This window comes from Paenibacillus sp. GCM10027628 (assembly GCF_042676385.1).
In the GTDB taxonomy this organism is placed as follows: domain Bacteria; phylum Bacillota; class Bacilli; order Paenibacillales; family NBRC-103111; genus Paenibacillus_E.
The window spans coordinates 1-57,671 of the sequence record NZ_JBHTHA010000004.1 but is presented as its reverse complement, the minus strand read 5'-3'; the positions used below and the strand labels follow the sequence as shown (position 1 = coordinate 57,671).

Below are 57,671 nucleotides of genomic sequence, written 5' to 3'. Positions count from 1 at the left end.
ACCCCGTATAAGCTGCCGGCGACCCAAAACAGACTTTTGCTGGTGGCAAGCGAGGCTATGGCAATGGCGATGATCAGGATGATCGCTACGGCGGTGACGGCTTTTTTTGAGCCGAGCGCTCTCGTGACATAGCCGAAAAGGAACGATCCGATAATGCTGGATACCGTAGAGACGAGATACAGCAGGATGAATTGTCCGGTCGTGAAGCCCATAACTGTGTTGGCGTAGACGGCCATGACGGCGATCGCCGTGGCAATCGCATCGTTAAAGAAGAAGTAGGCGATCATGAACTGGAAGGCCGCCCTGTAGGTGCGTGCTTCCTTGAACGTTTCCCAGATCTCGCGATATCCGCTGAGGAGCGACTTCTTTGCGCCGACGACGATCTTAGCAGGTTTCTCTTTATACAAAAGCATAATCGGCAGGGAGAAGATAAGGAAAAGCAGTGCGCTTGGAATGAACGTATTCTCATAATGCTTGCCGTCGATCAAAGGAAAGACCACAAGTCCGACCAAAGTGCCGATGTAGCCAACGGCGACGCCAACGCCAGAGATGATTGGCAGCTCGCGCTGATTGCCCAGATCTGAAATCATGGAGTCATAGAAAATGAGGCTGGAATTGTAAAAAAATTTGGCAATCATGAAGAAGAAAATGACGGCGATGATCGAGATATTGAGCCCCATCCATTGCTGATCCGTATGCCAGATGGCGGAGGCCCCCATGAGCAGCGTTGCTGCGATGCAGACGAGTGTGAAGGGAACGAGGTAAGCTTTTTTCTTCCCGGTGCGGTCGATCCAAACCCCGAACAAAGGGGACAGCAGCACGAGGAACAAGCTGGAAAGCGCATTGGAATAGGTGATGAAAGTGCTCGCGATCTGATTCATCTCTTCGCTCTTACCCAACGTTTCACTCAAATAAAACGGATAAAACACGGTTACGATGTTGGATGAGAAAATCGTGTTCGCAAAATCGTACATCGCCCATGCGAAAATAGGCAAAGAAAAGAACAACGTCCACACTTTACGCGCGTGTATCGTGCTGGAAGCGGGTTCAAGTTGTGCCAACGGGTTCACACCTTTCCTTAGAGTCAGTGTATAAAAATGTTAAGTTGCATTACAACGGATCCAGTAAAAGTATATTGGCTGTCATGCGGGGAAATCCCTCTAGTTTTACAAGAAAAATAAATCTCCCCTCAAGAAAGTGGAAGGAGATTTTATTTTTGTATGGAGGCTAATTTTTGAGGGATTCCTACCGACGATCAAACGCCATGCGTGCCGCAAGGCCAGTCAGAACGCTGGCCATAAGCCAACGCTGCACCTTCAGCCATGTTGGCCGTTTGCCGAACCAAGCAGCAACTTTGCTCGCTGCGAGCACAATGAGCAGGTTGACGGTGAAACTAACTGCAATCTGCGTCAGGCCTAATGTCATCCCTTGCAGTAGCAACGATCCCCTCGAAGGATCTTGAAATTGTGGCAACAGAGACACATACAATATGGCAATCTTGGGATTTAGCAGATTCGTCATAAGCCCCATTAGAAATAGCTTGCGTGGCGGTTCAATAGTGAGTGTACGAGGCTCCAAGATAGAGGTTGCGCCAGGCTTAACCGCCTTCCAAGCGAGCCATAGCAAGTAGGCGGCTCCCGCCCATTTTACGACTTCGTAGACTAACGGGACCGCAAGAAAGAGAGCGGTAAGACCGAACATCGTGGCGACCATGTAGATAACGAAACCCAGCACAACGCCTAATAATGAAATGACCCCCGCCAAGCGCCCTTGCGTAATGGAGCGGGAAATCAAGTAAATCATGTTGGGACCCGGAGAGCAAACCATCCCGAGCGAAACGAATGCAAAAGCGATCAAAGTACTGAAGCTAACCAATGTGATCCCTCCCGCGATGATAATTCAAACCATTATGGAGCAAGTTTGCTTCAGTTTCAACTTATTTTTTTATCTTGAAAGTGGCTTTAATGCTCTTGATATCGTTAAACATGGATTGATAATCATCCTTTCTGCAGATGGATAAAACGCTAATAGAGAAAAATTTGGAATAAGGTTTCAATTTTTTCGCTCCTGCCATTTTGTAATTGGTGTTATATTCCACATCGCTGATCTTATCATGTTTGACGAGTTGAATGGGAAAATATTGCATTTTTTTACCATGACCAAAACCGTTTGCACCTCCGTGCAGTCTAATGAATCAGTAAAGACTCAGCAGGAGGCGAGGCCGACTTGGATACAAACTTGCTCGTGAAGGCAGCGCAAAAAGGCAACGCATCCGCATTCGCCGAACTGCTTTCGGAGCATCAAAACAAGCTGTATCGCATTGCATTTGCGCATTTTCGCAATGAGCAGGATGCCTTAGAAGCGATGCAAGAGGTTGCATTCCGAGCGTTCAAAGGAATTAAAAAATTAAAAGCTCCGCAGTATTTTTCTACATGGATCACGAGAATTGCGCTGAATTATTGCGCGGATGAATTGAAGCGGCGAGACCGATCGGTCTCGAGTTGGTCCGGCGAGATGGAGCCTCCGCCTTCCGAAGGGGAGAATGATAGGATCCTGGCTATGGATATGCGTCGAGCTGTCGATCAATTACAGCCTCAATCGAAGCAGGTGATTATTTTGAAATACTATGAAGATTTGACGATTACACAAATTTCGCAAATGCTGGAATGTCCGGATGGGACCATCAAAACCCTGCTTCATAAAGCGCTTCGCGAGCTGCGAGGGCTGGTTAGAAAGGAGGGGGATTTTGGGTGACTAGGCAGGAGGATGAGGGATGGGAATCGTTGCATATTTTAAAAGATGAGTATGAGGAAATCCGGATACCTGAATCATTAGGCAGCTATGTACAGCGCGGCATTCAAAAGGGCGCTGCCGAGCAACGAAAATTGCGTCGCAATCGGTGGGCAGTCGCGATAGCTTCAAGCATCCTGCTTTTCATGCTGTCAGGCACGATCCGAATCTCCCCCGCCTTTGCTTCTTGGGTGGGAAGCATACCGGGAATGGATCGAATCGTGAAATTAATTAGTCAAGATCAATCCCTTCGGTTAGCTGTTGAGCATGATTTTATACAGCCTGTGGGTATATCGGATGAGCATGATGGCATTCGTGTTACAGTGGACGGGATTATCGTGGATGAAGTCCGGATGAACATTCTATTTACGATTACTCCGCTCTCCAAGGAAATACCAATTGCCGGGCTGCCGAGCAACTATAGACTGACTGATGGAAGCGGGGCACAGTTGCAAGCCGCCATCGGTTATGGAATGGAGCCGAGCGGAGGGGTTGCCGACCAGACTAACGGTAGATCCATTCACCGGCGAATTGACGTTCAATTCATCCATGAATCCGAAATGCCGCAAACGGCTGTATTCGAAATTCGAGATAAAGAGGGTCAAGAGCCTTGGAGGATCACATTCCCAATTGATCACGAACGTTTCAAACAGATGAAGCACACCTTCGATCTGAATCAGACCGTAAGCCTGGATGGGCAAAAAATCACATTCTCTAAAGTGACCATTTATCCGACCCGTACGATGGTCGAGGTCACCTTTGACGAGGCCAATTCGAAACAAATTTTTGGTTTTCGGGATATCCGGATGGTGAATGAAAAAGGCGAGTCCCTAACGACCAATATGGCTTCGATCGTTTCGCCGGACCAAAGAATCTTATATTTTGAAAGCAGCTTTTTCTCGGTTCCGAAGCATTTGCATCTGGAAGGGAGCCTCCTAACAGCGCTGGATAAGGATCAGCTTGAGGTAATTATCGATCCTGTGAAGAAAGAAATCGTCAAATCGCCTGACAAGCGGCTTCGCTTGACCCATATGGACCACAACGACGATGAAATGGGCATGTTCTTTGAGTTAGATGGTTTGGAGGAATGGGATCGAATGGCATACTCCTTAACCAGCAATTTTACTGACGACAGTGGAGCTGTGTATCCCGTTGGCGATAGGAGAATTACGAGCGCGGAGAAGCAGTTCATTTATTTCAAAATCCCTTATGCGAGCTATCAGGGAATGCTGCATTTCAAGCTAGAGGATTACCCAGCGCCATTGCGGCAAAATTTCAGGGTAGATATTCAATGAACGAAAGAACGGCTCCCTTGCGATGAGACAAGGGAGCCGTTTTAATCAAGATTCCGTATTCGGTTTTTTAATTTCGACCTCGATCATATCCATGTTTTCTTTCATTTCCGACACGCCGATGCCGTTGCGCTGCAAGGTCGAAGAGAGGGACTCTTTGTCTTGAGCCGGGAATACGTAAGCGTTGTTTTGCTTGTTATCCAACAAGCGTTTAGCCACTTGAACCAGGCGCTCCATCGTGAATGGCTTTTTCAAATATTTCTCGATCTCTTTCTCGTGATAATCATGAGGCGGATCGAGCGCCGTCGATACGATGACCGGTGTTTGATAATGAACGGGGTGACGATACAGCTCGGCAAGGAAATCCCAGCCTGTCATTGCGCCTTCGAGGTGAATATCCACAATAAACAACATCGGGCCTTCGCCTTGACTCCGATTCAACGCCAGAATGCCTTCTTCAGCTGAGCGGAGCTGCATGGAAGGTAGATTCAGCTTACCCAGTGCCACTTGAATCAGCTTGGCCAAATTGTCGTCGTCCTCGAAAATGACGATTTGACCGTCCATGGCCGAGAGTTCGTATTGCTCCAACTCGATTATGAAGGTGGTTCCTTTTCCCATTTCCGAGGTGAAGGAAATATGCCCGTGATGTCCTTCGATAATTTCTTTCACAATGGCCAAACCTAGGCCGGTGCCGCCGATTTGCCGACGGTCCGAGTTATCGACCCGGAAAAACTTGGAGAACATGTGCGCATTTGCCTCTTCAGGAATCCCAAGACCATAATCTTGAATCGATATGGCGACTCGACCATCGAAGGCAGCTAGACGGATATCGACCTGATCCGCACCTGGTGAATACTTGATGGCGTTGCTGAGCAAATTGTGGAGCACCTGACGAATACGATCTACGTCGGCACGTACCCACAACTCTGTATCCGGATGCTGAACAACAATGCGATGCTGCTGTTTGTTCTGCCATTGATCCACGATCTCTTGCACAGTGGGCAGCAGGTTAACCGGAGAGAAGTGATAGACTTGCCGGCCCGACTCCATGCGCTGCAAATCAAGAAAATCGTTAATCAAATTCGATAAGCGCTGCGCTTCTTTATAGATCGTATCCATGTATCTCTTCTGCTTTTCTTGCGGAAGCTCCCGATGCAGTAAAATCTCTATAAATCCGAGCACACTCGCCAGAGGCGTACGCAATTCATGGGAAACGATGCTGATAAACTCATTCTTCATCTCATCAATGCGTTCTTCCTCCGTACGGTCGCGGAATACGAATAAGTAGCCTTTCTGTTCGGTATCTTCCCCGACGACGGTGGCATACAGTTCGGCATGCTGCTGCAGATCCTCCATTTCGAAGCTGAAGCGTTGTGTGAGATGAGTGAGAGAGCCATCAAGAAGCGCTTCAATGGATGAGGCGACCCCGTTAAAGTTAGGGGACACCGCAGCGATTTCGTGGCAGCTTGTCACTAGATTGCGGCCAATCTGCTCCTGCAAATGAAAATAACGGCTCATGCGTTGATTCGCAAAGAGCAAAGTGCCTTGTGAATCGCACATCATCATACCCTCATGGGCGGATTCCAGAATGCTTTGGATAAGGTCGCGCTGATCTTCAATCAGTTGCTTTTCCATCATCAATTGATCATTCAGCTCCGCCAGGCTTGAGGCCTGTTTGCGGCGCTCATCATTCATAACCTGGGCGTAGAACGCGAGGTCGAACTGACGCACCAGTCCGCGGGTGAGTCGTTGGTTCTCTTCTTGATGGAAGGTGCTTTGATAGCTCGTGAGCAGCAGAAAGCCGATGACCTTCTGTTTATCATCGAGCAATGGGAAATATTGATCGACAGCGCGCATCACGCCGCCATGCACACCGCGTTCATGCCCAGACACATCGCGAGTATGAAGCAGAGGAATTCCTTCTTCAAAGACGCGCTTCGCAGGTCCGAACAGACCGCTTTGCAGGCGGGAAATATGCTCCTCCGGAAAGCCGCTAGAGTGAATAACCTCATAGGCAGCTGAGCTACGTTCAAAGCGTTCCATCACTACAAGCGCTGCATCCTGGTTTAAGGAGTCTAACAGAGCAGGCAGTGAATGCTTCAAGAAATCCTTCAGTTCCACATAGCCGGTCAGTTTTTCCTGATAAGTGGTGATGAGTTCTAATTCTTGCTCCCGCTCGGACAGCTTGGCCAGTGTAACCTGCTGCTCTTCCTGCTGAGCAATGATTTCCTCATTTTGCGTTTCCAGGCTCTCCGCCATGTAACGGTAGGTTTCCTCGCTTTTACGCAGCTCTTCTTCGGCGCGGTTGGCGCGGATAAAGATAAAGACAGACATGCCGCCTGCGATCAGCGCGATAATGCCGCCGATCATCGTAATTGCACGGGACGTAGCTCCCGCTTGGTTAGACGCATTGTACGCGTCGGTAGTAATTTGCGCGATGTTTTTCTCGATGCTGCTATGTACGATACGGTAACGATCCATCATCGTTTTGCCGTTGGGTATCCGTGCTTTGGCATCATCGGAGTTACCGCTTTTAATGGATTCCAGTTGCGCATCATAGTGCTTCTGCAAATTTGCAATCGCAGGAATCGCTTGGGTATCGATGATGAGCTGGAGCGTAGGGTATTTTTGCTCGAATTGCCGTATCTTCTCCAGATCGGCTTCAAGTTGTTTTTTACCAGTCGTATAGGGCTCTAAATATTGTTCATTACTGGTTAGCAAATAACCTCGAATGCCAGTCTCCTGATTGATCAGATCGGTAAGCAGATTGTTGGCTGTTTGGGTAATTGGAATGGAGTCGTTCACGATCGCGTCGCTCTCGCTTTGCATATTGCGCGAAGCGACATAGCTCGAAATACTTACGAAGGCTAACAACACCACGGTCAGAACAACGTATAGCATGGAGATACGCGATCTCGTAAAGTTCTTCATAGATAGAGTCACCTAAATTCTAAAAGGATGGAAGTTGCGATTTAAAAATTCGACAAGTTTGGCCAAAGTCCTTCAATTTTCGCTGATGTTAGTTTTTGTGACATGAATCGATTGCAAGAAGCGTAGTTGTCGTTTACAATACATTCAAAAGTGATGAAGAGAGACGTGGTGTTGTCAGCGTTGTTCCGCCAAAAGGAGGGCTGTACTGTGCAAGTAAAAGACAGCAAGATTCCGTTGAAGCACGAGGTGAGGCCGTATTTTCAGCCGATTTTGTCCTTGCAGAATCAAGAAATTGTAGGGTATGAAACATTGGGGAGAAGAATGCGGCAGGGCGGCATTGAGAGCCTGGGCCCCTTTTTCAAAGATCCGGACATTTCCGAGGACACGCATCTCTTAATTGACCGGTATTTGAGAGAGTATGCGATCGAGCAGATCGCAGCATCGGACGATGAGTGTTCATTATTCATCAACTTAAAGCCGTCCTGGATATATCGGACCTATAAGCGCAGCAATATGCTGCCTACCATTGAGCTATTGAGGAAATATAACATCAATCCGGCACGTATCGTGATCGAGATCACGGAAGAGGAGTTCACCGGAAAGCTGCAGGAGCTGACACAAATCGTGGAGTTGTACCGTAAGTTCGGTTGCACCATTGCGATTGATGATGTGGGAAGCGGCTTCAGTAATTTCGACCGGATTGCGAGCCTGCAGCCAAAGATCCTGAAGATCGACCTGAACATCTTGAAAAAAGGCGCTACGCATGCGGGTTACAAAGCGCTAATGCAATCATTCTCGATCTTAGCGGCCCAGATGGGGGCGTCACTACTCGTCGAAGGCGTGGAAACGAAGCAGGAACTGCAAAGCGCTCTACAAGTTGGGGCGAGGTATGTCCAGGGTTATCTATTCTCCAAGGCAGAGGCCGAGCTGCAGGATCGCGATGCGTTCAAAGCCATGTTACAAGCGGAGATGAACCTGTTCAGTCAAAAAGAATTTCAACGCTACAGCCGGTTATTCACCATCAGCGACTGTTTGAATCCTCTCCTTAACGCGGCGGTATCCATACAAAACGCAGAAGACGCGGATCATGTTATCGAGCAGGCCATCGGTACGGTATCGGATAACTGTATACGCATGTACATCTGCAGGGAAGACGGCTCCCAGCTTTCTTCCAATTACACGCGGTTCGAGGCCGCTTGGCGTAAGGATGAGCGTTTCCGCGGAGCGAACTGGATCTGGAGGCCTCATTTCGTCTCCAATATTTTGACGATGAACCTGCAAAAGCAGGGCATCCTCTCCCAGGTCTACACGGATCTGGACACATCCTGCCAAATTCAAACCTACTCCTGCGCCATCGGCGAGGGTTGTTATTTGTTTTTGGATTTGACGCTGTGAACACGATGAAATTGTTGAGGTTGCCTCTGAGTTGGGAGATTTGAGGTAAGTGCAGTCACTATCAGCAGTAACCAAAACCATAACAGTAAGCATGAAAAACAGCATCAACGTGCCGCGGGAGTGAGAATGCGGAGAGAAAGGATGAAGAAAAAAAGTTTGTGCACCAAAATTACAAATATTTGCATCCATCACTCCGATGGATACTCAAACCTAAATAGACAAACTTCTTGATGTTATTAGGATGCGATGCATTTTTATTTTAACGGTGTAAACGGGTTTAGTCATGACTTGAGGCAAGGTTTGCAACAGAGAATACGAGGCGCTAATAGTGTACTTTTTTGACGCTAAATTAATGAAAAGTGGTCAAAAACGAGCTCGATAGAACAAAAGTCTATAATTAAAGAACCCTATTCGTTAAACATGGAATCTTGTTCTCTGTGCTATCTCTGGCGGTTGAATCACTCCTATTTAGAGTCTCTTGAGTGTCTTATTAGAGAACGACGGGCCTAAAAAACCGGAAATGGACTCCAATTTTCGATAGAGGTACCCCACCCTCGAAAACAACCGTTTCCTACTCGCGAGAGCGAGGATGCGGAGAGTTAACACTGTTTTTCAGTGTTAAAAGTGCAGGGACGAGCGAAATCACATGAAAATGCACCCGTAAGCGCGAAAAACAGCGTTAACATGCCGCGAGAGCGAGGAAGCGGAGAGTTAGCGCTGTTTTTCGGCGTTAAAGGCGCAGAGACAAGCGAAATCACAAGACGGCGCAGGACCAGGACGAAGCTACGCCTCGACCCACTCGCGCCGCAGCGAGAACAGGTCGCGCAGCTCGTCGGTCGACAGCTCGGTGATCCAGTTCTCGCCGGTGCCGACGATCTGTTGGCTCAAGCCGAGCTTGCGCTCGATCATCTCGTCGATGCGCTCCTCCAGCGTGCCAAGCGTGACGAACTTGTGCACCTGCACGTGCCGCGTCTGCCCGATCCGGAAGGCGCGGTCCGTCGCCTGGTTCTCGACGGCGGGGTTCCACCAGCGATCGTAGTGGAACACGTGATTCGCCGCCGTCAGGTTGAGGCCGATGCCGCCGGCCTTCAGCGAGAGGATGAACACCGATCGCTGCTCATCTACCGGCTGGTCATCAGTGTTCTGGAAGTGCGCGATCATCTCATCGCGCGCGTTTTTGGATGTGCCCCCGTGCAAGAACAGCACGGGCTCGCCGAGCTCCTGCTGCAGGACATGCTGCAGCAGATTGCCCGTCTCCACAAATTGCGTGAAAATCAAGCATTTGTCGCCCTCTTGGCGCAGCTCGTGCACCATTTCGAGCAGCCGCTCCAGTTTGTTCGAACGTCCGCTCCACGGAGCATTCGGTCCTTCCTTAAGCAGCAAAGCGGGATGGTTGCACACCTGCTTGAGCTTCGTCAGCGCGGCGAGAATGAGACCGCGCCGCTCCATGGCCGAGAGCTTATCCAGCCGGTCGAACATGTCTTGGATATAGTTCTCGTACAGCGAGCCTTGCTCGGCCGTCAACGAGATGAACGTCTTCGATTCGTTCTTCTCCGGCAGATCCAGCTGAATGGCCGGATCCTTCTTCACGCGGCGCAGCAGGAAGGGCCGGATCAGCTTTTGCACCTTGCCGATGGTTTCGTTGTCCTGCGTTTTCTCGATGGCATTGACGTAACGGTGCGTAAACTCACGAATCGTGCCCAGATAACCCGGGTTCGCGAAATCGAAAATCGACCAAAGCTCGGTCAGCCGGTTCTCGATGGGCGTTCCCGTCAAGGCGATGCGATGGTAACCCTCGAGTCGCCGGATGGCGGATGCTTGCTTCGTATATGCGTTTTTGATATTTTGCGCTTCATCCAGGCAAATCGAGTTCCACGCGACCGAGGCGAGCTCCGTTTCGTCCAGATGAGAAAGTGTATAAGAGGTAAGCACCAAGTCGGCGCTGCCAACGGTTTCTTTAAAAGCAGGCCCCTTTAGCCGCTGCGGCCCATAGTGCAAATGTACCTTGAGTGACGGCGCGAAGCGCTTGAGCTCCATCTGCCAGTTGCCGAGTACGGACGTCGGACAGATTAGCAGCGAAGGCGTATCCGGCTGTTCCTGTTCTTTGACCGTGAGCAAATAAGTGATCCATTGGATCGTCTTGCCGAGACCCATGTCATCGGCCAGGCAGCCGCCCAAGCCAAAACGGCGCAGGAACAGCAGCCAAGAGATGCCGTCCACCTGATAGTGGCGCAGAGAGCCATGGAAGCTCGCCGGCGGCTGAACGATAGGGATGCTCTCTGTCTGCGTCAACTGATCGATCATGTGGCGCAGCTGTTCGTTCAGCTCGACCTCCATATCGAGATAGCGCAGTGCATCGGGATCATCTTCCGCCGGCAGCAGACCGGCGGCTTCGCCAGCGAAATGTAGCTCCAATACATCGCGGAAGGACAGTCCCTTCTTCTTGGCGACCTGTTTCATAATCTGCTCGACCTGAGCCATAAACTGCGGGTCGAGCTGAATCCAGTTGCCGCGAATCTGGATGAGCTTGCGCTTCTCCTCCAGCAGCTGACGGAATTCCTCTTCCGTCAGCTCGATATCGCCCACAGCCAGCTTCCAGTCGAACTGCATCAGCTGGCTGAGCCCGAACATCGTCTCCCGTCCGGATCCGACGGAAGACTTGATCTTCGCGCGCAGCTTCGGCCGCAGCTTGCGGATGCGGTCCCACCAGGCCGGGAGGAACACACTCGTCCCGGCCTCCACGAGCCGCACGCTTCCCTCTGCGAGGAAGCGCCAGGCCTCCTCCTCCGTCAGCGTCTGACGGAGGGTCGGCTCTAAACCACCCGCATCCAGCCAAGGCAGGATGCGCACCCACTTGGCCGCATCACGCTGCACGCGGCCAATCTCCGGCTGCCACGCCTCCGGCAGGGGCAGCTCGCCCGGCACGGGCGTGCCGTCCGGCGTCACCGTACGCAGCACGTCCGGCGATAGCCGGTCCTGCAGCACGATGCGCAGGTGCCAGCCGTGGTCCTGCGCCAGATCCGGCTCAACGAGCTGCAGGCACGTGCGCATCGGCGTCCGGTCCTGGCGCCAGCCGATCGTGACGAGCCAATCTTCCTCGTCGAGCCACACATCCGCGCCGAGCTCGCTGCGCCGCATGAGCGGATACGCCGCTTCGAGCTTCCGCAGGTTCTCTTTCATGACCCCGTCCGCGTCGACCCACTCCGGGATAAGCGCATGGATCCAGCGAGTGATAGTGGGTGTCTCCAAATCTTGCAGCTCCTCGGGGAGCTGAAGCTTCCAGCCGATTTCGCCCGCTTTCCATTTCTCATAATCGGGCATAAAACTTCCCGTTGCCAAAGCTTCCTTGATGGCCGGAGCGAGACGAATAAGCCCGGCGCATTCCGCATCCCAGCCGAGCTTGAGGTGCTGAACCGGCTGCGGATCGCCGAAATAATCGAGCGCTTCCAGCGGCAGCAGCTCGATGCCCTCGCGATTTTGCCACTCGCTCGGTTCCATGAACGTGCCGTAAAAGGAGGTGCGATGCCAGGCGAACAACATATTTTTTAAATCCAGAGCATCCCATATGCCGCCGTTCCCGCGGGTGCCCCAGAGGAATAAAGAACCATTCGGTGTGGAGCTAACGTGAACCGTCAGCGCGCTGGTTTCGATCATCGAATCCATTTTCCTTTCTTCAGTTCTTCTTGGAACGCGCGCAAGCGTGAGAATTTATCCGAGAGCCGGTAGATGTAATGCTCCCAGCGGTCAGCTTGATCCAGCTGTTTATAGAGCGCATGCAGCTTCTTTAGCAGCCGGACGGCTGTCTTGTAGGAAGCGCGATTTTTCTCTAAAACAGCCCGTTCTGCGGCTTGGTGGTAAAGGGGGAGCAGCAGCCCCGCATCGTGATCTTCGATGGCTCGCAGCTCCATGGCATACAGGCTCAGCGGTGAAATCCGGTTGGCCAGCTGCAGGTCGACCCATTGCCGATAGCGTTTTGTTTGCAGCAAATAGGCCGTATAATAATAATAGGAACGAGGCAGCAGAGACTCCATGACCTGCACCCATTCGCTGTCAGATTCTAAATGCTTGGTCGTATCGAGCCAATATTGGCAGAACGAGCGAAAATCATCATGACTTGCCAGCGCAATCGGCGCCAGCAACCAGCGCAGCCAGACTAACGTCTGCTCCCATTGCCGTTCGTTGTAGTAGTAATTGAGATAGAGGAAAAAATCTCTAGCATTCGGATGCGTAAGCTGTTTCAATCGCTGGAAAGCGGCATCCGTATCCCCCTGGATGATGTCGAAATGTGCCCTGGCTACAAGAAGTGTATCCTTCTTGCGGGTAAGGAGCTCTTTCTTGTTAAGCTGCTGCTCCAGCCGATTGATTTCTTCAGACTGCACCTGCTCGTGCGCCGTCATTTTCCACCACAAAAAGCGGTAGACGAACAACCAGTCAATCGGACTTTCTTTACCCTGCAAAGCGTATTCTCCGAGCATTTTCATCGTTGCTTGCCAGTGTTTCGGCTCTGCGGTGTAGGAGCGGTTCACATCCATACGTTCCACGAATTCCACGAACTTATCTTCGCAATTTTTTGCGGCAATTTTGCAGCCGTTCTCATGATAATGGGATAAATAGGAACTTTTCGTATCTTGATAAAATTGCTCGATCTTGCGCATCATGAAGAGCGCGACATGGAACATGTAAAGCTCCTTGGTCGTGACCCGCCAGTTAGCGGCGTAACCCGGCAGGGTTTCCAATGCCGACTCATAGAATGTTTCAATCGAGTGCTGATGCGAGATTGAGAATCCATGGAATTTGCCTTCAAAAAAGCGGTGCCATTCCGTCGGCATGGCCTCTTCCAGCGGCACGTTGGCGCTCGCGGCTTTGCGCTCAGGCGTTGCACTAGCGCCGCGCACAGGCTTTTTCCGGGTATGGATCGCTTGTTTTAACTGCTGCAGCAGCAGCTCCGGCCGCCCATAGGGCGTATACAAACTGAAAAAAGCCGCGGCTATGTGTTTACAAAAACCATCATAGGAGCAGCTGCATTCGCTCTGCGTGAAATCTTCCAAGCTCAGCACCGCTTCGTACAGCTTATCGCCTTTGACCAGCGCGTGAATGTTCGTGCCGACCAAATCGATCTCGCCTACACGGCCTTTATGGTAATATTCCCAGCCCTTCTCCAAGATGACCGCATCATAATGGTGCTGGATCTGCTTCAATAGGTAGTTCATTCGATTTTTGGGAATCTGCAGTTTCAGCATGATTGCTATCCTACCTCCGAGCGGTGCATTCCTTCTTCCATAGTAACAGATTTTTTCCGAAATTGCCCATTTCCATAGTTTATGCCAATTGGTATTTTTTTATCCGGTGTAGAGGTAGTTATCCCTGCTTTTCTGCCAATAATGTGATAAAGTGAACCTTAAGGAAGTTTTACAATCCCAATCCGTTGATCAGAGGGAGTTGGCAAGCCTAGTAACAGGAAAACCTCCTTCTAATTAACCCACGATTCGATTGAAAACCGCAATGAACTGGAAAACCTCCCTCTATTTTGTGACTGTTTGCAAGAATGAAGGGGATATCGTGAAATTAACGTGAGGTTTTCCATGTAAATGACCAGCTATTCTGTCTAATGCAGCAATTAACATGATGTTTTCCATTTAAAATATTTCTCGGAGATATGATGACCGAGATAAATAAACTCCACTACTTGAAAGGAGTACTGCGAATGGGTATTAAATTTGGCAGGGAATACAAGGATATTGTCGCCGATTTCATGCGTGGTATCGCACTCGTGGACGGCTACTATGATTTGTTCGAAATGACGGAGGAAGAATGGCAGGAGCTGACGCCGGAAGAGCAGGAAGAATGCCTGCGGACGCTGGCTGACGATATCTTTTACGGACTGGGCAGTTCGCCTGTCATTCAAGTAGGCTTGGGATCGGTTCGCCATGATCCGAACAACCATATACTCAAAGTACATGACGGCGAGAAGCTGGTGTCGGTTATTTATTTGGTTTAGAGAAGTTGTGTGGCGGAATTATCTGAACGCTACTATACAATAGAGGAACGATAATCCTCTAATGAGAGAAAAGTGCCCGAAAATTTGATATGGCGGATCGTGAGTGCGCTATTTGAGGAAAATGGGGATCTATGAATGCAGAATCAAGTAAATAAAGCATCCCTGTTCCTCAGGAGCATGAAAATCAGACGTTTTCCGGCAAATTACGGATCCACGTTCCGCTACAATGTTAGTTAGATATAGAAAGGTGTACAAAAGCTATGCTTTCTGAAGCTAGAAAGGTTTTGCAGCAAGTCTATGGTTATCCCGAGTTCCGGGAAGGCCAAAAAAATATAATCACCAACCTGCTGGAGGGCCGGGATACGCTGGGCATTATGCCGACGGGCGGCGGGAAGTCGATCTGTTATCAGGTTCCGGCGCTGCTGATGGAAGGCGTGACGCTGGTGATCTCGCCGCTCATCTCGCTGATGAAGGATCAGGTGGATGCCTTGGCGAGCTTGGGGGTTCCGGCCACTTTTATCAATAGTACGCTGGAAGCCAGAGAAGTGGAACAACGTCTGCAAGGTGCGATGCAGGGCAAATATAAACTTCTGTACATCGCGCCAGAGCGGCTCGAATCGGAACGGTTCCGCGCGCGGATGCATGCGCTGAATCTGCCTTTTGTGGCGATTGACGAGGCGCACTGCGTGTCGCAGTGGGGGCACGATTTCCGCCCCAGCTATGTGTCGATCGCACCGTTTATTCGCGAGCTGCCGAACCGCCCGATTGTGGCGGCGTTTACAGCAACGGCAACGGCCGAGGTGACCGCAGATATCGCCAGGCTGCTGGAGCTGGACGGAGCAGGCATCTTCGTCAACGGCTTCAGCCGGGACAATCTGGAGCTGACCATTCTACGTGGTGAGAACAAGCGGGACTACATCCAGAACTATGTGAAGGATCACACGCACCAACCGGGCATTATCTATGCAGCGACGCGCAAAGACGTAGAGGACCTCTACGAGCTTTTGCGCAAAAAAGGCTACGCCGCCGGCAAGTACCACGCCGGTCTGTCCGACGAGGAGCGCTCCTATATGCAGGAGGCGTTCCTGTACGACGACATTCGCGTGATGATCGCGACGAACGCTTTTGGGATGGGCATCGACAAGTCCAACGTGCGCTATGTCATTCACTACAATATGCCGAAAAACATGGAGGCGTATTATCAGGAAGCAGGCAGGGCCGGGCGTGACGGAGAGCCGTCCGAGTGTATTTTGCTGTTCAGCGCGCAGGATATCATGACGCAGAAATTTTTGATCGAGCAAAATCAGCTTTCGCCTGAGCGTAAAGCAAACGAGTACAAGAAGCTTCAAACGATGATCGACTATTGTTATTCGCCAAGGTGCTTGCGCAATGTGATTTTGCACTATTTTGACGAGACGAATATTAAGGATACTTGCGGCAATTGCAGCTCTTGCAAGGATGATCGCGATACCGTGGATATCACGGTCGAGGCTCAGAAGATCTTCTCTTGCATCCGCCGGATGCAAGAACGATTTGGCATCTCGATGGTAGCCTCCGTCCTCAAAGGATCCAAGGCCAAAAAGATTCTCGACTACCGCTTCGACCGCCTGCCGACGTACGGGATTATGAGGGATTTGGCGGAGAAGGACATTTCCGACCTGATCAATGTGCTTATCTCGGAGGGCTATCTGGCTTTGTCCGACGGCCAATATCCGGTGGTGAAGCTCATGCAGCCCGCTGCGGACGTGCTCCAAGGCAAGCTGCAGGTGTATCAGAAGGTGCGCAAGCAGCAGCAAAAAGCTGCCGCCATCGACAACACCTTGTTCGAGCAGCTCCGTCTGCTTCGCCGGGAAATTGCGCAGCGCGAGAAGGTGCCGCCTTATATTATTTTCTCCGACAGCACACTGCGTGAGATGAGCGAAATTTGTCCGACGACGGCAGCCGGCATGCTGAAGATCAAAGGGGTCGGCGAGGTGAAATTCCGCAACTACGGCATGCCGTTTCTCGAACTGCTGCGCACGTATGCAGGGGAAAGCGAAATCGGCGTCGCTGCTTATGATTTTGATTGAGGGGATGGGATTCGCTTGAAGCTTACGATGGCTGAGATTGAAGAGAGGTTGGGTCAGGAAGCCGTGGCAGGCTGGACGACCGACGATCATAAATGGATCATGCGCAAATACCGTTTTGCCGAGTTTCTGCAGGGGATCAGGTTCGTGAACGAAGTTGCCCGCCTTGCAGAGGCGAACAATCATCATCCGATGATTGCCATCGACTACAAGCTGATTACGCTGCGGCTCACCTCTTGGCATGCCGGGGGCTTGACCGAGTTGGATTTCAGCACGGCAGCCCAGTTTGAGCAGGCCTACAACGAAGCGACCGGGCGCGGCTAAATCAGGTCATTGGTCTTCTTGATCGTTATACACCATACAGTGGAAAGTGGCCATTCCTGTAGGCGTCTGTCTTTCGTAGGTATCTGTGATGGCAAAACCCGCCTTCACGTAGGTGCGAATGGCTCGTTCATTCCAAACAAACACCTCAAGGTCAATCTCGTTCAGAGGTGCTCTGCGTTTGGCTTCTTGAACAAGCAGCTTGACGAAGGCAGCTCCGAGTCCTTTCCCTTTTCCTTGCGTTTCGGCTTGGCCGCATAAATTTGGATGAAGACCCAGCCCTAGGCGCGTGACACCGACAATGGGGAAAAATTGAACGAATCCGCAAAGGGAATCGTCTTCATCCACTACGGCACTATACTGCTCAATGCGAATAAGGGGATCAGCGAACTCAAAAGATTCACGCTGCATCGTTTCCCAAGCTGGCAAATTGTATAGATCATATGGAGGAGGATAGGTCCACGCGCACAATTCTCTACCATGGGATTCGGTAAGTGGAACTATCCGCCATTGTAAGCAAAGGTTCATCGTCAATCGAACACCCTTTCTTGGTTATGGAGGTTGTATGTTACATCAACTTGATATTCCAGTCAGCACGGTTACAATATTTTCTATGCTCGTATTAGGGCTGAGTCTTTTTCGGATATCGCTGAAAGTGAAATGGCCGCTATTAGTAATGGGTTCATTAGGACTTTCTTGTTTTTCATACATACTTTCGAAGCTGCATGCACAAACGGTTACTCCCATGCTCGTGATTATTATGCAAGCGATACTCATTCATTATTTGTTTCAGGTTCGCAAGCTCCATTCGCTAATGGTAGCCTTTCTAGGCGCGCTTGGCTATTCTATTTATTTGGCCATTGTTCTATTTCTTGCACCGCTGCTCACTGCAATATCTTTGAACGATTATTTTTATGACATGGTGCTGTCTTCTCGGGTTTTGAAGCTAATCGCTGCATCCCTCGCCTTTGTGACCAGCTATGTCCTCATCCGGAGGCGGTTGGGTTTTACTGTTCGAATAGAAATCAGCCCAAGGAACCTTCGCTATCCGCACAGCAATGCTTTAACAAGCGTAGTTCTCCTCACTTTTGTGTTGTTCTCTTTGACGTATTATGCAGTAACGCTGCATTTGGCGGCTATTTTTTATTTCGCTGTGGTTTTTTGTGGTTTACTGATATGGATCCTCTATCTGCTTTTTAAAAAAGAAATGGAAGAAAACTAGTTTGAGATGTGCCAATTTTCAGATTTTAGAAAGATAAAGTACAATAGGAATTATACTCTAAATGGGAATAGGAGGTCATAGCGATGACCCAAGTTATAATTCGTGAGGCAACTACACAAGACATCCCTCAGCTGAGAATACTGATGCTTGCTTATATTGTGGACTTTTACCAGTATCGGCAGCCTGAGGATGAGAAGCTGAATAGTTTGATTCACTTACTGCTAGAGCAGAAAGAAGGTATTCAGTTCGTTGCAGAGACCGAAGAAGGCGTCCTGGTCGGTTTCGCCACTTTATACTTCACTTTCAGTACGCTGCGAGCTTCCAAAATTGCAATTATGAACGATTTATTTGTGTCAGAGGCAGAGCGTGGACAGGGAGTGGCACAGAAGCTTTTTGCAGCTTGCAAAGGCTATGCGGCCAGACACGGTTACGCTAACTTGTCATGGACAACACATAAGGAAAATTTCCGTGCTCAGAAGTTTTACGATAAAATGGGTGGAGAACTGGGCGAATGGCTGAGCTATTCGATCAACCCGACCATTGGTCTTGGGGATTAATTCATTTTTATTATTAGTTTCTTGGGGAGGGTACAAACAATGGATAATATCGTCAGCCAAACATGGCTGCTCGGACAACTGGGCGACGCGAACATCGTGATTGCGGACTGCCGTTTTGCGCTTGGACAACCGGAATCCGGCAGGGGGCTATATGCCAAAGATCATATCGCAGGGGCGGTTTACGTTGATTTGGAAAAAGACTTGTCTGGTGCGAAAATGGCGCACGGCGGACGGCACCCGCTGCCCGATTTGGGCGCGTTCTCCATCCTGGTCGGCAAGCTTGGCATCGATGCGACCACAACGGTAGTCGCCTATGATGATCAGGGCGGGGCCATGGCTTCGCGCCTTTGGTGGATGCTGAAGTTCCTCGGACATTCCGAGGTCTATGTACTAGATCAAGGGTATACAGCCTGGAAAGCGGCTGGCTACCCGGTTACGGACGAAGTGCCGACGCCGCTGCCGCGCACATTCTCACCGAAGGTGCATCGCTCCATGCTCGCGAGCATGGATGAAGTGAAGGACAAGCTCGGTCGCGCAGGCACCGTGCTCGTCGATTCACGCGAGGAGCGCCGCTACCTCGGCTTGGAAGAGCCAATTGACGCCGTAGCCGGCCATATTCCGGGTGCCCGGAATTTCTTCTGGAAAGGCGTCCTGAATGAAGCTGGCGCATGGCGGTCCGCTGCGGAGCAAGAGCAGCATTTCGCCTCCCTGCGCGACGCTGAGGAGATCATCGTCTATTGCGGCTCCGGCGTGACCGCATGCCCGAACGTGCTTGCACTGACGGAAGCCGGATTTGACAATGTGAAGCTCTACAGCGGAAGCTGGAGCGACTGGATTTCATACGAGGAAAATCCGGTGGCGAAGGGCGAGGAGTAAGAGAACGGAGACACCGCGTTGGACGCGGGTTGGAGGGCTGTGACAGGCTGGCGTGGGCTGGGCTGTCACAGCCCTCTTTGGGCTTTTCGTTCAACAATTTACAAACAAGGACTTGCCGAAAACAGTTACAGCACTATCGCTGCCACCCAAAGTGAATTGGCCAGTCCACGACCCATCCTCAACTCGCCTAATTCACTCCCCATTCCGCCAATCTGAACTATTTTACTCTCCGGTCCGCCAATCTGAACTATTTCACTCCCCATTCCGCCAATCTGTATGATTTTTCGGATAGAATGAACGCGATTTACGCTAAATGAGAGATTCTATACGATTTTTCATACAGATTTTTCGGATTTACGATCTTAGGGAAATTTCTATATGATAATTCATACAGAATTTCACGAATCGTAATAGTCAAACCAAATCCGGACTTTGGATAGAGCCAACATATTCATAGTAAGTTATCTTCCCAGACGCTCCTCTCGCCACGGCCCGAAATTTCCCCTTATCCACCAGTTTGCGGCAGTACTTAATGACCGTCATCTTATGCAACTCCAACTCTTTCGCCGCCTCGGTGGGGCGAATGACCCGATTGTGGCGAATTGCCGCCCGCATCAAGTCTCGTTCGATTTTTGAGTAGAGTCTTTCAACCGTTCTTTTGGTCCCGCCTCCAGCCGACAAATAAGGGGACAAGATGTTCAGCAGAGCAGAGTGGATGAATGCTGGATTCTCCTTTAACTCATCCAGAGAGATATAGAAGACAGTGCAGTCTTGAGTCTGGAGAAAAAGTCCTCGGTTTAAATCCATTCGATACTTGCTGCGGTCCGTGCCATGCGAGCCAAAGTCCATAACCTCAAACACAATTCGAACGGCCCCTACAATCCACATGAAATCAACAAAGTAGGATCTCCCCCGCCAGTCCTTTACTTCATATTCAGGATGCAATCCGTGAAAATGTCCAACTAGCGCCCACCAGATTCGCTCAATGAACAATCGATTTCCGTATCCATGACCGCGTTTCAGAGCGTCCAGACGTTCCCCTTTTCTTCGCCGTAGATGATCGCCCATCCACTTATCGTGTTCGCTTTCGAAACCCATCCCCTCACCTCTCCAAATTCGTTTAAAAAAACACAAAACCCCGACTCCTTTCCAATTCGAAAGGAAGCGGGGCATTCTTTGCCACTGGGCTCTGCTTGATACCTATAGTGTGCCACAAAATGGTAGGAGGCGCAACGGAAATGTAGGCCAACAAAATTGGCCGAGATGGTTTGAGAATCTAGATTAGCATATACCAACAAGAATAGAGTGGGATGTAAAACTCACATTACGACAGAACATTTACATTCATGTACGCTTCCGGTGATTTGCCGATCATGGATTTGAAGCTTTTGATAAAGTGGGCCTGATCGTAATAGCCCAGGTCCTGCGACAATTTCGGCCAGTCCGGAATGCCGCCTTTTTCCATAAGTTCCGCCGCTTCCTGCAGCCGAAAACGCTGGATGACCCATTTCGGGCTGACGCCGACGTAACGGCTGAACAGACGCTGCAGGGTCCGCTTGTTAATGCCGAACAGCTGTACAATGTCCTCCACCTTGGTAATCTCCCGATTCTCGATAGCCGTTTGCACAATCTGATTGACAAGCTCAGCTTGCTCATCCGGTTCCGGAAGTCGCTCCCGCAGGAATTGTTCCGCTAGTCGGGCCATGTGCTCCCCATCCTCCTGGGCAAACATTTGCTCTTCTATAGCTTTCGCGTCTACCCCGAACACGTCCCCGATACCTAGAATTTCTCCGGTAAGCAGGGAAACAGGTTGCTGCCAAAACGGGTAGAAGCCTCCGGGGCGAAATTTGACACCCAGTACTACGCCCTCATCCTGTAGGAGGCGGGTATATGTTGTTTTCGGGACGCCGTAGATTCCTGTGAAGACGCTTGTATTTTCTTGCTCGAAAGCCAGGTTTACGTTCGGATAAGACAAAATGGCTTGGCGATAAGGAGGTTGACCCCTTAAATCCCACCGGACCATCCAGTAATGCTCGATAAAGGGGTCCAAATCCGGAGCAGGCAGATAGCGCATAAGAGAAAATTTTTGCATGCCTGCTGCTGCTTTCAGGATCCCCTTGTCGGAAGGCTTTATGTTTGATCTCATATTCATTCCTCCACTCAAGCTGTATTGTCGCGTTTTTACAATACTTTCCGTTTTGGGTATTCTATTATTGAGACTAGCAGTCTGAAGCAATTTACGCAATCTAATAAAATGATTGAACGGAGGACTATTCATGGATCTCAAGTACGAACTCTATATTGGGGCAACACCTGAGGATATCTGGAAAATATTTACGTCACCTGAAGGGACGAAAGCGATATTTTTCGGCAGCATTCTCAAAACGACATTCGAAATCGGCGCGCCTTATGAGTATATTGGCCCTGGCAACGATGGAGATGAGACAGTCCATGTATACGGTACAGTGCTGGCATTCGAAGAGAATCGGCTCATGAGTTATACGGAGCATCCCGGACCGTCATACCGTGAGAACCACGCTGAACTGGAAACGAGAGTTACGCTTACTTTAGAAACGGTGGGTGCTTGTACGAAACTCACGCTGGTTAATGATCTATGGCCGGCAGACCACCCGTCCTACGAGAATACGAAATCGAGTTGGCCGATGATATTGAGTAATGTTAAGACTTACGCAGAAACGGGTAAAACATTGGATTTTGGCTGGTAACCAACAAATAAGCTATAAAGAAGCAATGTTCCGGATTGCACCGGATATAATTAGAGGGTTGTAGTAGGCTGCCTGCGGGCATGCTGCTGCAGCCCTTTTTCGCTAGTCATTCTTCTCATATGATAATTTTCTTGAAATAAGAGTTGACTTTTACGCTACGTAAAGGTGTACCGTTATAGTTGTCAGGAGGGAATCACATGGAATACACCGTGCAGAAGCTAGGCCGATTGGCAGGGATCAGCACCAGAACGCTTCGGTATTATGACGAGATAGGCATTCTTAAGCCGGCAAGAATGAGCTCGTCCGGATACCGGATTTATGGTCAGGCGGAAGTGGACCGGCTGCAGCAAATCCTGTTCTACAGAGAACTAGGCGTTAGTCTGGATAACATTAAAGAAATCATCACCGCCCCATCCTTTAACGGAGCCAAAGCGCTGAAAGAGCATCGTGAACAACTTCTCGACAAGAGAAAGCAGTTGGATGTCTTGATTGCGAATGTGGAAAAAACAATTGCCTTATCCGAAGGGAGAATGACCATGACCGATAAAGAAAAGTTCGAAGGCTTCAAACAGCAGATGATAGATGATAACGAAAAAAAGTATGGCCGAGAAATCCGTGAGAAGTTTGGCGAAGACACCGTGAATAAGTCCAACGAAAAGCTGAAAAACATGACACAGGAAGAGCATAATGAGGTAACGCGGTTGGCAAGCGAAGTGGCGACCACTTTGGCCGAGGCTTTCAAAACGGGCGATCCGGCCAGTGAATTGGCTCAAAAAGCCGCTGATTTGCATAAGCAATGGTTAACTTACTACTGGAGCGAGTATAGCAAAGAAGCGCACGCGGGTCTAGCCCAAATGTATGTGGATGACGAGCGGTTTAAGGCGTATTACGATGAAATACAGCCGGGTACGGCTGAGTTTCTAAGGGATGCCGTCCGCATTTACACAGGCGTACAGAAGTAATTCGCACATTGTTTAAAATAAGCTAGGCCGTGTCTGATACGAGAAAAGGGCTGAGACAGGTACCGTATGGTAACCTGCCGCGGCCCTTTTTTTGCCGAAGTATCAACTTGGGATTATTTGATTTACTAAGGCCTGCACAAAGTCATCGTCCAGTGCCAAGTGTCCGTTGAGCAATCGATACCAAATGGGTCCGTAACAGAGATCGGCCAACAGCTCCAAATCGGCATGCTGCTGCAATTCTCCCCGTAGGACGCCTTGCTTCAAAATGCCAATAAGCGTATTTCTCCGTGAAGCGATGAACTGCTCCCGAAAGGTTTGCGCAAAATCAGGATTGAATTGCGCTTCGGCCATAAGACAACGCATGATCTCACCGGATTGTTCGGAAAGGGATTTGCAGGTAGAACCCAAATAGAGCAGCAAATCGGATTTTAGCGACCCCGTGTTCGGAGCGCCGATTTCATTTTCTGCTTGCTTTTTGAGCGCCTCCATCACGATGGAAGGTACGTTTGGCCACCATCGATATAAGGTCGGCTTACCTACCCCTGCAGCCTTTGCAATTCCCTCCATGGACAGATTTTTATACCCGTCTGATCGCAAAAGCGTCTGTGTAGCATGCATAACGGCCTCCCATGCCTGTTGACTCCTGGGGCGACCAAGCGTCGTCTTTTCTTGTTGAACATCCATAAGGGGACCTCCTGGAAAAAAATTAAAAAATCTATTTACATTACGTTACGTAACGTATTATAATTCGACTATGAAATGAAATCAATCATTTATTGGAGGCGGAGGCAAAATGGAAAAACGGATACAAGGGCAACGTGTAATTATTATGGGTGGAACATCAGGCATGGGCTTGGCAGCGGCCCGCTTGCTCGTCGAGTCGGGAGCAGAGGTCATCGTTACAGGACGCGATAAAGTTAAGCTCGACGATGCCTTGCAGCATTTAGGTCCCAATGCGAGTGGAGAACAACTGGACGCTGCTTCTCCGGAAGACTTAAAAGCCTTTTTTAAACGCCAAGGCAACTTCGACCATTTAATTATATCCGTTTCCGGTGCGAAGGGAGCGGGAAATTTCCGCGAGCTATCGCTCACCGAGCTGCGCGGCGGCTTCGAAGCCAAATTTTGGCCGCAAGTAATGTCCGCCCAGTTCAGCCTGGAAACGTTGAACAGCCATGGCTCCATTACCTTCATTACCGCTATTTCCGCTCGCAATATCTCGCCTGGCATTTCCGGCTTGGCCGCGATAAACGCCGCGTTGGAGGCTATGGTTCCCAATTTGGCGCTTGAGCTTGCACCTATCCGTGTAAACGCAGTTTCCCCGGGCGTTGTGAATACTTCATGGTGGAACTGGATGCCGGAAGAGCAGCGTTCCGCTACATTTGGTTACTTTGCGGAAAATACACCAGTCGGCCGGGTTGGGGAGCCGGAAGATATCGCTAAAGCGATGTATTATCTGATCGACAATACATTTGTTACGGGAACCGTGCTGGAAGTGGATGGCGGATTGCGTCTGAAATAGGTCAATGAGGATGATTGCTTCTTACTGGTTTCCTTTTGTTGAATAGCTGGAACAGAATGATTTACAATAAAGGGAAAAGCTTACCGTTATGCTTTAGTAAGGAGAAATTATCATGAGTGCGCCTAATCGATTTAATCAAATCGGTCCACCAAGATTCAACATCGCCATTCATATCCTCGTCTGGTTAGCCAAAAGCGGATGTGTGCTTTCGAGCGCTATGATTGCCGAACAAGTTAATTCCCATTCCACGTTTCTACGCCGTGTACTCGCCTTACTTGCTCAAGCTGGAGTGGTCGAGGCGCGGGAAGGACGAGATGGTGGGTATACATTAAAAATGCGTGCCGAGGAAATCACGCTGGATAAGGTTTATCTGGCTGTCAAAGCGGAGGCAGCCGAATCGGAAGTTAAGAGTGATTGCGGTAAGCCAACGGAAGAATTAGATGCGGCATTAGAGGAAATTATGAAATTGGCGGACCGGCAAACGATTGAGTACTTGAAAAAGTATAATATTGCCGAACTTTGCGCCTATGTAAAATGCTCTGATTGAAAGCTGGCTGTTATAATGTCCTTATTGCGATTGCAGTTTGAAGAGAACTGCAATTTATTTTTCTATATACTGTGCTTATAATAGGCACAGTAATTAATCGATAAAGAGAGGATCATTATGATTTTATCAGTGCTAGATCATAACCCGTAACCGTCCATAGCACAGAAATATATGAACAATAACCTCCAACTCTGAGATTAGAAAAGGGCAAGTCCGAATGTAATCATTCGACTGCCCTATTTCGAAAAACATAATTAAGAAATGGTTTTAACGTACAATTTTGAAGTTAAAATTCGAGTGGCCAACAGCTCCATATACTCTTGAAGAAAGCGCCAGCAGCATTTCCGTTCCGCGTGCGGAAGAGATGTCGCCCAGATCGATGACGTTTTTCCACCCAAACCATTCTTTCAGATACCGGGTGACTTCGTTTTTAACTTCCGTATCATTACCACTTATGAACATATCGTGCTCCCCGTCTGCAAGACTAAGCGGATTCACCATTAAAGCGGAGTTTACTGTATTTAACGTTTTTACCACTTTTACATCAGGGAAAGCGCGTTGAATCTGCTCCCCTAAAGAATTGGTGTTGGCCACGGACAGGCTAAGTTCATCGTTTGAAAAATCTAGAGGGAGGGCAATATCGATCAATATTTTTCCTTTTAAAGATTGATAGCCTGCTGCATGCAAGGCTTCGAGAGATGCCGTTCCCGGAGTCGCATTGATGACAATATCGCCAAATACTGCAGCCTCCTGATACGAACCTACGCTTGCTTTCTCATCTTGAGAAAATGAATCGAGCCATTCCTTCAACTTCTCCGGACTTCTTGCACCTAATTTAACTTCGTGCCCCCGTTTGACAAGTGTTCGGCCCAATGTTTGCCCAACGTTTCCAGAACCGATAAACCCAATTTTCATCTGCTCTCCTCCTTTAATATACATACAGGTCAGTATACTTTTCCTTTCATTGACAGTATACATACCGATCTGTATAATGTCAAGCATACGAGGTGACGATAATTATGAGCAAATCGAATGAAAATAAATCAGCGGCACGCGAGCGATTGTTGGTTACTGCAAGCAAATTATTCTTTGAAAAAGGGTTCCATGCTGTAGGAGTCGACACAATAGCAGCTGAATCGGGAATTACAAAAATGACGTTGTACAAGCATTTTCATTCCAAAGATCATCTGATCGTCGCAATATTAGAGCGATCCAGCGAGTTATATTGGGGATGGTTCGAGAACACTATCAAGGGTATAACGGAACCGGAGCGGCAGCTCCTCGCTATTTTCGAGGCCGTAGCCCATCAGCATTCATTATCACCCCAATCGACGTTTTGTCTCTATCAGGCGGTTGCCGTCGAATACCCATTTCCGGAGCATATCGTTAACAAGGCAGCTAGTAATCATAAAAAATCGATTATTATTCGTTTGGAATCTATTTGCGAGCAAGCCGGATTAAAGTCGCCAGAACTCCTTGCCAGACAGTTGTTCGTCCTTCTGGAGGGATTTTGTATGTCCTCGCGGTTTATGGGCTCCGAAGGCCCATCGGCGGAAATTGTTCAAGCAGCAGACACGTTGATAAAGGCGTATCGGCAATAAGCTGAACTCTCCCCGAGGGTATGCCTCCAAAATGCTTCCATTTGCCGCATTTGATTAGGAAGCCTTTTATCATGCGTCCACTAGTTATACTTACATTGTAGTTCGCTTCATAATAAAAGAACTCTCCAGACTCGGAGGGTTCTTTACATTTTTATCCATGTGTTTGCGGGAGCTTCATCCTGAACTTATGACTTTTGAGGCTTGGCTGGAGAAGAAAGGAAAGGCAAATCAAGCCGGGGAAGGCAGCTGTTTGTCCAGTAGTGTTTGGGCAGCAATGGCGAAATACTCCGGCTTGAAGTCTGATTTATTCATGTAAGCCACCATGATGGCGCCGCTGTAAAGTATTCTTATCTGTTCCGCCAGCTCTACAGGATCTTTAGCACCGGCTGCCCGGGCTATCTCCGCGATGCCGCCAAAAAGCTCATTTCTGGCCTGAACAGCTCTCGCGTGGCCGGGATGATCAGCTTCGGGAAACTCCACGGCCGTATTCATAAACGGACATCCCCGATAATCCGGTTTCTTCATTCTTTCAACCACATCTTCCATAAGGAATCGCAGCTGACGATTAGGTGATTCTGGGTACTTAAGCCGTGCTCGCTCCAGATTGCTCATACTCAAGTTGTGACGGTAATCCAAATATTCAACCACCAGATCGTCCTTCGTTGCAAAACTGCGGTAAAAGCTTGCTTTGGCGACCCCGGACTCCAGAATAATTCGATCGATTCCCACCGCCCGTATACCTTCCCGATAAAACAAATCGGATGCCACCCGCAGTATTTTTTCTTTCGCGGTTTCTTTCTTTTCCATACGGATCACCCTCATTATCTCGATAGTGGTAAAACATGGTTGACATGAGACAGATCTGTCTGTATCATTAAATCACCAAATGAGACAGAACTGTCTACTCCATTTTAAAAGAGGCGGTACCAACTGTCAAGGTTCACCCATATTGAGAAAGAGGTGTTTTATTTAATGAGTCAAACGTATGATTCGCGGAGATGGCTGTCGCTTTCTATCATCATTATGGCGATGTTTATGGTCGTTTTGGATGTATTTATCGTCAATGTGGCCCTGCCATCGATTCAACAAATGCTGCATGCCGACTTTACCAAGTTACAGTTTATCGTAGCCGGTTATGTATTGAGCTATGCCGTTTTATTGATTACAGGAGGAAGATTGGGGGATCTGTTCGGCAGAAAGAAGATGTTCCTGTTAGGAGTTGCAGGATTTGTTCTTACATCCGCCTGGTGCGGATTCTCGACAAGCTCGGAGATGTTGATTACGGCACGGGTTTTCCAAGGAATTTCAGCAGCCGCTATGGTCCCGCAGGTGCTTTCGTTAATTCAAGTCTTGTTCCCGGTTGAAGAGAGAGGCAAGGCTCTGGGCATCTATGGCGCGGTGTTAGGGATCGGTGGAGTCGCAGGGCAAGTCGTTGGAGGACTGCTGCTTGAGGCAGATTGGTGGGGCATGGGCTGGCGTCTGGTTTTCCTCGTTAATATCCCTGTAGGGATTGTTGCTTTTCTGCTAGCGTTTTGGTTGATTCGCGAATCCTACGCCACGGAACGCAAACGCCTCGATTTGACAGGGGTAGGCCTTGTCACGCTAGGGCTTATCTTATTGATTTATCCGCTTGTGGTAGGGCGGGAAAGAGGTTGGCCCATGTTGGTTTATTTCAGTATCGCATTGTCCGCTGTTGTCTTGACCGGATTCGTCCTCTTCGAAAAGATGCTGCAACGCCAAGGCGCCTCGCCGCTCGTTCCGATCACTTTATTTCAAGATGTGGCTTTTCGCAGAGGAATGCTCATCGCACTTGCTTTCTATAGCGGGAATGCGGCACTCTACTTCATTCTCTCCGTATTCATGCAGTCCGGTTTGGGCTTTGCTCCGCTGCAATCGGCTTATACGTTTATTCCACTGGGAGCCGGGTATTTCATTGCATCCTTATTAACACCGAATATGAAAAAACGTTTCGGCAATCGGGTCCTGCTGGCCGGAGCGATCTTTATGGCAATTGGATACCTATTGCTGATAGGGATTATTGAGGGTTCTACAACGTTTGCTTGGACAGCATTCTTCATCCCCTTGCTGATTGCCGGAGCGGGGCAAGGCGCGATTGCTTCACCACTCATTCATACCGTGCTGGCAGGCGTTAAAGGTGCTCATGCGGGGGCGGCTTCAGGGGTTCTTAATACGTTTTCTCAGGTAGCTCAAGCCGTCGGCGTAGCGGTCATCGGCAGTTTATTCCAAAGTATGCTGAGTTATTTCGGCGCCGGGTCGCGAGTCCAAGTCTATATCGAAACCCTGCAATCGTCCTTGGTACTCATTACGGTTCTTGCGGTTGTGACTTTCCTTCTGGTCATGACGCTGGGGTATGTTCGCAAGGCGGAGAGAAGATTGTCCGTACAGGGAGATGCTTCCTAAATATGCAAAAACCCGTGCATCCGGTTGGATACACGGGTTTTACAAACTTAATGTGAAGCGGCATACCCTTCCGTCTGTGCGACAGGGTCCATTTTCTCTTTGCTCATCATAAAGGCCGCAGCCAGTGCTAATACTGCAGGGACGAGTCCCCAGGCAAAGGTGATAACGATCGAGGATGAGAGTCCATCTGTAATTTGACCTAGCACCTGATCGGGAATTTGGGTCCGGGTTGCCGGATCGAGCAGCGCATGCGGATCACTGAAATTAAAGTTCTTCGGCATAGCGCCTTGGCCGCCGCCTGAGAACGCATCGGACATTTTGCTCGTCAACGTATGGCTCTGAATGATACCGAATGCAGTAATCCCTAACGTCATGCCGAGTGAACGCAGGAAGTTGAGCGTAGAGCTTGCGGCCCCCCGCTGGCTTCCAGGGATCGCATGAAGGGCTGCATTGGTTAACACCGAGAAGGAAGCGCCGATGCCCAATCCAATTAGTATCATATAGACGGTAATAGTCAAACGGGAAGAATCCGCGGATAAAGTAGTCAGAAGCGAGATGCCGACAACAAGAAGCAACAGCGTCAGAATCATGATCGTCCGATAAGAAAGCTTATTCATAAGAATACCGCCTCCAGTCGCAGTTACGACAGTACCGATCATCATCGGAAGCAAAACAAGCCCTGAGTTTGTCGCACTTCCGCCAAGAACCCCTTGTATAAATATCGGGATGTATACAGATGCCACAATGAACGCAGCTCCGCTTAACATGCCGATCAGATTGCTCGTCGTGAAGAGACGGTTCTGGAACATCGGGAACGTAATAATCGGTTCCACGGCGCGTCGCTCAGCAATGACAAACAAAACGGCGAGAAGCGCAAATCCTGCGAACAAGCTCAATATCGTAACAGATCCCCACGCATATTGTTTGCCGCCGAGCTCAAGCGCGAACATGAGGCATACGACAGCTCCGACAAGCAAAATAGCTCCCCACCAATCGATACGTTGTTTCGTGTGCTGAACGGATTCTTTGTAGAAAAATGCGATCATCGCAAAAGCGATCAGCCCAAGCGGCAAGTTGATGTAAAAAATCCATTCCCACTTGATATAGTCAGTGAGGTAAGCACCCAGCAGCGGACCAAAAATACTGGACATCCCGAACACGGCTCCGAATAAACCGATCAACTTCCCTCTCTTCTCGGGCGGCACAACATCATACATAATCGTAAAAGCAATCGGCATTAAAGCACCGCCGCCGATGCCTTGAATGGCCCGGTAAATGCTTAACTGCACGATGGATTCGGCTGTTCCGCAAAGCGCAGAGCCGATCATAAACATCAAGATCCCGAAGATGAAAAAGCGCTTGCGTCCGTACATGTCGGACAATTTGCCGAAAATCGGCATACCGGCCATTTCTGCGATCATATAGGCGGAGGTGACCCAAACAAATTTGTCGAGACCCCCTAACTGTCCGACAATCGTCCCCATGGCCGTTGCCACGATGGTATTATCCATGGAAGCCATCAGAATGGAGAGAAACAGCCCTCCCAGGATAATCCCGAGTTTGTTTTGCATTTTCTTCATTGGTTTCAATTCCTTCCTTGTTTGAATTCATCTTATAACTGAATTATAAAGCACTTTTCATGACAACTATGTGTCAGGGTTATTGGGCAAAAATATATTTTTTTCATTATTAATGCATATAAAAAAGAAACTACCCTCAGGTCTGGAGTATTGACCTGTGGCAGCTTCTTTTATAAATGCGAGTGCCGACTGTCTTAACTATATAACCTCACGTAACCTGAGGAGCAAGATGGAATTTGAAATGGTATACTTGTGTAAGTATTAGTCAAAGGAGGACGCAGAGAATGAGCTCTTCAACCAACGAAGATAATGAGGTTCGATCGCTTTACCATGAGCTTTTGAGTACGTGGAACAAACGCGATGCAGGTGCAATGGCGGGAACATTCGCCGAAGAGGGCGAGCTCATCGGATTCGATGGGAGCCAAGTTGCCGGACGAGCTGCCATCGAAGAACATTTGAGCCCGATCTTTGACAACCATCCAACGGCTCCTTTTTACGGAAAAATAAGAAATGTACGTTTCCTCGCTCCCGATGTCGCTGTTCTCCGTGCGGTTGCCGGGATGGTGCCTGTGGGGCAATCGGATATTAATCCGAAACTGAATACCCTGCATACAATGATTGCCGTTCAGCAGGAAACTGGCTGGCGCATCATGCTCTTTCAGAATACGCCGGCTCAGTTTCATGGAAGACCGGAGCTGGTTGAGGCATTGACCGAAGAGCTGCGGCAGTTGCTGTGAGGCGCTGCTTGAAAGCCAAAAAGACTATGGGGCAGGCTCCATAGTCTTTTTGGTATGCTTTTATCCCGGACAAAATCCGGGATTTCGTCTATTCAGCTCCAGCGTATAGGTAGGATCCAGCCTCGCAAGTTCTGTAAAATAGTTGCCTATCGCATGATTGGCCGATAAAGAGCCTTTCTGGAAGGATAACTCGAATCCTTTTTTCACATGTAGGTAGTGGTAGAGTTGATCTGTGTTAGGGGATTTGTAAAGGACGGTCGGCAGCTGGGGGACAAGATCATGTTGATTATAGACACGATGACGGTTACTAAGCAAATTGCTAAACCGACTGGCAAATTCCGGATTTCCTACGCGCGGTGAGGCATAGGTATATACAATGGGAGCTTTGAATTTCGTATTGAGTGCAACATCGATGGCGCATAGTGTGGCAAGCGCCCCGCCAAGGCTATGTCCGGTGATATAGAGCTGTTTTTGAGCTGACAGCTTGCTAAGGGATGTAAGGATTTTTTTTCGGGCGGTGCGGTAAATGTCCAAAAAACCACGATGGACCCATCCGCCATCCTGCACATAGGGATATGCATTCTGCCGGGCAATCGCGTCCGATATCCAGTCGGAACTCGTATTCGTTCCTCTAAATGCGAGGATAATCCGGTCGTTGGATTCCAAAATAAAACCAAATAGCTCTTCTACTCCCAGGAAGGATGCGGCTTTAAAAGTGGCACTTACATGGTAATTCCGGGGAACGATGAAAGTGCCGTCGTCATTGTCAAATTGATGATACGTTTGGCTGCACACTGCAGCCATAAAAATAGCCGTTCGTTTATTAAATAAGTTAACGCTCATGCGACCCCTCCCCAAAAGACACAGTTGCCGTTTCACTATATATATGAAAAGAAGGGGCACTTGTCCTCCGGTAGGTGCCTATTTAGATGAAGATTTCATGTTTATAGAAGTGAAGTGCAAATTGGGGGGGGGGGGGGGTTAAAAGGCAGGGAAGAGTAGGATGGGGAGACGAGTAGGAACAGTTGCAGTGTATGGCGGGAATAACTGGTCAATACTCTACGATTCGTTGATACATGACTGGGGCAATAGATTGGATTTTATCCAACGAAAATCGTTCCTTGGAACTTGTTGCGAACATTCGTTGGATTTCATCCAATCATTTACCGTCCAGAGAGGCAATGGCCTTGTTTTCGGCCGAAACTATTGGATATTTTCCAACAATACCGTGAAATTCACATCAAAGTTTCTTTTCTGCTGTATGAAATCCAATGACTAGCATTCGGGGCCACCCTTGTGGGACAGCCCCTCTTCAAGAGTCATCACACCAGTTCCACCCACTGCAGCTTCACGCTGCCGTGAAGCGCCTTCAACACCACGTGCTGCTTGCCGGCCGGCAGCACGGCCGCCTCCATGGCGACGACGTCCGTCCACGCGTCGCCCTCAACGGCAACCGCTTGGCTGACCCCGAGGTCGCCAAGCGTCACCTCCAGCGCAGCAGCGCCGGGCTCCGCCCCTGCCGCTGCTGCGCACACCACAACCCCGTACGCGCGCTCCGCCGCGACGTTGAATTCATAGCGCAGCCACTCGCCTGCCGCGAGCTGCGCGCACATGACCGTATGCGGCTGCCGCACAGCGCCGCCATGACTCGAGAAGTCGGCGACGTTGTCCGCCGACGCAAAGGCAAACCCGAACGCCACGCCGTCCGCAGGGCGGAGCGGGATAGCCCCGTGATCATGCCGCTCCACCACGGCATGATCCACACCGGCGCCCTTAAAGCCATAGTAGGGCGCAGCAATCCGCAGCGGCGCGCGACACAGCATGCTGTTCACGACATCCCGGCGATACTCGCAATTCTCGATCAGGACGTTATCGAGATATTCCCATAGTATCGCCTCGGCAGTTTCTGCCCCTGGGTGCTCGCCGCTACCGGCCACATAGGCCTGAATCTTCTCCCAGCCCTTGGGCGCTCGAATAGAGCAGGGGCTGTTCGATGTATCTAACTTTTTCCATGGCCAAAAATTCCATGAAATGCCATGATCCTCGAACAGCTGAAAGGCACCGGCGTACCATTCTGTGTTATTTTCGCCGCCCTCGCCCATATATAACGGCACATTTAATTCGGCGCCTTTGTCCAAGTAACGCTGAATGCTTTCCGTGTCAGGAGCGTTCCAATATTTGTGGAACTGCAACAACATGTTGTCATCGAGCGGTTCCGTGATCATGCTGAAATTGGTTGCCCAATGGGCGCCTTCAATGATGATCATATGGTGCGGGTCCACCTGTCGAATGGCAGCGATCAGCTCGCGATAGAGAGGGACAAGCCGATCCCAATACCGGCTGAAGTGATCCGGCAGGGGTTCGTTCAGCAGGTCGTAGCCGGCCACGATCGGATCATCCTTGTACCGCTTCGCCAGCATCACCCATAGATCGACCGTGCGCTTCCGCTGCACGGGATCGGTGAACAGATCAGGGTGATCGTTCACAGAATCATCGATGTTCGCGCCGGTCTGCCCGCCGGGTGCACCATGCAGATCGAGCACGACATAGAGCCCGTGAGCACGGCACCGGTCCAGAAACTGATCGATCAGCCTCAAATGACTTTCGATATAGCAACCACCCTCTGTCTCTTCCAAAAGGAAAGGCGCATTAATGGGCAAGCGCACGGAGTTATAACCCTCTTCAGCAATGCGTTGCACATCATCTTCAGTCACATATCGTTCGTAGAACGTGTTCCAAAACTGAGCTGCTTTCTCTTCGCCAATCAACTCGCGTATCCGCTGTGCAATCCGCCGGGGGCGATCCCCACGTTCTCCGCTAAATTTCCACATATAGCCTTCCGGAAGCAGCCAATTGCCGAGGCCTACGCCACGCAGCAGCAAGGGCCTGCCATCTCCATCGACCAACTGTTTGCCTTTAGAACGTATAAAACCTGTACGCTGTAGTGTCGCATTTACCGGATCTACCATATTAACAGCCTCCATAGTCACGAAATATAGCGCTTTCACAAGTAATCGTAGCACCATTAACCAGCCGGTGGAACACCACCTGAAAAATGGAAACCACAGCTAAAATTTGCACCCTTACATCACAGGCGGATAACGCCTACAATGAGTAATATGAAAATGCTTACAAAATCGTCAGTGTCGGAGGTGCAGCCGGGATGAATGCGGAGACGGATATTCCTATCCAGAATGAACCATCAACGGCCGCTAGAAGATCGGCAGCAAGACTGCTGCGCAAGCTATACGGACAGAGGTATTTGCAGGTGATGGCGCTGCTCGGTGTCGCCTGGATGATCGTATTCAACTATGTGCCGATGTACGGGATCATCATTGCTTTCAAAAACTTTAATATCATCAAATCCATTTCTGAAGCACCTTGGGCAGGATTCGAGCACTTTAAGGCTTTTATGGAAGATGACAATCTGGGCTATGTCATTAAGAATACGCTGGGTATGAGTGTTCTCAAGCTGCTCATTGGCTTCCCACTGCCGATTGCTTTCGCGCTTTTTTTGAACGAGCTTCGCTCCATCCGCTACAAAAAGCTGGTGCAGACGATCTCGTATCTGCCGCATTTTCTCTCCTGGGTTATTCTCGGCGGTATTCTGGCAACATGGCTGGCGGATGTCGGCATTATTAACAACATCCTGATGGCGCTGAATATCATCCATGAGCCCATCAGCTATTTGGCGGAGCCGCAATATTTTTGGAGCATCATCATTACGTCGGACATATGGAAAGAGCTCGGCTGGTCAGCGATTATTTATCTGGCTGCGATCACAGGGGTTTCCCCGGAAATGTATGAGGCAGCTACCATCGACGGAGCCGGACGCTTTCAGAAAATGTTCTATGTCACGCTGCCGTCGATTAAAGGTACGATTACGATTCTGTTCATTCTCGCGGTCAGCAACATCCTAACTTCCAACTTTGACCAAATTCTCGTGCTAAAGAACCAGCTCAACGAAAGCGCCAGCAACGTCATCGACGTTTACGTATACCAAGTAGGTATCTTGCAAAGCCGATATTCCTACGCGACTGCAGTTGGCCTGATCAAGTCCATCATCTCGCTCATATTGCTGCTGTCGGCGAACTTCATTACGAAGCGTTTAAACAATACGTCTTTATTCTAAATAAGGAAGTGGCACTTCATGCTCTCCCTCAAGCGCAGAACCTTCAAAGAGGTTGCCTTCGACCAATTTAACAATGTGTTGATGCTGGCCATATGCTTCGCTACGCTATACCCCATCTGGTATGTGCTCGTCAATTCTCTTAATGACGGCAACGACGCTATGCGGGGCGGCATTTACTGGTGGCCTCGGATGTTCAGCTTCGACAGTTATTTGGCCGTATTCGCTAACGACGGCATCATGCTGGCAATGGGTGTCACCGTCGCCAAAACGCTCGTCGGCACCGTGATCCACGTGCTCTTTACCGCGATGGTAGCATATGCTTTCTCACGACGGGAGCTGATCGGCCGTCCCGTTTACATGGTCATCGGCACCGTGACAATGTTTTTCAATGGGGGGCTCATCCCTTACTATCTGTTGATCCGCGACCTGGGCATGCTCGACAGCTTCTGGGTGTACATTATTCCGGCGATGTTCAGCTTCTTCGACCTAATCATCTTCTTGTCGTTCTTCCGGGAAATTCCCGATGCCCTGGAAGAGGCGGCCAAAATCGACGGCGCTAATGATTTCAAAATCTTTTACCAAATCGTTCTACCGGTATCTATGCCAGTAGTCGCTACGATCGCGCTATTCCACGGGGTTTACCAATGGAATGATTATTTTACCGGGATGATCTACATCAACAAAAGTGATCTTCAACCGATCCAAACGTATTTATACCGGGTCGTGGCACAGTCCAGTTCCAACCAGATAGCGGCTGCTACGACCGGCAGCATAGCGAAGTCCGTCTCCTCCCAGTCGATCAAATTGGCGACGATGGTTGTGACAACCTTGCCGATTGTTATCGTATATCCGTTCTTGCAGAAGTATTTTGTAAAGGGTTTCATGATTGGTTCGATTAAAGGGTAAGGCCTATCCGTTCAAGTGACTAACTCTGTTTTTGACTACAGGGATAGAATAAATGATTATGATGCAGAAAAGGGGAAACGTACATGAGTATGAGTAAATCACGCAAAACATGGACAACTTTACTTGCTTTGTTTACCGCCGTATCCATTTCCGCTTGTTCCACGGATAAAGGCGCGAGCAGCACGGCCAGTCCGCAGCCGACGAAAGCGACGGAAACTGCGGCAGCAGCATCAACAGTCCCTGCGGCTAATGCTGATGAGCCCGGTTGGAAATCCGATACGAAGCCGATCACCTTCGATTGGTACCTGAACTTTTCCTGGTTCCCGAATAAATGGGGCGTGGACCCGACTTCCCAATACATCACGAAGAAGACGGGCGTGAATGTTAATTTCATCGTGCCGGCCGGCAATGAGAACGAAAAGCTGAATACGATGATTGCCTCCGGCAAGCTGCCTGATTTCATAACGCTCGGATGGTGGGAGGACGCCGTGAAGAAAATGATCGAGGGTAAAATGGTGCTTCCGCTGAATGATCTTGCGAAGCAGTACGATCCCTATTTCTTTAAAGTGGCCGATCCTGCCAAGCTCTCCTGGTACACGCAAAAAGACGGCAACTTCTACGGCTACCCGAATGCTTCGTCCTCGCCGCAGGATTACAAAAAGTACGGGGAAAACTTTGTATCCAACCAGACGTTCCTTGTTCGCAAAGATATGTATGAAGCGATCGGCAAGCCGGATATGAGAACGCCTGAAGGGTTCCTCAATGCTCTGAAAGCGGCAAAAGAGAAGTTTCCTGAAGTGAACGGACAACCGCTGATCCCGCTTGGCTTGCACGAGTTTGGGGATAATGGCAACTACTCGTTCCTGGATGCATCGCAGAATTCTTCGATGCTGGCTAATTTTCTAGCCATTCCTTACGAAAAAGACGGCAAGCTTTACGACCGTTCCACTGATCCGGAGTTAGTGAGCTGGCTCAAAACATTCCGCAAAGCGAATGAGATGGGACTCCTGGCGAAAGATATTTTTATCGATAAACGCCCGCAAATGGAGGAAAAGATTGCGCAAGGCCGTTACTTCGCGATGCTGTACCAACGTTCCGATATGGCGAATCAAAACATTTCCTTGTATCAAAAAGATCCGAACAAAGTCTATATAGCCGTAGACGGCCCTGCTAACGCCAAGAAGGACGCACCTACACTTGCAGGCCCTGGCATTTCCGGTTGGACGGTGACGCTGATTTCTAAAGACGTGAAGGACAAAGCAAGAGCGATTAAATTCCTCAGCTACCTGATCAGTGAGGAAGGCAACAAAGATTTGTTCCTGGGCGAGAAAGGCGTCAGCTACGATACGATTAACGGCAAAGATCAATTCAAGCCGGAAGTGCTTGATCTTTTGAATAAAGACCGCTCCGCCTTTGACAAAAAATACGGATCCTCTTACACCTTCTGGATGCTGATGGATACGAATATGAATCTGCAGTGGGCACCTCCGAGCGTGGAGCCGATTAAGCAGCCTGAGGAATGGACCAAGGGCAAGACGAAGAGCTTCTCGCAGTACGATAACATCATGCCGACAGGGACATCGGAAGAGGGAATCGCCAACGACAAAATCGCCAAGACCTGGGGCAAAGCGCTGCCGAAGCTGCTGCTGGCCAAATCGGACGCCGAGTTCGACCAGCTTTTCGAGAAATATCAAAACGACCGCAAAGCGGCTGGACTAGATAAGGTTCAGGCCTACCAGCAAAAAGAATTCGAAGCGAACAGCAAAAAGATTGCCCAGTTCTCGAAGTAACGATTAAGCAGCCCGAGAGCCCGAAACATTTCGGGTTTTCGGGTTTTTCGCCTGCATCTCCAAATATTTCCCACGTCCGGAATCGGATGTATTAAAATATAAAGAAAGAGTGAGGGACTGGGTGTGGTGTTATGGGAAATGCTCTGCGCAAATGGAGAATGCGGATTACACAGCTGACCAATCGCACTTCCATACAGGTGAAGCTGATCGGCGCGTATATTGTGATTATTTTAATTCCGATCATTTTGTTCTCGTCGTATTTGTTTAATGAATTCTATCAAAATACGATTCAAGATACCGTGAAAAAGAATCAAAATGTGCTGGAGAGCGAGAAATCGGGCATTCTCAATAATATTGAGGTCATGGGGCGTGCAGCAGAACTTTCGATAACCGACCGGGAGGTCCTCAATTATTTGCGCATGACTCAGGAATGGGAAGTTCCGGAACTCGTTGAATTCAATACGAATACCTTTTATTATCTACAGCGCCTTATGTTCAGCAATCCTAATATTGCCAACGTGCGTTTGTACTCGGATAATCCAAATACGCAGGAGATTTGGCCGATTATTTTCAAAGAGAGCCGGATCGCGGAAAGAGCTTGGTATAAGGATGTGCTGGAGCGCAACGGCACTGTCAGGTGGGAAATTTTGCAGGACGAGAAGGATATCATGAATCGCTATAACACCGACAGCGAGGCGACGTGGACTTATGTATCCCTGCTAAGGGGAATTAATTATCCGAATCATGTCGGCATTTTGGAAGTCGATATGTTGATAGATAAGTTTTTTCAAAAGGCCTTTAGCCCGATACAGGACGGGCAATCTCACATGCTGGTCGTCGACCGGTCGGGGCGCATTTTTACCGATACGAAGAGCCCATTTTTTAAAACAATGGATATGAAGCAGCTCTACGAAACATGGGGGGCTCATTCGCATCAGCAGGGCTCTAACTTTACTTTTAAAGTAGGGGATACGCCCTATTTATGCCTGACCACGCCTATCGACGACCTGGGGGCTTACTTGCTGAATGTCGTATCGTTAAAAGAGCCGGTGACGCAGATCCAGAAAACCCGCAATCTGTTCATTCTGGCTGCTGTCGTCCTCATCGCGCTTGTCTCGATCATCACTTACTTTTTACAATCGTTAATTTTGAAAAAGCTGCACATTCTTCGGGATTCGATGAAAAAAGTGCGTCGTGGCGACCTGAACGTGCAGATCGATATGGACGCTGGGGGAGAGGTAGGCGAGCTGGCCCATCATTTCAGGCAAATGTTGAAGAAAATGAACGAGCTCATCGTCGAAGCCGTGAACAAGCAGGCCGCCACGAAGGAAGCCGAGCTGAACTCGCTCAAAAATCAGATCGACGCCCATTTCCTTTATAACACGCTCGAAAATTTGAAAATGCTGGCCGAAGTCGAGGCGCAATATACGATCTCAGATGCCTTAACCTCCCTCGGCGCCCTGATGCGTTACAGCCTCAAATGGGCGAACGATCATGTCCGACTGAAGGATGAAATTCAGCATATTCAGAACTACATTGCCATCATGAATATCCGCTATGACGATAAGCTGGCGCTGAAGTTGGATATTCCGGAAGGGTATCAGGAGCAGGAAGTGCTGAAAATGTCCCTGCAGCCTCTCGTCGAGAATGCCGTTAAGCACGGCATGAATACGGACAGGGCCAGACGTGAGGGTATCGTAATCCTGATCCGCGCCAGTCGGAGGGATGTGGCGATGATCATCGAAGTAACCGATGACGGTGCGGGTATGTCCCGCGAGAAGCTTGGGGAGCTGCACGAGAAGATCGGTATGGAGGATGCTCTTTTTTATGCCAAATACGGATCTAAGTCCACGGGTGAACATGAAGGGAACGGCATTGGTCTACGCAATGTGACGCAGCGAATTAAAATGTATTACGGAAACGAGTACGGGATTCATGTCGAAAGTGAGGAAGGCGCTTACACCCGTGTGAGGATGAAGCTGCCTTATCTAATTTTATCCGGAGGGCTGCCTGCTGATGAGAAAAGTGCTTATCGTTGACGATGAGAAAAATATTCGCCTCGGTTTGCGAGCGATGATCGCCCGTGAATTTCCGGATACCTATGCCTTCGAATTCGCCGGCGATGGGGAAGAGGCTTTAGCACTACTGACAAATTCGCCTATGGACATCGTGATTACGGATATTCGCATGCCCGTCATGGACGGCATCGCACTCATTAACCGGATTCAAGAGCTGGACCCGAAGCCAGTTGTGATTATTCTTAGCGGGCACGACGATTTTCACTACGCGAAGGAAGCGATTCGCTGCGAAGTGAAGGAATACCTGCTGAAGCCTATCGTCCGGGACGAGCTGACTCGCGCAATGCTCCGATTGGAGAAAGAACTCAAGCAGAAGGAGCAGCTGAATGAGCGATTGACCAGCTCTATGAAGCAGCGAGAGGCTTTTCAAGAAAGTCAGCTGAGTTACTTGCTCCGAACGGACCATTTGAGCGAAGCTGATTTGCTGAATCATTTGCAGGGCATTGGGATGCAGTGGCTGGATGGAGGGTTTCAAGTCGGTGTGCTGCAGTACAGGGGAACCATTCAGGGAGTGGGGCATGCCGAATTTCTGCGCCGCATTCAAGCCGAAGTTGGGAACGTTCCAGAGCGTTATCGCACTAGGTACGCGCATGTTTGGGATAAGGAGAACCAGTTGGTGCTGATCGCCGAGCATGGGGAGCTTTTCCAGTACCTGGCGGATCGCATAGCCGGAACGGGATATTTTACCTATAGCATGGGCTTAAGCCTGCCAACGCTAGGCGTGACTCGTTTGCAAGAAGCGTATCGAGAGGCGCAGCAGGCGTTGAAATATACGTTTTTGTTATCTGTGCCTGGCGTTGTGCGTTTCGAGAGCGTTAGCCAAAAGATCCGCAATTTCGCAGTGCCTACAGAGACCGTCAAGAAAATCGCCAATATGCTCGGCACAGACCGCGATAAGGAAATGACGGCGTTGCTTATGGAGGTGCTCGATATCAAGACCGTGGCTCGTTTCGATATCGGCTATATGGAAGCGGTAAGTCGTGCATTGAACGAGCATGTATTCGATAAAGTATTTCATGTGTACGGGGGCGAGTCCGTAGAAATTCTTCGCTTATTTAAGAAGGTAGGGGATATCTCGAACTTTGCCTATTTTCATGACTATTTTCATAGCGTTGAAGGCTTGCTGCATAGGCTCAATGACTATGTGCGAAGCATGAAGACGTTCCACATCGATCATAAAGAGATGAAAAAAGCCGTGCAGTACATGCAGGAGAATTATCATAAAGACATCAATATGACGATCGTTTCGAATCATGTGTCGTTGAATTATTCGTACTTCAGCCAAGCCTTCAAAGAGTTTACCGGGGAAAGCTTCGTTAATTACTTGAAAAAGCTGCGCATCGACCGGGCGCGGGAGCTGCTGGCCACGACCGACCACAAAATTTACGAGATCAGTGAACTGGCCGGCTTCGAGAATACGAAGCATTTTAGCCGCGTTTTCAAGGAAATGGAAGGCGTTAGCCCGCAAGAGTACAGGGATCAGCGGCATGTGATCGGAAGAAGTCTGCTGCGGGGACACGAAAGTCACTTGTAATGCCTGCAATCTGGGAAATCTCTGGGACGACCAGGCATTTCGGAGCATCTCACGCGACTTTAACGCGGAAAAACCGGCTTAACTCCGCTGACGCTCCGATTCCGAGGCGGATAAGCCGGAAAAACCGCGTTAAAGTCCCAGTGGAGAGACCCATAAGTTCATCAACGGCACTTTAACGCGGAAAAACCAGCTTAACTCTGCTGACGCTGCGAATCTGGGGCGGTTAAGCCGGAAAAACCGCGTTAAAGCCCCAGTGGAGAGTCCCAGAAGCTCGTCAACGGCACTTTAACGCGGAAAAACCGGCTTAACTCCGCTGACTCTGCGAATCTGGGGCGGTTAAGCCGGAAAAACCGCGTTAAAGCCCCAGTGGAGAGACCCATAAGTTCATCAACGGCACTTTAACGCGGAAAAACCAGCTTAACTCTGCTGACGCTGCGAATCTGGGGCGGTTAAGCCGGAAAAACCGCGTTAAAGTCCCAGTGGAGAGACCCATAAGTTCATCAACGGCACTTTAACGCGGAAAAACCAGCTTAACTCTGCTGACGCGCCAAGCCCGGCCCGGATAAGCCGGAAAAACCGCGTTAAAGTCCAGTGGAGAGTCCCATAAGCTCATCAACGGCACTTTAACGCGGACAAACCGGCTTAACTCCGCAAACGCGCCGATTCTGAGGCGGATAAGCCGGAAAAACCGCGTTAGAGTCCAGTGGAGAGTCCCATGAGCTCATCAACGGCACTTTAACGCGGAAAAACCGGCTTAACTCCGCAAACGCGCCGATTCTGAGGCGGATAAGCCGGAAAAATCGTTTTTAACTAACGCTTCCCTCCAAGCGCCCTTCAAAATTGTGGTATCATAAAAATTGGAAATGATCTACATGGCTGCAATGGGGCAGGAAGGCAGGAGGCAAATATTCATGTTACGACGCTTTTTTTCGTATTATCGTCCTTATAAGCATTTATTTATTTTGGATTTTACTTGTGCGGTGGTAGCAGGGCTGCTTGAGCTCGGATTTCCGCTTGCCGTCAACCAGGTCGTCGACAGGCTGCTTCCGGCAGGCAATTGGGCTTGGATTTTATGGGCATGCGTCGGGCTGCTGGCGGTATATGGCTTGAATACGGTTTTGAATTTTGTCGTTACCTATTGGGGGCACAAACTGGGGATTAATATTGAAACGGATATGCGGAAAAAGATGTTCGATCATCTGCAGAAGCTCTCATTCCGCTTCTATGATAACAACAAAACGGGCCAACTCATGTCACGGATGTCTAATGATCTGCTGGAGATCGGCGAGGTTGCACATCATGGTCCCGAGGATCTGTTCATCGCCGTCATGACGTTAGTGGGCGCGTTCACACTCATGCTGGTCATCAATGTGAAACTTGCGCTTCTAACGTTTCTCATTGTCCCGTTCCTCCTATGGATCGCTATATATTTCAATCAAAAAATGACAAAAACCTTTCGCCGGATGATGGCCGATCTGGCCGACATTAATGCCAGAGTAGAAGACAACATCGGCGGGATTCGCGTTGTCCAAGCTTTTGCAAACGAAGCTTATGAGAAGAAGCTATTCGCAGAAAACAATGGCCGCTTCCGGCTAACGAAGCTGCTTTCCTACAAAATCATGGCGTGGAACGTATCGCTGAGTTATATCCTGATGCGTCTGGTTACCGTGTTCGTCCTGATTTGCGGCACCTGGTTCGTCATTCAGCATGAGATTACGTACGGGCAGTTTATTGCTTTTGTCCTGCTGACGAACGTTTTTCTTGGTCCTATCCAGAAAATCAATACCGTCATCGAAAGCTATCCCAAAGGGATCGCCGGCTTTAAACGGTACGTCGAAGTCATCGACACAGAGCCGGAGGTTTCCGACGCTCCAGATGCCATAACCATCGAGAAGCTGGCCGGCGAGATTCGCTTCCAGAATGTCTCTTTTGGCTATGGCGGCGAAGAAGACGCGAGGGTGCTCAGTGGCATCACCCTTGCCATTCATGCCGGCGAGACCGTCGCCTTTGTCGGCCCGTCCGGCGCCGGCAAGACAACGATCTGCAGCCTGCTGCCGCGATTTTACGATGTGAGTGCCGGCAGCATCACCATCGATGGCATGGACATCCGCCGCATCCGGCTGGAATCGCTGCGCCGCCAGATCGGCATCGTGCAGCAGGATGTGTTCCTCTTCGCCGGCACGATGCGGGAGAACATCGCGTACGGCAAGCTCGTCGCGACGGAAACCGAGATCTGGCAAGCCGCCCGTCGGGCGCGGCTCGAGGAATTTATCCAGTCGCAGCCATTGGGACTGGATACGATAATCGGCGAGCGCGGGGTGAAGCTCTCCGGCGGGCAGAAGCAGCGCCTCGCGATCGCGCGCATGTTCCTCAAGAATCCGCCGATTCTCATCCTCGATGAGGCGACGTCGGCGCTCGACACCGAGACCGAGGCCGCGATTCAGCAATCGCTGGCCGAGCTGTCGCAGGGGCGCACGACGCTGGTCATTGCGCACCGGCTGGCGACGGTCAAGAACGCCGACCGCATCGTCGTCGTGACGGAGCAAGGGATCACCGAGCAGGGCGGACATGACGAGCTCTTGGCTGTGGGGGGCGTTTACAGCCGCCTGCACCAAGCCCAGTTCCGCTCCTAAAATTTACATCGAAGATGGCCGTGAGGCAGCTTATACTAGCTGGCGGTCATCTTCTTTTTGTTTTCCATTTAATCGTAGAACTCCCAATAAAATCATGTTAAACTATGAAAAATAGTTTCTACCAATGGTAAAATAATAGATTGAGGTGTCTGATCTTGAAGCCGATATGGAAGTGGATGTTAATCGGATTGTTGACGCTCGTCTGTATCTTCTTGTTAAGTAATATTCGCAATTTGTTCATGTCTGTGCAGCCGGATCAGATGCGTGTAGCCTTAGGTCCGGATATGAGCATTCAAACGCTGACAAGTAAGCTGCCCGGCAGTCAGGTGTTGAATGAGAAGGCAGGCTTGCTATCCGTTCCTTACGGTAAAGCCGAAGAATATGCCGGTACCGCCATGATGATCCGGGGCGTATTTCGCGTGACGGCTGTTCCTCTTGAGCACCCCGTCATTTCTTGGCGTTATTACGCATTCCATTTAAAAGAACAGGCAATTGGCTTCCTCCATGGCGACTTCGGTAAATTCCGCAGCCCGACGAATATGAAAGAAACGCCGGTTATCACTGCACTGCCGATCATGCTGCTGCGCACATTGACCTATTTTATTCCCGGGCTGCTGCTGGCCATTCTGCTTAGCTTGCTCTTAGCGCTTGCGGCATCGATTTGGCCTCGTATCGGTAAAGTCATCGATGGCATCCATGTGCTGCTCGTGGGTTTGCCGGACTTTTTCCTCATCGTGCTCATTCAACTTGGTGCGATATATGCAACAAGAGCTCTCGGTCACTATGTTTTGCTCGTGGTTCAAGTCGGGGATCGAACTCCATTCCTGATCCCTTTTCTCACCATCGCTCTCATTCCGTCGGTTACGATCTACGGCACACTGCGCGTAGCGATGGCTCGCGAGCTGGGTCAGGACTATGTCATTACCGGACTGGCCAAAGGGCTAACTCGCCGCGAAGTGCTTTTGTCCCATGTACTGCGTAATGTGATGGAGGACCTGCTGTCGATTCTGCCGAAGGCGACAACGCTCGCACTAGCCAGCATGGCCGTCGCGGAAGCTATCTGCGGCATTTTTGGATTAGGCGGCTTTATTATCTCCCCAGTCATGCAGAGCGTTTCCTCGATATCGGTCATTTGCATGACGCTCGCACTAATCGCGATGGCATTCCAGGGAATTTATGCACTGCTGCGCAAAAAGTTTATCGTTCGTACACGGGAGGTCGCACAACGATAATGAGACGCTCATCGACAGCCTATTACTGTTCTCTCGCTCTTATGGTCCTATTCCTGCTTGTGATGCTCTTTGGAAGCTGGCTCAAGCCGCATGCGATAACACCTGATCATAAAATTAACATGATCCAATACCAAGAAGACGGCAAGACACGGTACGCCAAGCCACCCTTCGCACCGAACGGCATGTTCCTGCTGGGCACGGATCATCGGGGCTACGACATGCTCAGCCTGCTGCTGAACGGACTGAAATATACGCTTGGAACTGCGCTTCTGCTGACCTTGCTCCGCTTTGCACTTGCTCTCCCCGTGGGGTTATGGACCGGAATCACCGGAAAAGGCAGGGGCACACTGAGCTCCTTGCAGTGGGTTATCGCTTCAGTGCCAGCCTTTCTATTTCTCTTCCCCCCTTTGGCAGGGATGTATTATGGGCTTCGGCTTGATCAAGGAATCAATGCAGATCCGCATTATCTTTTTCTGTTTGCTGTGCTCTTTTTTATCATGGTTACTTTCATCGGTATCTTTCCGCTCGCCCATCAAGTAGCGGATCGGACAAGCTATTATAATGAAAGAATGTTTATTGAAGCCTCGCGTTTGATGGGAGGCTCAGTCCTGCATCGGATGATCCGTCATCTCATTCCGTGTATGCGAAATGAGCTGTCGTTTGTCTTCCTCAGCGAATTTATGCAGGTGCTCTTTTTGATGGGGCAACTTGCTGTCTTTAACATCGTGCTTGGCGGTACGGAAACGATCGGCGATGATGAAGTTGGCTATTCAATCAACATTACCATCACTGGGGAATGGTGTTCGCTGATCGCTTACGGAGCCAAATATATCCGCTTGCAGCCGTGGGTCATTCTAAGTGTCGGCGGCAGTTTTGCAGCGCTTCTCTTGTCACTGCAATTCTTCTTAAGCCAGTTGAAACGCCGCTACGGCAGCGAACGGGAATTCGTGTGATTTCAATAAAGAGGCCTCCTTCTCAAATGAGAGAAAGGGGGCCTTTTTACATTACGTAGCGATAAAACATATAAATCGTGTTGTTTTAACATATAATATGTGTTATTTTAATTTTAGTTCAATTACGCAGGAGGTGCTGTTAAGATGACGGAGGATAAAACAAAGAGACTTTCGGTGTACTTGCCTGAGAAGGTCAAGGCTGATTTGGAGCGGATGGCTGAGGAAACGGGGCTTTCGATGACTCAATTAATCGTCATGGCAACACATGGTTTGCTAGCCAATTATGGCGCGGTCGGCGGCTCTATCTTCGCGGACCTCTTGTCGGCTAAACAACGAATCGGCCAAGATATGGAGCAGAAACGGATCCTGCTGGATCAAGACAAACAGACTTTGCAAGACTATTACGGGGCGAGAGTGGACGAATATGAACGTATCTACAAACGTGAAGATCCCGACTATCAGCAAGGTTTGACGATGCTGGCGCAGGCGATGACGAATGTGGTTCGGGGACAGCGTGTTTTGGAGGTGGCTTGCGGGACGGGATATTGGACCCAATACGCAGCGGAAGCTGCCGATCACATTGTAGGTGTGGATATTCGACCCGAGGTGCTTCAGATCGCGAAGTCCAAGCCATGGCCTGCGAATAAGGTGTCTTTCTGCGTTGGTGATGCCTATCGTTTGGAGCAAGTCGAAGGGTCTTTCGATTGCGGTGTGGCCAACTTCTGGTTTTCGCATGTACCAAGGAACCGAATCGATGAATTTCTGGAAGGCTTCCATCGCAGACTGGGGGCAGGAGCTGAGGTTTTCCTGGGGGACAATGTGTATGTTCCCGGACGGGGCGGAGAGCTGATCCGCAAGGACGATTGTGAGGACACCTATAAAAGGCGCGAACTTGCGGACGGCTCCCAACATGAAATCATAAAAAACTATTTCAGCTACGAAGAGCTGAAAGACATTTTCAAGCCATATGCGAAGCATTTGAATATTTTCGTCGGAAGCAGTTTCTGGTATGTGAGCTACACGGTCGCGTAAATATACAAATGGGTTCCGATCGCCACCCATCAATGACCCGAAGTGAATTTCAGACCAAGTACGCCAACCAGGATTAGACTCATGAACAGAATGCGCATCAAACTAACCGGTTCATGGAGAAACAGTATACCGACAATAATCGCCCCTACGGCGCCAATTCCTGTCCAAGCCGCGTAGGCTGTGCCGATGGGCAGCGTTTTAGTCGCTATAGCGAGAAAATAAAAGCTTACAACCATCCCGGCGATCGTGATGCTTGTAGGGATAAGACGAGTAAATCCATTGGAAAATTTCAATGAAATCGCCCACACGACTTCAAAAACGCCGGCAATAACTAAATGCAACCAAGCCACTTTATCCACTCCTTTTCATAAAGCAATTAATTTGGCCACAAAAAAAGAAAAAGCCTGGAAGCAATATCGCTAAAGCGATAAGACTCCCGGGCTTTTCCCCCTCCGTGACCACAGCGTATCCGCTGTGTGTTTTCCCTTGGACCAGGCTGGCGCGAACGCCACGGAACCCTAGAAAACGACTTGGCGTTATTATATGACGCCTCACATGACATGTCAAGTTCAAGTTACAGCTAAACCCGGCTAAAAAGTGCTGGGGAAATTGGACGTCGATATTGCAAATATAAAAATAATGACAAAAAATGCGATAATGATCGCATACAACGCCGTTCCAATAATTCCGCATACGAGACCTGTAATTGCAAAGCCTTTGCCTTGCTCGCCGCGAAGCTGTATTTCTTTCGAAGCAATGCGTGAAAGCACGATGGCTATGATCCCCAAGATGATGCCCACATAAGGAATGACAATGGATAAAATACCCAACACCATAGCGGCGATAGATTTACCGTTAGTTTGTGATGATTGCGGTTGTTGTTGGAACGGGGGCTGCGTGCCGTTCAGATACGGTTCCATATAGAACCTCCTTCGAGTTTTTCAAAAAGATCTATGCCCCATTATAACCAGATCTTACCTGTGTATCTAGTGCAAGTTTCCGAAATGAATAAAAGCCCGACGGCGGCTCGATCGAGCTGGGCTTGTCTGGGCTTCATTCTTGAGTATTGCGAGAATTTTACTTGGATTGGACGGCAGTCAATTGGTTGTAAATATCATCCCAGAGTACACGTCTGGCTGATACGTACCGCTTCGCGTAGTAGGACTCGCTTAGCTTGTTTTTTACAACACCGTGATTGGTAGCGGAGTGAATGAATTCACCGTCTCCGAGGTAGATGCCTACGTGAGAAATCCCTTTACCATCGGTGTTGAAAAAGACGAGATCGCCTTTTCGAAGGTCGGATTTGTCAACCCAGTAGCCTTCTTGGTCTTGTGATTTGGAGCTGTGCGGAAGATCGATACCGAATTGCTCGAACACATAAGAGGTGAAGCCGGAGCAATCAAAGCCATTGGTCGTAGTACCCGCAAATTTATATGGGGTTCCGATTAAGCCGTCTACCGTTTCATCCAGTTTGGATTCTGCTGCAAAAACGCTACCTGCACCTATACTCAAAAACAAAACAAGACTGAAAACGAGAGCAACAACCTTTTTCAACTGCTTGTCTCCTTCCGGTGCCTACGAGGTTAGCTGGAGGGTTCGGTTGAAGGTTCCCTATGATCCCTGTCTGGCAAGATCAATTCACCCGGAATGGTTCCCCCGTTTCCCACAAAAAGTGGGAATTCGGCATGAAATATTTGGTTTTTTGATGCTAGTCCTAAGGATTCGTCATAAACATCGAAATTCCTCCTTCTCTATGCGCTATTCTATAAAAATATGTGAAATATTTCTTAAAATAGACAAAAAAAAGCCCCTTTTTTCAAGGGACTGGCATATCTTTTGAAATTTGGGCATTTTTCGCTGATTTTATTTGTTCATTTTGGCAGTCCAGAGCTGATATTGGGATGTGATCGCCCACATTTGCAAAAACATGTTGAACAGCGGATACAACTGATAGATGAGTAGTGCCACCAGGCCGGCCCAGATGTAGGTCGCTGTGACCGTAATCCCCGTCAATAGTCCCGATATGAGCAGGATAAGAAGTGCGAGTCCGAGGATCGGCAGCGAATAGCGTATGAAAGTGATAAACGTGGAAATAATGCCGATTCTAGCAGCAATCGCGAATTGCACATACATGAAAAGCAAGTTTAATAGAAAACCGTAGCTGAGCAGCCCCAAAAGCCAGGGGAGCATCTGTAGAGCCGCTTCTTCGTAAGAAGTCGTATGAGCGTATATCGTTTGCACCTTCGGGAGGAGCCAGAGGAGCGGCAGTAAGGAGAGGACCATCCGCACAAAGTAAGTGATCAGGAAAGGGAGTGTGAGCTCCTTGATTCCTTTGAAAAAGCGATAGCCAGCATTCTGGTGACGATGTGTCAGCGAGTAATAGACACCTGCGTTCAGCATGGGTGTAAGCAGCATGCGAGCGCCTAAGAGCGCGGCCAGCCACCAGAGGTAAGAGTGACTGAGATCCGTTTTGAGCAGTTGAAATTGTCCTTCGGCCAGGAAGAGCTGCATCGCCTGCTTCGGCTGACCGCCGCCAGGGAAGCGATGCATCAGCGGTACCAGCACTGACTGCACCAGCTTATAGAGCAGAGCGCCCCAGCCCATTTGGTAAAGAAATAAGGCGATGACAGCGAAAGGCTGCTGCAAGGCCGCCCTTAAGCCGGTCTTCATGTAACTTTTCAAGGCAGTCCCCCCCTAAAATATTGTGATAACTACCAAGCGACCCAGCCAAAAATCGTTTGCATGAGCTGAATGATGCCGAGATTCCAGCGAATTTTCCATTTCGGGTCGACTTCCGTTTGCATGTAATTGTTAATATGCTTGTTTTCCAGCACCAGCGAATAATTCGGATCAATCCGTACCCAATCGACTGGAGCTGTATGGGTGAGCTTGTATTCGATGCTGCTGTTGGCGCCATCCCACGTTTTGTCCAATGAGGTGCCGTCGGCAAAATGGAAGTGAATGGGGACCGCCGGAGAGTTGCCGCCGCGCTTCGAGATGAGAATCGTACTTTCGTAAGAACCGGCGCCTTTGGTCCCGTCTGGCTTGACTTGAATGCTCTCGACCGTATAGTCCATCATCATGTTGCCATACACATATTGATTGAAAAAATCGTCCCATTTCGTTTTGGTGACATCTTCAACAACCTTTTGGAAGTCCTTCGTTGAAGGATGTTTGAATTCCCATCTCTGGAAGTAGGTATGCATAATGCGATCCATCGTTTTGCTGCCGACCTGCTTTTCCATCGCTTTCAGCACCAGCTTAGCCCGGGTATACACGTTATCTGCGTATTCCCCGTGCCCTTTGTACTTCCAGGCATCCAGCTGCAGCGCATTAGGCGATGTGATATAGCTGGATTCCACAGGCAGATTCGGCGATACGCCGTACTCGGCCTCCATGACTTTATCCTCGGCGTAAGAAGTGAAGCCTTCATCCAACCAAGCTTCTTCGAATTCATTGGTGGCGACTAGCCCATAGAAGTATTGATGGCCGATTTCATGAACGACAACCCGCTCAAGTTCGAGATCCGGATCCTTGTCATTGGCCCCCCAAGCCGTAACCAGCGTTGGGTATTCCATCCCTCCGGCACCGTTGCCGCCAGGGGGCGGCACAACAATGGATAAGGTCGAGTACGGATATGTACCGTACCACTGGCTGTAACGGGCCAACGCTTTTTTGGCAGCGTACATATACCGGTCTTTCAAATCTTTATGGTTCGGATCAAGATAAAGCTTGATTTTGACACCGGGAATTTGCGGGGTGGAGAACGGTTCTTCCGCATAGATAAAGTTCGGCGATGCCGACCAAGCGAAATCATGCACGTCTTCGGCGTAGAATTGATACGTTTTCGTGTCGTTATCCGTCACGGCCGGTTTTACCGGGAATCCGGTAGCGGCAACGGTATAGCTGGCCGGCACTTGGATTTTCACGTCATAGATGCCGAAATCGGAATAAAACTCCGAATTGCCATGATATTGATGCAGGTTCCAACCCTCCGTTGTGCGTCCGCGAGTGCCTGCCTTCTCATAAGCGGCCACCTTGGGGAACCATTGGCCTGCCATGACGAAGTCGCCGACATAGCCCATCCTGGCGAAAGCGGAAGGCAGTTTGACGAGAAATTCGGTTTGGATCGTGACGCGCTCACCGGCCCCAACGGCTTTAGGCAGCGGGATTTTCAGCAAAGTATGGTCATCTTTATTTCCGTCATCGGGCTGAACGAATTCCATCCGTCTGGTGAGATCGCTTCCGTCATCGGCTTTCACCGAAAGCAGGTCGATGCTCCCGATGCTCCCGGCCTTCGCTTCATCCTGCCGCAGCTTGCCGCCTGATTCGCGCATAAAGGTTGTCTTCTTGGATGCGAAAGCATTCGGATACAAATGCAGATACAGCTCCTGAACGGGAGCAGTCCCCGGATTTTCCCATGTTAACGTTTGTTGTCCCTTTAATTGTTTGGCATCCGCCAAATAAGCCACATTCATATGATATTCGGAGATCCGGTAGCTGAGCGGCTCAGCGGCTTGCTGGTCTAACGGTTTGGCAGAGTCAGGCTTCTGCATGTCCGGTGCGGGCGCAGACGGCTCTACCCGGGAGACGGGCACGACTGGCCTGGTCGCGGTTGGGAGCAAAGTTTCAGACAGCAGGACAGCGCCAGCTGCTAGGAGCATAACGGCAAACCACTGTACCTTGCGGTTTTTGAACAAAACACTCATGATTTTCACCCCGTTGACAAGCATCTACAGCATGTATATGTAGACAAGGTGTGGATTATTTCTGGAAAGAGAAAATAAACCCGCCGACCAAACCGAGGGAGATATGAAAAGCCTCTTGACTCCGTGCGCCCTTGTTCTCATCGCTGACATTGGCTACAATACAATCAGAGTGTATTCATTAAGTAAAAGAGTGGAAGGTGCCGAGATGGAAGCAGATAAAAAGAAGCTGGCCTTGAATATCGTAAGCTCCAAAGTGAACCACAAGGGCTTTGGCGCAGGTGCGATTGATCTGAGCAACGTTTCCAGCATCATTATAGATGGAGGCGAAGCCTATGTAGACGATGGTGCTTTGCATGCCAAAAGTAAAGTGGAGAAGGGCATCAAGTTCTCCATGAACAAAGAAGACGTGCCGAACGGCCGCAAGTGTTGGATCGTCTGGGTTGCGGTAGATCGTACCGAAGAGGGCGCTTATTATGCAGGAATGACAGCATGTGAGATGTTGGTCGACACCGAAGCACGCAGAGGGTGGAAAATTCTAGCCGACCACGTCAATAAAATGGATGCGGCTATGAAACGCAAATTTATCTTCGACGGGCTGGATGAGGCAGAGAAAACTGCGCTCCGCAATCAACTTATCGAACACAATGAAGAATGGTGGAACCGTTCTGATCAGACGCTCAAGGATGCGCTTTCATAAAGGCTGAACAGCCCCCTTTTCAAAATATGAACATTATGTGTCATCCATTGTGACGGTAGGGTGAACCGAGTATACTAGACCCTAGTGTATGTTACCTCATATACTAGGACAGCAAAAAGGCAGACTAAGACGCGCTTAGTTCTGCCTTTTTGTGTTGCCCGGAAGAGGGCTGCTTAATTGTTCCACCAACGCTTCAAATCGTTCCACCAGGAATCGTTTTGACCTTTTGGTGTACCTTTTTTACCGTCGCTTGATGCTTCTTTCGCCGGTTTGCCCGTGCAGTACGTGGTCGGCTCCGTACCTGCAATGAAGGCCTCCATCCGCGAACTCGGGCAGTCCTCATTGGACAGCTTGCCGCTTGCCGGATCGATATACACACTGGCTACACCGTCAGGAATCGGGAACAGCTTCGGCGGTATCGCATCGAGCGACTGCTCCGTAAACTCGGCGAAGATCGGCGATGCGAGGTGAGATTCCACGCTGCTGATATCGCGGTCCTTGTCATAGCCAACCCAGACGGCCGTCGCCAGCTCAGGCGTAAAGCCGACGAGCCAGGCATCCGTGTCGGTGGTCCCCGTTTTCCCAGCAATCGGTCTTTTGATGGTACTCGCAACGCGATTGCCCGTACCGCCTTCCTCAAACACGCTTTCCATCAGATTCGTCATCACGTAGGCGACAGCCGGATCGAGAATTTTTTCCGACTTCGGCTTTGCTTCATATAGAACCTTACCGTTCGCATCTTCAATGCGCTCAATGGCCGTCGTCTCGTTACGAATGCCTTGATTGGCAATCGTGCCGAAAGCGGACGCCATTTCCAACGGAGAGACGGGAAAAGCTCCAAGGGCTAGCGAAGGGAGCGGCTTCATCGGACTGGTAATGCCGAGCTTCCGAGCTAGATCGATCACTTTATCGGGTCCCACATCAAGGATCGTATGGACGGCATAAATATTATCGGATTTGGAAATTGCCTGTCGCATATCGATATTGGCGTTAACATATTGATCGTTAAAGTTACGTGGCGTGTACGTCTGACGCCCTTGATCGTAAGTGAATACCGTCGGCTCGCTCTTGACCAGCGTTGCCGGGGTGTACCCATTTTGCAGAGCCACCATATAAACGAATGGTTTAAAAGATGAGCCTGGCTGTCTCGTGTTGGAAATAGCGCGATTGAATTGATTGTCCGCATAGTCGCGCCCGCCGACCATTGCCTTAATGGCTCCTGTTCGCGGATCAATGGCGACCAGCGCAGCCTGAATGTCAGGCTTGCCCGTTAGTTGCTTGGCCATGACATCTTCAGCAATCTTTTGCGCATTCATATCGAGCGTCGTATAAATTTTGATGCCGCCCTCATCCAGTTGCTCTTCAGGAATGCCGAACTTATCCGTCGCAAGCGTCCGAACGTAATCCCGGAAATATGGGGCTGCAGCGGGTTTCTTCTTCGTTAGCGGCTGAATTGTCAGCTTTTCCTTGGCTGCTGCGTCCGCAGCTTCCTGCGTGATGAACCCGCTGCGCACCATCGTCTGCAGCACGACCTTTTGCCGATCCATCGCATTGGTAAGATCGTAATAAGGCGAATAATAGCGCGGTCCCTTCGGAACGCCGGCGATCATGGCGCTCTCCGCGAGCGTTAACTCGCTGGCATGCTTGCCGAAGAACAGCTCAGATGCCGTTTCAATCCCATATGTCGAATGGCCGTAATAAATTTGATTCAAATAATCCGCAAGTATCTCGTCCTTGCTGAGCTGCATCTCCATTTGAATTGCGTAGACCGTTTCTTTTATTTTACGCGACCATGTTCGGTCGTGATTTAAATATAAATTGCGAGCCAATTGCTGCGTAATCGTCCCGGCTCCCTGAACTTTGGCCATGGCCTGCACATTCACAACGGCCGCACGGGCAACTGCCTTCAGATCAACTCCGAAATGATCGTAAAAATGCTGATCCTCAACAGCCAGCGTTGCTTTAATGAGATAAGGCGAAATTTCTTTGAGCGGGACAACCTGCCGATTTTGACCGGAATAAAAGGTGTCGATCAGCTCGCCGTGCGCGTCGTACATTTGCGAAGTTTGCAGCATTTTCGTGACGGGAAGCGTCTGGGAGCGCAGGTACACGAGGAAAGCGGCAGCACTAACAAGAAGCAGGATGGAGATTGTAAAAAAGAATGAGAACGTCTTTTTGATCCGGCGCATCCAGCGCATGGAGGGAACTTCTTTTTCTTTCGGTGTCGGCCGTGAACCCTCGGGTTTCGGACTGTTTTTATCGGACATGTCCCATTTCTCCTTTCTCCATACCTTCATAGTTGTAAGTCGTTACTACCCAGTATGGAAAAGCATGGCAGTCCGTATTCAACGAATTGTAAATTATTTTTAATAAATCTGGAAAAAACCTAGGAAATCATTGCATTTTGGGGGTAATGAACTATAATACAATTTGTGTGTATGAGGGTGGGGAAATTAACCACAAATTTTTGCATGACATTTCCATCTGGTGGAACACTGTTTAACGACACGAATGTCAGAATTTATTCATCCAATATAGAACGAAAGAGGGCATGAACATGGAATTGTGGTACACAGAGAAACAAACCGATAGCTTTGGAATTACGGCAAAAGTGAAAGAAACTTACGTAAGAGAACAAACGGATTTCCAAGACCTCGCGATGATCGAAACCGAAGAGTGGGGCACAATGCTTACTCTGGACGGCATGGTCATGACAACGGTGAAGGACGAGTTCGTTTACCATGAAATGGTGGCGCATCCTGCGCTCGTGACGCATCCGAATCCGGAAAACGTGCTTGTTGTAGGCGGCGGCGACGGCGGCGTGATCCGTGAAATCATGAAACACCCGAAAGTGAAAAAAGCCGTTCTGGTTGATATCGATGGTAAGGTCATCGAGTATTCCAAAAAGTACCTGCCGACAATCGCAGGCGAGTTGGACAACCCACGCGTTGAAGTTATCGTGAACGACGGCTACATGCACATTCATGACAATAAAAATACCTATGACGTTATCATGGTTGACTCCACAGAGCCAGTAGGTCCAGCTGTCGAATTGTTCACGAAAGGCTTTTACCAAGGCATTTTCGACGCATTAAAAGAAGACGGAATTTTCGTTGCACAAACGGACAACCCATGGTTTAAAGCCGATTTGATCCAAACGGTTAACCGGGATGTCAAAGAAATCTTCCCGATCGTACGCGTTTACTGCGCAAACATCCCTACATACCCGAGCGGTCTGTGGACATTCACTATGGGCAGCAAGAAGCATGATCCGCTTCAAGTAGAGGAAGCTTCCATTCCTGAATTCCCAACGAAATACTACACACCGCGTCTGCACGCAGCTGCATTCGTCCTGCCTAGATTTGTTGAAGATCTGGTGAAGTAATGAAAGAAAACCGTTAGCCATTCTTGCAAAAAAGTAAGAAGCGCTGGCGGTTTTGTTTTTTAACAGGTTGCTCATCCTTGCCAGGTGGACAGCTGGAAAGGTGTTTTTCATCGTTACAGTGGCGCGGGGGAAATGAAGTCGTGTCTCTAACGATGTTTTGAATGCTTACAAACGAGAAAAAAAGCAGTTTTGTACGCTGAGCTAAGCTGGAAAGATGGTTATCATCGTTATAGATATCTGGGGATGTTACTATCGTGTTTATAACGTTATTTTTCATCTTTACAGACGAGAAGATGGAGATTGAGAAAGACAGGTTCGTTCCCAAACGTGCAGCTTTAGATAAGGACCTGGTCATCAGTTAGGATTATCTCATACTGACATAATGTAGTCAGTGTACACGGCATATAATTAGGATAAGAAAGTAACTTATAATTAATGGAGGCGTATAACGATGGTATATGTAACTGTACAAAGCTTTATCGAGGATTATCAGAACGAATTGACCGTAACCCAAAAACTGCTGGATGCCTTAACAGACGGCTCCCTTAAACAGGAAATCGCACCGGGTTACCGCACATTGGGCGATCTTGCGTGGCATTTAATCCCGAGTGGCGGTATTTTGGAACCGACGGGTCTGAAGGTGGACTATCCCCCTGCAGAGGCACCTCAATCCGCCGCTGAAATTGCTCAAGCTTACAAGAAAACGACGCAGTCCTTGATCGAAGCCGTCCGCACACAATGGAATGACGAAACGCTGCAAGTTACCGTGAACATGTTTGGTCAACCATGGAAAAATGGGTTTACACTTGACATGTTCATCAAGCACGAAATTCATCATCGCGGTCAGTTGACAATTCTGATGCGCCAAGCCGGACTGCCTGTAACCGGCGCATACGGTCCTTCTAAAGAAGAGTGGTCCCTCATGGGAATGGAAGCTCCGACTAGATAATCCATAAATGAATGTAAAACCGTCAGAGTCTCTTGATTTTGGTATTATCCCCTTTAAGTAGACACTCAATAAAAACCGTCATGTTATCATGAGGGAACGA

At 49.4% G+C, this 57,671-nt stretch carries 48 protein-coding genes and 2 riboswitches (1 of these 50 running past the window's edge); of the genes, 28 read left to right on the top strand and 20 right to left on the bottom strand.

Translation table 11 applies throughout. From position 1 onward, the window contains the following. Together ACFQZT_RS08050 and ACFQZT_RS08045 are read right to left on the bottom strand one after the other, a co-directional pair. Positions 1 to 1,061: the 5' portion of an MFS transporter gene (locus ACFQZT_RS08050; RefSeq protein ID WP_379298450.1), read on the bottom strand. It extends 253 nt beyond the left edge of the window; the window shows 1,061 of its 1,314 coding nt (coding positions 1–1,061); the start codon lies at positions 1,059 to 1,061; its stop codon lies off the left edge, out of view. A 184-nt stretch (positions 1,062 to 1,245) separates the two neighbouring features. Continuing rightward, complete coding sequence (locus tag ACFQZT_RS08045; protein WP_379298448.1) at positions 1,246 to 1,875, bottom strand: LysE family translocator; 630 nt, start codon at positions 1,873 to 1,875, stop codon at positions 1,246 to 1,248. A gap of 351 nt (positions 1,876 to 2,226) precedes the next feature. Between ACFQZT_RS08045 and ACFQZT_RS08040 the strand changes: the two genes are divergently transcribed. Together ACFQZT_RS08040 and ACFQZT_RS08035 are read left to right on the top strand one after the other, a co-directional pair. Further along, positions 2,227 to 2,754 (top strand): sigma-70 family RNA polymerase sigma factor, encoded by a 528-nt coding sequence (locus ACFQZT_RS08040; protein ID WP_379298446.1) that lies wholly within the window; start codon positions 2,227 to 2,229, stop codon positions 2,752 to 2,754. Continuing rightward, positions 2,751 to 4,085 carry a DUF4179 domain-containing protein gene (locus ACFQZT_RS08035; RefSeq protein WP_379298444.1) on the top strand — a complete coding sequence of 445 codons (1,335 nt, stop codon included), beginning with the start codon at positions 2,751 to 2,753 and terminating at the stop codon, positions 4,083 to 4,085. Before ACFQZT_RS08040 ends, ACFQZT_RS08035 begins: the two co-directional genes overlap by 4 nt. Before the next feature lie 45 nt (positions 4,086 to 4,130). Here the strand turns inward: ACFQZT_RS08035 and ACFQZT_RS08030 are convergent, their stop codons facing one another. After that, a complete protein-coding gene (locus ACFQZT_RS08030) occupies positions 4,131 to 7,013 on the bottom strand; it encodes an ATP-binding protein (protein WP_379298442.1) in 2,883 nt (960 codons plus the stop codon). 207 nt (positions 7,014 to 7,220) lie between these two features. Between ACFQZT_RS08030 and ACFQZT_RS08025 the strand changes: the two genes are divergently transcribed. Beyond that, entirely contained in the window at positions 7,221 to 8,408 is a 1,188-nt protein-coding gene (locus tag ACFQZT_RS08025) for an EAL domain-containing protein (protein ID WP_379298440.1), read from the top strand. A 783-nt stretch (positions 8,409 to 9,191) separates the two neighbouring features. On the opposite strand, the gene ACFQZT_RS08020 is transcribed toward ACFQZT_RS08025, so the two are convergent. Together ACFQZT_RS08020 and ACFQZT_RS08015 are read right to left on the bottom strand one after the other, a co-directional pair. Next, positions 9,192 to 12,071 carry a DEAD/DEAH box helicase gene (locus ACFQZT_RS08020; protein WP_379298438.1) on the bottom strand — a complete coding sequence of 960 codons (2,880 nt, stop codon included), beginning with the start codon at positions 12,069 to 12,071 and terminating at the stop codon, positions 9,192 to 9,194. Next, the gene (locus tag ACFQZT_RS08015; RefSeq protein ID WP_379298436.1) at positions 12,059 to 13,648 is read right to left on the bottom strand and encodes an SWIM zinc finger family protein; all 1,590 of its coding nucleotides are present in this window, start codon (positions 13,646 to 13,648) and stop codon (positions 12,059 to 12,061) included. The genes ACFQZT_RS08020 and ACFQZT_RS08015 overlap by 13 nt, the downstream gene beginning before the upstream one ends. Positions 13,649 to 14,112: 464 nt before the next feature. On the opposite strand from ACFQZT_RS08015, the gene ACFQZT_RS08010 reads away from it, so the two are divergent. The 3 genes from ACFQZT_RS08010 (at position 14,113) to ACFQZT_RS08000 (ending at position 16,796) form a co-directional block, all read left to right on the top strand. Then, a complete protein-coding gene (locus tag ACFQZT_RS08010; RefSeq protein WP_379298434.1) occupies positions 14,113 to 14,406 on the top strand; it encodes a hypothetical protein in 294 nt (97 codons plus the stop codon). Between the two features lie 260 nt (positions 14,407 to 14,666). Continuing rightward, positions 14,667 to 16,475 (top strand): DNA helicase RecQ, encoded by a 1,809-nt coding sequence (gene recQ, locus ACFQZT_RS08005; RefSeq protein ID WP_379298432.1) that lies wholly within the window; start codon positions 14,667 to 14,669, stop codon positions 16,473 to 16,475. A gap of 15 nt (positions 16,476 to 16,490) precedes the next feature. Continuing rightward, positions 16,491 to 16,796 carry a 4a-hydroxytetrahydrobiopterin dehydratase gene (locus ACFQZT_RS08000; RefSeq protein ID WP_379298430.1) on the top strand — a complete coding sequence of 102 codons (306 nt, stop codon included), beginning with the start codon at positions 16,491 to 16,493 and terminating at the stop codon, positions 16,794 to 16,796. Between the two features lie 6 nt (positions 16,797 to 16,802). On the opposite strand, the gene ACFQZT_RS07995 is transcribed toward ACFQZT_RS08000, so the two are convergent. After that, complete coding sequence (locus ACFQZT_RS07995; RefSeq protein ID WP_379298428.1) at positions 16,803 to 17,321, bottom strand: GNAT family N-acetyltransferase; 519 nt, start codon at positions 17,319 to 17,321, stop codon at positions 16,803 to 16,805. A gap of 37 nt (positions 17,322 to 17,358) precedes the next feature. On the opposite strand from ACFQZT_RS07995, the gene ACFQZT_RS07990 reads away from it, so the two are divergent. The 3 genes from ACFQZT_RS07990 (at position 17,359) to ACFQZT_RS07980 (ending at position 19,448) form a co-directional block, all read left to right on the top strand. Continuing rightward, positions 17,359 to 18,015, top strand: coding sequence for a hypothetical protein (locus tag ACFQZT_RS07990; RefSeq protein WP_379298426.1), 657 nt, complete (start codon positions 17,359 to 17,361; stop codon positions 18,013 to 18,015). Positions 18,016 to 18,098: 83 nt separating this feature from the next. Beyond that, positions 18,099 to 18,572, top strand: a complete 474-nt coding sequence (locus ACFQZT_RS07985; RefSeq protein WP_379298424.1) for a GNAT family N-acetyltransferase — start codon at positions 18,099 to 18,101, stop codon at positions 18,570 to 18,572. A 39-nt stretch (positions 18,573 to 18,611) separates the two neighbouring features. Continuing rightward, positions 18,612 to 19,448, top strand: coding sequence for a sulfurtransferase (locus tag ACFQZT_RS07980; protein ID WP_379298503.1), 837 nt, complete (start codon positions 18,612 to 18,614; stop codon positions 19,446 to 19,448). A gap of 414 nt (positions 19,449 to 19,862) precedes the next feature. Here ACFQZT_RS07980 and ACFQZT_RS07975 read toward each other — a convergent pair whose 3' ends face one another. Continuing rightward, on the bottom strand, positions 19,863 to 20,546 hold the full coding sequence (locus ACFQZT_RS07975) for a hypothetical protein (protein ID WP_379298422.1): 684 nt from the start codon (positions 20,544 to 20,546) through the stop codon (positions 19,863 to 19,865). 226 nt (positions 20,547 to 20,772) lie between these two features. Further along, positions 20,773 to 21,594 carry a DUF6597 domain-containing transcriptional factor gene (locus ACFQZT_RS07970; protein ID WP_379298420.1) on the bottom strand — a complete coding sequence of 274 codons (822 nt, stop codon included), beginning with the start codon at positions 21,592 to 21,594 and terminating at the stop codon, positions 20,773 to 20,775. Positions 21,595 to 21,724: 130 nt separating this feature from the next. Here ACFQZT_RS07970 and ACFQZT_RS07965 point away from each other — a divergent pair, with 130 nt between their 5' ends. Beyond that, positions 21,725 to 22,174, top strand: coding sequence for an SRPBCC domain-containing protein (locus ACFQZT_RS07965; RefSeq protein WP_379298418.1), 450 nt, complete (start codon positions 21,725 to 21,727; stop codon positions 22,172 to 22,174). Between the two features lie 197 nt (positions 22,175 to 22,371). After that, positions 22,372 to 23,136: a MerR family transcriptional regulator gene (locus tag ACFQZT_RS07960; RefSeq protein ID WP_379298416.1), complete on the top strand. Its 765-nt coding sequence runs from the start codon at positions 22,372 to 22,374 to the stop codon at positions 23,134 to 23,136. 102 nt (positions 23,137 to 23,238) lie between these two features. Here the strand turns inward: ACFQZT_RS07960 and ACFQZT_RS07955 are convergent, their stop codons facing one another. Next, positions 23,239 to 23,820: a TetR/AcrR family transcriptional regulator gene (locus ACFQZT_RS07955; RefSeq protein ID WP_379298414.1), complete on the bottom strand. Its 582-nt coding sequence runs from the start codon at positions 23,818 to 23,820 to the stop codon at positions 23,239 to 23,241. Positions 23,821 to 23,929: 109 nt separating this feature from the next. On the opposite strand from ACFQZT_RS07955, the gene ACFQZT_RS07950 reads away from it, so the two are divergent. Together ACFQZT_RS07950 and ACFQZT_RS07945 are read left to right on the top strand one after the other, a co-directional pair. Further along, complete coding sequence (locus ACFQZT_RS07950; RefSeq protein WP_379298412.1) at positions 23,930 to 24,655, top strand: SDR family oxidoreductase; 726 nt, start codon at positions 23,930 to 23,932, stop codon at positions 24,653 to 24,655. Between the two features lie 112 nt (positions 24,656 to 24,767). After that, positions 24,768 to 25,202, top strand: a complete 435-nt coding sequence (locus ACFQZT_RS07945) for an Rrf2 family transcriptional regulator (protein ID WP_379298410.1) — start codon at positions 24,768 to 24,770, stop codon at positions 25,200 to 25,202. A 267-nt stretch (positions 25,203 to 25,469) separates the two neighbouring features. Here the strand turns inward: ACFQZT_RS07945 and ACFQZT_RS07940 are convergent, their stop codons facing one another. Continuing rightward, complete coding sequence (locus ACFQZT_RS07940; protein WP_379298408.1) at positions 25,470 to 26,117, bottom strand: NADPH-dependent F420 reductase; 648 nt, start codon at positions 26,115 to 26,117, stop codon at positions 25,470 to 25,472. Positions 26,118 to 26,221: 104 nt separating this feature from the next. Between ACFQZT_RS07940 and ACFQZT_RS07935 the strand changes: the two genes are divergently transcribed. After that, positions 26,222 to 26,803, top strand: coding sequence for a TetR/AcrR family transcriptional regulator (locus ACFQZT_RS07935; RefSeq protein ID WP_379298406.1), 582 nt, complete (start codon positions 26,222 to 26,224; stop codon positions 26,801 to 26,803). 228 nt (positions 26,804 to 27,031) lie between these two features. On the opposite strand, the gene ACFQZT_RS07930 is transcribed toward ACFQZT_RS07935, so the two are convergent. Then, positions 27,032 to 27,610, bottom strand: a complete 579-nt coding sequence (locus ACFQZT_RS07930) for a TetR/AcrR family transcriptional regulator (RefSeq protein ID WP_379298404.1) — start codon at positions 27,608 to 27,610, stop codon at positions 27,032 to 27,034. Between the two features lie 165 nt (positions 27,611 to 27,775). Here ACFQZT_RS07930 and ACFQZT_RS07925 point away from each other — a divergent pair, with 165 nt between their 5' ends. After that, the gene (locus ACFQZT_RS07925; RefSeq protein WP_379298402.1) at positions 27,776 to 29,224 is read left to right on the top strand and encodes an MFS transporter; all 1,449 of its coding nucleotides are present in this window, start codon (positions 27,776 to 27,778) and stop codon (positions 29,222 to 29,224) included. Positions 29,225 to 29,271: 47 nt separating this feature from the next. Here the strand turns inward: ACFQZT_RS07925 and ACFQZT_RS07920 are convergent, their stop codons facing one another. Then, the gene (locus tag ACFQZT_RS07920; protein WP_379298501.1) at positions 29,272 to 30,795 is read right to left on the bottom strand and encodes an MDR family MFS transporter; all 1,524 of its coding nucleotides are present in this window, start codon (positions 30,793 to 30,795) and stop codon (positions 29,272 to 29,274) included. Positions 30,796 to 31,088: 293 nt separating this feature from the next. Here ACFQZT_RS07920 and ACFQZT_RS07915 point away from each other — a divergent pair, with 293 nt between their 5' ends. Further along, positions 31,089 to 31,541, top strand: a complete 453-nt coding sequence (locus ACFQZT_RS07915) for an SgcJ/EcaC family oxidoreductase (RefSeq protein WP_379298400.1) — start codon at positions 31,089 to 31,091, stop codon at positions 31,539 to 31,541. A 60-nt stretch (positions 31,542 to 31,601) separates the two neighbouring features. Here ACFQZT_RS07915 and ACFQZT_RS07910 read toward each other — a convergent pair whose 3' ends face one another. Beyond that, the gene (locus ACFQZT_RS07910; protein WP_379298398.1) at positions 31,602 to 32,384 is read right to left on the bottom strand and encodes a lipase family protein; all 783 of its coding nucleotides are present in this window, start codon (positions 32,382 to 32,384) and stop codon (positions 31,602 to 31,604) included. A gap of 479 nt (positions 32,385 to 32,863) precedes the next feature. Next, positions 32,864 to 34,510, bottom strand: a complete 1,647-nt coding sequence (locus tag ACFQZT_RS07905; protein WP_379298396.1) for a glycoside hydrolase family 5 protein — start codon at positions 34,508 to 34,510, stop codon at positions 32,864 to 32,866. A 194-nt stretch (positions 34,511 to 34,704) separates the two neighbouring features. Between ACFQZT_RS07905 and ACFQZT_RS07900 the strand changes: the two genes are divergently transcribed. From ACFQZT_RS07900 to ACFQZT_RS07860, 9 genes are all read left to right on the top strand, one after another. Continuing rightward, positions 34,705 to 35,673: an ABC transporter permease gene (locus ACFQZT_RS07900; RefSeq protein WP_379298394.1), complete on the top strand. Its 969-nt coding sequence runs from the start codon at positions 34,705 to 34,707 to the stop codon at positions 35,671 to 35,673. Between the two features lie 18 nt (positions 35,674 to 35,691). Further along, positions 35,692 to 36,579 (top strand): carbohydrate ABC transporter permease, encoded by an 888-nt coding sequence (locus ACFQZT_RS07895; protein WP_379298392.1) that lies wholly within the window; start codon positions 35,692 to 35,694, stop codon positions 36,577 to 36,579. An 89-nt stretch (positions 36,580 to 36,668) separates the two neighbouring features. After that, complete coding sequence (locus tag ACFQZT_RS07890; RefSeq protein ID WP_379298499.1) at positions 36,669 to 38,369, top strand: type 2 periplasmic-binding domain-containing protein; 1,701 nt, start codon at positions 36,669 to 36,671, stop codon at positions 38,367 to 38,369. Positions 38,370 to 38,500: 131 nt separating this feature from the next. Then, positions 38,501 to 40,408 (top strand): cache domain-containing sensor histidine kinase, encoded by a 1,908-nt coding sequence (locus tag ACFQZT_RS07885; RefSeq protein WP_379298390.1) that lies wholly within the window; start codon positions 38,501 to 38,503, stop codon positions 40,406 to 40,408. Next, complete coding sequence (locus ACFQZT_RS07880) at positions 40,386 to 41,981, top strand: response regulator (protein WP_379298388.1); 1,596 nt, start codon at positions 40,386 to 40,388, stop codon at positions 41,979 to 41,981. The genes ACFQZT_RS07885 and ACFQZT_RS07880 overlap by 23 nt, the downstream gene beginning before the upstream one ends. A 911-nt stretch (positions 41,982 to 42,892) precedes the next feature. Beyond that, complete coding sequence (locus ACFQZT_RS07875; RefSeq protein ID WP_379298386.1) at positions 42,893 to 44,614, top strand: ABC transporter ATP-binding protein; 1,722 nt, start codon at positions 42,893 to 42,895, stop codon at positions 44,612 to 44,614. A 155-nt stretch (positions 44,615 to 44,769) separates the two neighbouring features. After that, on the top strand, positions 44,770 to 45,846 hold the full coding sequence (locus ACFQZT_RS07870; protein ID WP_379298384.1) for an ABC transporter permease subunit: 1,077 nt from the start codon (positions 44,770 to 44,772) through the stop codon (positions 45,844 to 45,846). Further along, positions 45,846 to 46,799, top strand: coding sequence for a hypothetical protein (locus tag ACFQZT_RS07865; protein ID WP_379298382.1), 954 nt, complete (start codon positions 45,846 to 45,848; stop codon positions 46,797 to 46,799). Before ACFQZT_RS07870 ends, ACFQZT_RS07865 begins: the two co-directional genes overlap by 1 nt. 144 nt (positions 46,800 to 46,943) lie before the next feature. Beyond that, the gene (locus ACFQZT_RS07860) at positions 46,944 to 47,831 is read left to right on the top strand and encodes a methyltransferase domain-containing protein (protein WP_379298380.1); all 888 of its coding nucleotides are present in this window, start codon (positions 46,944 to 46,946) and stop codon (positions 47,829 to 47,831) included. Positions 47,832 to 47,860: 29 nt separating this feature from the next. Here the strand turns inward: ACFQZT_RS07860 and sugE are convergent, their stop codons facing one another. The 5 genes from sugE to ACFQZT_RS07835 all read right to left on the bottom strand — a co-directional run bounded on the left by sugE (position 47,861) and on the right by ACFQZT_RS07835 (position 52,540). Continuing rightward, on the bottom strand, positions 47,861 to 48,181 hold the full coding sequence (gene sugE / locus ACFQZT_RS07855; protein ID WP_379298378.1) for a quaternary ammonium compound efflux SMR transporter SugE: 321 nt from the start codon (positions 48,179 to 48,181) through the stop codon (positions 47,861 to 47,863). 81 nt (positions 48,182 to 48,262) lie between these two features. Then, positions 48,263 to 48,364: riboswitch (guanidine-I (ykkC/yxkD leader) on the bottom strand. A 57-nt stretch (positions 48,365 to 48,421) separates the two neighbouring features. Continuing rightward, a complete protein-coding gene (locus ACFQZT_RS07850; RefSeq protein ID WP_379298376.1) occupies positions 48,422 to 48,751 on the bottom strand; it encodes a DUF4190 domain-containing protein in 330 nt (109 codons plus the stop codon). A 157-nt stretch (positions 48,752 to 48,908) separates the two neighbouring features. Beyond that, the gene (locus tag ACFQZT_RS07845) at positions 48,909 to 49,385 is read right to left on the bottom strand and encodes a C40 family peptidase (protein WP_379298375.1); all 477 of its coding nucleotides are present in this window, start codon (positions 49,383 to 49,385) and stop codon (positions 48,909 to 48,911) included. A gap of 3 nt (positions 49,386 to 49,388) precedes the next feature. After that, a riboswitch (cyclic di-AMP (ydaO/yuaA leader) is annotated at positions 49,389 to 49,527 on the bottom strand. Between the two features lie 167 nt (positions 49,528 to 49,694). Beyond that, positions 49,695 to 50,513 carry a hypothetical protein gene (locus tag ACFQZT_RS07840; protein ID WP_379298374.1) on the bottom strand — a complete coding sequence of 273 codons (819 nt, stop codon included), beginning with the start codon at positions 50,511 to 50,513 and terminating at the stop codon, positions 49,695 to 49,697. Between the two features lie 29 nt (positions 50,514 to 50,542). Then, on the bottom strand, positions 50,543 to 52,540 hold the full coding sequence (locus ACFQZT_RS07835) for a M1 family metallopeptidase (protein WP_379298372.1): 1,998 nt from the start codon (positions 52,538 to 52,540) through the stop codon (positions 50,543 to 50,545). Positions 52,541 to 52,745: 205 nt separating this feature from the next. On the opposite strand from ACFQZT_RS07835, the gene ACFQZT_RS07830 reads away from it, so the two are divergent. Further along, on the top strand, positions 52,746 to 53,237 hold the full coding sequence (locus ACFQZT_RS07830; protein ID WP_379298370.1) for a YwhD family protein: 492 nt from the start codon (positions 52,746 to 52,748) through the stop codon (positions 53,235 to 53,237). Between the two features lie 173 nt (positions 53,238 to 53,410). Here ACFQZT_RS07830 and ACFQZT_RS07825 read toward each other — a convergent pair whose 3' ends face one another. Further along, the gene (locus ACFQZT_RS07825) at positions 53,411 to 55,504 is read right to left on the bottom strand and encodes a transglycosylase domain-containing protein (RefSeq protein ID WP_379298368.1); all 2,094 of its coding nucleotides are present in this window, start codon (positions 55,502 to 55,504) and stop codon (positions 53,411 to 53,413) included. Positions 55,505 to 55,794: 290 nt separating this feature from the next. Here ACFQZT_RS07825 and speE point away from each other — a divergent pair, with 290 nt between their 5' ends. After that, positions 55,795 to 56,622: a polyamine aminopropyltransferase gene (gene speE / locus ACFQZT_RS07820; RefSeq protein ID WP_379298366.1), complete on the top strand. Its 828-nt coding sequence runs from the start codon at positions 55,795 to 55,797 to the stop codon at positions 56,620 to 56,622. Between the two features lie 451 nt (positions 56,623 to 57,073). Beyond that, positions 57,074 to 57,571 (top strand): DinB family protein, encoded by a 498-nt coding sequence (locus ACFQZT_RS07815; RefSeq protein ID WP_379298364.1) that lies wholly within the window; start codon positions 57,074 to 57,076, stop codon positions 57,569 to 57,571. Positions 57,572 to 57,671: the final 100 nt, after the last annotated feature.

Bases quoted from the DNA above. Each gene is read 5' to 3' on its own strand.
- ACFQZT_RS07925 (WP_379298402.1), top strand. From the start codon at position 27,776: ATGAGTCAAACGTATGATTCGCGGAGATGGCTGTCGCTTTCTATCATC.
- ACFQZT_RS07890 (WP_379298499.1), top strand. From the start codon at position 36,669: ATGAGTAAATCACGCAAAACATGGACAACTTTACTTGCTTTGTTTACC.
- ACFQZT_RS07945 (WP_379298410.1), top strand. From the start codon at position 24,768: ATGAGTGCGCCTAATCGATTTAATCAAATCGGTCCACCAAGATTCAAC.
- ACFQZT_RS07895 (WP_379298392.1), top strand. From the start codon at position 35,692: ATGCTCTCCCTCAAGCGCAGAACCTTCAAAGAGGTTGCCTTCGACCAA.
- ACFQZT_RS07850 (WP_379298376.1), bottom strand. From the start codon at position 48,751: ATGGAACCGTATCTGAACGGCACGCAGCCCCCGTTCCAACAACAACCG.
- ACFQZT_RS07985 (WP_379298424.1), top strand. From the start codon at position 18,099: ATGACCCAAGTTATAATTCGTGAGGCAACTACACAAGACATCCCTCAG.
- ACFQZT_RS07860 (WP_379298380.1), top strand. From the start codon at position 46,944: ATGACGGAGGATAAAACAAAGAGACTTTCGGTGTACTTGCCTGAGAAG.
- ACFQZT_RS08030 (WP_379298442.1), bottom strand. From the start codon at position 7,013: ATGAAGAACTTTACGAGATCGCGTATCTCCATGCTATACGTTGTTCTG.
- ACFQZT_RS07910 (WP_379298398.1), bottom strand. From the start codon at position 32,384: ATGAGCGTTAACTTATTTAATAAACGAACGGCTATTTTTATGGCTGCA.
- ACFQZT_RS08020 (WP_379298438.1), bottom strand. From the start codon at position 12,071: ATGGATTCGATGATCGAAACCAGCGCGCTGACGGTTCACGTTAGCTCC.
- ACFQZT_RS07915 (WP_379298400.1), top strand. From the start codon at position 31,089: ATGAGCTCTTCAACCAACGAAGATAATGAGGTTCGATCGCTTTACCAT.
- ACFQZT_RS07930 (WP_379298404.1), bottom strand. From the start codon at position 27,610: ATGGAAAAGAAAGAAACCGCGAAAGAAAAAATACTGCGGGTGGCATCC.
- ACFQZT_RS07920 (WP_379298501.1), bottom strand. From the start codon at position 30,795: ATGCAAAACAAACTCGGGATTATCCTGGGAGGGCTGTTTCTCTCCATT.
- ACFQZT_RS07835 (WP_379298372.1), bottom strand. From the start codon at position 52,540: ATGAGTGTTTTGTTCAAAAACCGCAAGGTACAGTGGTTTGCCGTTATG.
- ACFQZT_RS07970 (WP_379298420.1), bottom strand. From the start codon at position 21,594: ATGAGATCAAACATAAAGCCTTCCGACAAGGGGATCCTGAAAGCAGCA.
- ACFQZT_RS07955 (WP_379298414.1), bottom strand. From the start codon at position 23,820: ATGGATGTTCAACAAGAAAAGACGACGCTTGGTCGCCCCAGGAGTCAA.
- ACFQZT_RS07885 (WP_379298390.1), top strand. From the start codon at position 38,501: ATGGGAAATGCTCTGCGCAAATGGAGAATGCGGATTACACAGCTGACC.
- ACFQZT_RS07815 (WP_379298364.1), top strand. From the start codon at position 57,074: ATGGTATATGTAACTGTACAAAGCTTTATCGAGGATTATCAGAACGAA.
- ACFQZT_RS08015 (WP_379298436.1), bottom strand. From the start codon at position 13,648: ATGCTGAAACTGCAGATTCCCAAAAATCGAATGAACTACCTATTGAAG.
- ACFQZT_RS07900 (WP_379298394.1), top strand. From the start codon at position 34,705: ATGAATGCGGAGACGGATATTCCTATCCAGAATGAACCATCAACGGCC.
- ACFQZT_RS07935 (WP_379298406.1), top strand. From the start codon at position 26,222: ATGAGCAAATCGAATGAAAATAAATCAGCGGCACGCGAGCGATTGTTG.
- ACFQZT_RS07980 (WP_379298503.1), top strand. From the start codon at position 18,612: ATGGATAATATCGTCAGCCAAACATGGCTGCTCGGACAACTGGGCGAC.
- ACFQZT_RS07965 (WP_379298418.1), top strand. From the start codon at position 21,725: ATGGATCTCAAGTACGAACTCTATATTGGGGCAACACCTGAGGATATC.
- ACFQZT_RS07830 (WP_379298370.1), top strand. From the start codon at position 52,746: ATGGAAGCAGATAAAAAGAAGCTGGCCTTGAATATCGTAAGCTCCAAA.
- recQ (WP_379298432.1), top strand. From the start codon at position 14,667: ATGCTTTCTGAAGCTAGAAAGGTTTTGCAGCAAGTCTATGGTTATCCC.
- ACFQZT_RS07865 (WP_379298382.1), top strand. From the start codon at position 45,846: ATGAGACGCTCATCGACAGCCTATTACTGTTCTCTCGCTCTTATGGTC.
- ACFQZT_RS07875 (WP_379298386.1), top strand. From the start codon at position 42,893: ATGTTACGACGCTTTTTTTCGTATTATCGTCCTTATAAGCATTTATTT.
- ACFQZT_RS07960 (WP_379298416.1), top strand. From the start codon at position 22,372: ATGGAATACACCGTGCAGAAGCTAGGCCGATTGGCAGGGATCAGCACC.
- ACFQZT_RS07990 (WP_379298426.1), top strand. From the start codon at position 17,359: ATGTTACATCAACTTGATATTCCAGTCAGCACGGTTACAATATTTTCT.
- ACFQZT_RS07995 (WP_379298428.1), bottom strand. From the start codon at position 17,321: ATGAACCTTTGCTTACAATGGCGGATAGTTCCACTTACCGAATCCCAT.
- ACFQZT_RS08010 (WP_379298434.1), top strand. From the start codon at position 14,113: ATGGGTATTAAATTTGGCAGGGAATACAAGGATATTGTCGCCGATTTC.
- ACFQZT_RS07975 (WP_379298422.1), bottom strand. From the start codon at position 20,546: ATGGGTTTCGAAAGCGAACACGATAAGTGGATGGGCGATCATCTACGG.
- ACFQZT_RS07940 (WP_379298408.1), bottom strand. From the start codon at position 26,117: ATGAAAATTGGGTTTATCGGTTCTGGAAACGTTGGGCAAACATTGGGC.
- ACFQZT_RS07905 (WP_379298396.1), bottom strand. From the start codon at position 34,510: ATGGTAGATCCGGTAAATGCGACACTACAGCGTACAGGTTTTATACGT.
- ACFQZT_RS07950 (WP_379298412.1), top strand. From the start codon at position 23,930: ATGGAAAAACGGATACAAGGGCAACGTGTAATTATTATGGGTGGAACA.
- speE (WP_379298366.1), top strand. From the start codon at position 55,795: ATGGAATTGTGGTACACAGAGAAACAAACCGATAGCTTTGGAATTACG.
- ACFQZT_RS07825 (WP_379298368.1), bottom strand. From the start codon at position 55,504: ATGTCCGATAAAAACAGTCCGAAACCCGAGGGTTCACGGCCGACACCG.
- ACFQZT_RS07880 (WP_379298388.1), top strand. From the start codon at position 40,386: ATGAGAAAAGTGCTTATCGTTGACGATGAGAAAAATATTCGCCTCGGT.